Source organism: Synechococcus sp. CS-1326, assembly GCF_025128115.1.
GTDB lineage: Bacteria > Cyanobacteriota > Cyanobacteriia > PCC-6307 > Cyanobiaceae > Regnicoccus.
In genome coordinates, this window is record NZ_JAHLYV010000004.1 from 1 (window position 1) to 53,478 (window position 53,478).

Below are 53,478 nucleotides of genomic sequence, written 5' to 3' on the forward strand. Positions count from 1 at the left end.
GTGCTGTCGATCGTGGTGACGTCGACTCCGGAGGGATCGACGTAGCGCACGGTGAAGGTATAGGCCCCGCCTGGAGCGACCGTGATGTTGCTGGCCGTGAGCGTGGCTGCCGGGCCGGTTCCGTCGTTGACCGGCGGCACGGACGCGTTGATCAGGACGCCCGCACTGCCGCTACCTCCGCTGCCGAACCAGTTGGCCGTGGCCAGGTCCAGAAGTCCATCTGCGTTGAAGTCGGCGGCTATCACTGCGAAGGGTGTGTTGCCGGTGGTCACCGTCACCGGCGCGCTGAACACACCCTCGCCTTGGCCATAGTGGATGCTGATCGAGTTGCCGCCGGGGTTGTTGCTGTTGTTGGGATAGTTCCCTGCGGTATTGGCCGTCAGCAGATCCAGCAGGCCATCCCCGTTCACGTCGGCGATGGCGATGCCCTTGGGCACGGGTCCAGTGCCCAAGGGCGCCGTTGACATGAAGGTGCCGTTGCCCTGGCCGAGCAAAAGGCTGATGGAGTCGGAATCCTGATTGGCTGTGGCCAGATCCAGGTTGCCATCGCCGTCCACATCGGCCAACCGGATCGAGTGTGGACCTCCTCCTACGGAATAGGTGGCCGTGGCCGTGAAGGTGCCTGCCGCTGCGCCAGCAACGCCGTTGAGGAGGATTGTTACGCTACCACTGTTGGTATTGGCTACGGCGAGGTCGGGACGGGAATCATTGTTGAAGTCGCCAAACTGCAGGGAATGAGGAGCGTTTCCAACGTTGTAGACAAAGGAGTTGCTGCTGCTGAACACACCGCTACCGCTGTTCAGTAAAACGCGAATGATGCTGCCGCCCCAACCGGCCACAGCGATGTCCAGGTCGCCGTCGAGGTCCACATCGGCAGCAACTGCCTCATGGCTGCCGGGAGCTCCTCCAAGAACAACAGCCGGAAGGAAGGTGCCGACAGAATTTGGATTGTTGTAGAGGATGCTGACCGTACCGGCATCTCCTTGATTGGCCGTTAGCAGATCAAGCCGGCCATCGCCGTTGAAGTCGACCAGAACGACTGACTTCGGCTGATCGCCGACCACGCCATAGGAAACCGCGCTCTGGAACGTTCCATCTCCCAGGCCAAGAAGCACAGACACACTGTCTGTACCAGCGTTGACCACAACAAGATCGTTGATGCCGTCACCATTGATGTCGCCTGCTGCGACACCATGAGCCCCTTCGCCTGTGGTCAGCTCAATCGAAGGAGAAAAAATTGCGGGATCAGGCATCTGCAATATGGAGCATCATTTGCGGATAATAGCAGAGAAATCGATTGCTCAGCAGGAGATGCAGCGAAAGGATCTCTAAGAATTGAGTGAGAAATTAACTTTGGTTGTGGGAAGCATGGAATTGCGCCATTGAAAGATAGGGGACTTGGGTTTCGGCTCAGAGGTAGAAGAATGCGAATAAACGCGAACCCTATGATTAGGAGTGGCGCTGAGTAGCACCGCTCAGGCAAGCTCCAGCGGCACACAACATCAGACGGTAGTATTAGTTTCTGCAGGATTGTATGCGCTGTAGTATTCAATATGCAAAGAGGGGAAATTAGTTCCGCTATTGCGAACTGCTCAATCTTTGTTCGTATCGAAATACCTATTCAATCTTTCCTGCTGCTACGCATGATACCAGACAGGCTATTGGAAATGCTCCCCATCCCGGTCAGTCTGAGGGTCGTTCGAACACAGAGCAACAAGCTTGCCAAGGTGATGATCGTGCCAACGGCAAGTGCCGGCCATTGTGAGAGCGTCTTCTGCAGAACAAATGTCATCAGGCATGCAAGCAAGAAATAGGAACCTGTTCGACGGTTTTCCGCAGACCATTGGAAACCAGTCATGTTATGGGCTAGAAGGTAGACAAACAGAGCTTGGAACACGTTTGTCAGCAAGAAGGCGATTGCGGCGCCTTCGAGCCCAAAAGCATGGAGACCCCACCACGTGGCGGCGATATTGAAGGTAGCCCAGGCTGCCTCGACGGCAAAAAAGGCCAACCTTCGATTCATGGCAATAATGATGAATCTCATCGGCGTGACAATAATACGTATGGCCATGCCCATGCATATCCACTGCAGCAGAACGATTGAGCCGAAAAACTTTGCGCTGTAGAATAAATGGATGGCCAGTGGCGCAAAGGTAATGGTCGCGATGATGCCTGGTGCAGCCATAAGCATGCTCACGGTTGTTTGCTCATTGACTGTGGCATTGCAGACGTGATGGTCATTTACCACGCCGACGAGGCGTGGATAGAAGTCCATTGCGACTGCCTGCAGGACAAAGCCGACGTAAAGCCCTCCTACCGTCCAGGCGGCTTGATAGAGGCCTGCATTTTCTATCCCCTCCATACGAATGATGAAAGTCCGCACCACATAATCGGACCCGGACATCAGCAGACCACTAGCCAGAAAGGCCAGCCCCAAGTTGAACAGAAGGGCGGTCTCCCGGGCCACCTCGCCGGCCTTGGGAACGACGACTGCCTTTCCGATGCCGCGGCTGAACCACCAGGCGAGCCCTAGGTAGGCCATTGCAGCAGCAACTAGAGACGGCACGATGGCGCGCTCCCTGAGGAAATAGACAAGAACGACGGTGGCGATGGTCCCCAGCAGCGCGCCAAATACGGAGAGCTTCGCCACGGCCTTCATCCGGCGCATGCCCTGGAGGAGGGCGCCACGGCCATCCGCCACCACGGTGAGGAACAGCGCCAGGGCGAGAAGGGAAATGGAAGTGGCCTGCTCCTTCGTGCCGAAGGTCAGTGTCGAGACAGCACCTGAGCTGGCCCAGAGGGCGATGGCGCCAAGAAACCCGCACAGGATGGTGATCCGTCGCAGGACGAGGGCTACGAGGGCAAGACGCTGATCGTCCCCAGTACTCGCGGCCTCAGCAACCTGGCGGACTCCACTCTGGGTCATGCCCAACTGAGCCATGCTGCGGGCCAGTTCCTGGACCATAGTGAAGGTTCCCATGAGTCCAATTCCTGCTGGGCCGAGCAGGACTGCCAGGGTCTTGGCGCGCAACGCCCCCAGAGCAGCGCCCATCAAAGCCGATGAGCCGATCAACGCTGATGCTTTAAAAACGCCCCCGAGGGAGTTATCCGTTGCGGGCGAGCGGGATTCCTGTGCTTCGGCGCTAATGCCGTCGCCTGGCGAGCTTGGGGGCTTCATGGACATGGCCGAATGCCCTGTCGGGTGAACCCCTTTGTGAAGCTCACCCTGCGGTTGCCAACCGAACGGTGCCGTCGCTGACCCCTTCCGTTGCCTGGTCCCTTAATGCTCATTATTCATCATTCGGGGAAATCTTGTCGGTCCTGCCGTAAGGCAGGACCTGAGTGTCCAGTCTTTGAGCCAGATGATCAAGATGGCCCGACAAGGCACCCAGAGCGAAATTCTCGACAGGAGAAAGCTTGAGAATCTTACTTGCCTCCGTGGCAGGCCAGTCTCTGTGTCATTTATTGCGGGATCCCACATCGACATGAGTAAAGCCTGAATGCAAGTGGAGACTACTTCCAGAGAACCATCAGGAATTGGCAAGAACATATCTTTTGCATCCTATCGATTCCTCGTACACCGACTGAGACGATTCCATTGATGAGCCCTCTCTCCTGACAGGCGCTTCGTTCTCGGCGATGTGCTGGCGATCATCGCGATTTCCCTCTGGACTTGTCTTTGGTGAGGATATGCAGGCTTGGGACCTATTGTTGAAACGATGCCAGCCATGGTCGAACTTGGAGACTTGGCTCAACAGATTCGAAAAGGCTTGAATAACGATGCAAACCAGAGCTAAATCTCATTCCGTCCGAAGGCGGATAAGGCCTGAGCGTTTGGGAGGGTCAATTCGTCAAACTTCTGAGCGCCATGAGTCAATAGGTTGCTTGAAGCCTGACCTCCTTCGTAGAAGCATTTTTCGGCTTCACGGGCGCGATTTTGCACGTATTCTGAGTTTTTTTGATCTCCTCATTCCCTCTACTCTCTTTTGGCTGATTCCCTCTGTTAGTGGCAATCAGCTTCCATTAAGGCTTCACCTTCCTGGTGTTCTCTTGGTGCTGTTGTTCTCGCTGATATTCTTTAACCACGGCAAAATCTATCAGCCTTACCGCCAGACCAGCCTGTTTACGTTGGTCCTACGCATCACTGTCAGCTGGTTTCAGGTGCTCACCGCCCTGCTCCTAGTGGGATTCGCGACCAAAGTCACTGCCACTTTTTCTCGTCTCGATTTTGGCTCCTGGGCGCTTCTTGTCTGGCTGATTCTGATTACCATGCATGTTGGTAGTCGACTCGTTCTGCGTTTTCATCGCAGGAATGGTGGCAACACCAAGACAGTGCTGTTCTGGGGCTCATCCGAGAGTGCCTTGGCCTTTTACCAGGAACTGAACGACCTGCCCCAGCTAGGGCTTCGACTTGTGGCTTGGTTCAGACCACCCAATGGAGCCTTGCCTCCATTACCGCCGGGCATGAAGCCCCCCATCGGTGGAGGACTGAGGGAACTGCGTGAGTGGCTTGATGCCAATGCTGTTGATCTCATCTTCTTCAGTCATGTGAACACCCAGGATGTGTCGATGAAGGCCCTGATCCATTTTTTTGGCGACACCTGCAAGCCCGTCTTTTACGTGCCGCCATGGGGTCTCCCCTCGATGCGCTTCCACGTAGAGCAGATCGGCAGTCGTTTCTGCATCGGTCTCTGGGGCAATAAGGATTCGCTGATTGATACTCAGATCAAGCGGCTGTTCGATCTCCTGTTGGCTGGAGCTGCCATCATCTTTCTGGCGCCATTGTTCTTGCTGATCGGAGCACTGGTGGCCTGCACCAGCCCAGGTCCGATCCTTTTCCGCCAGGCACGCTATGGCCTCAATGGCCGTCGCTTCAAGATTTGTAAATTCCGCACCATGACGGTGACTGAGAATGGCGATCAGCCTGGTCTGCGTCAGGCCAGCCGTGACGATCTCCGCATCACGCCGATTGGCCGTTTTCTGCGACGCTGGTCACTCGATGAGCTGCCCCAGCTGTTCAATGTGCTCACAGGCTCCATGAGCCTGGTTGGCCCTCGGCCCCATGCCGTTGAGCACAATGAGCTGTATCGCAAGCTCATCCCCGGTTACATGCAACGTCACCAGTTCAAGCCCGGAATCACTGGCCTTGCTCAGGTGGAAGGTTGGCGCGGTGAAACTGCCGAACTGATCGCCATGGAAAGCCGCATCGATGCTGACCTGCGCTACCAGCGTGAATGGTCATTTGGTTTGGATCTTGAGATCCTGATCAAGACGATCCTGCATCTTCGCTCGACAAACGCCTATTAAGGGCAGCGAAGGGTTCTCTTTCCACGGGTCATACGTTGGGCATGAGTGTGGATTCAGTACAGGCGAGGAAGATTGTCCGCCGGCTGGCGTGGAGCTCCCGCCGCAGATTCACTCAAAAACCCCTCTGGTATCCCTCCCGCGTCGGTGCCAGTGGTGCCGCGTCTCCAGACTCAGTGGACCATCCAGGTTGCTGGCTTCCGGTTGGCCATCGGTGAGCGGGAGTTGAAACCGCCGGGTGATGGATGTGCGACCTTGGCCTGGATCCAGCCGCTCTCCTTAGATAGTGGCTATGCCGAGGCTTTCGCTGCCCGACTGGGTCTTCTGGCCAAGCTGGTGATGCTGGGTGCGTGATGCACCGATAGGGCTGGTGGGATATTGACATGCCGAGGATCAATCAGCGCCTCGGCAAAGCGCACGACGGAACATTTGGCTTGGTGATGAGCACCACCTCCTCTCCGGGGGGAAAGGTTTTTCCGTGAAATCCAGTTTTGGACTGGGTTTTCAGGAAGCCCTTGACGAGAATTGAACTCGTGACCTCTCCCTTACCAAGGGAGTGCTCTACCGCTGAGCTACAAGGGCATGTGGAAGGTGGGCCGGGTTGGATTTGAACCAACGTAGGCGAAGCCAGCGGATTTACAGTCCGCCCCCATTAACCACTCGGGCACCGACCCGCACCACACCTCGACAACTTACCAGCCAACCTCCCCCATGCATTTGCTTGTGCTGCACGGCCCCAACCTGAATCTTCTGGGCCTCCGCGAGCCCGGTCTCTATGGCACCACCAGCCTGGATCAGATCAATTCGGGCCTCCAGCAGAGAGCAGCTGAGCTGGGCGCGAGCCTCAGTTGCTTTCAGAGCAACCATGAGGGTGCCCTGGTCGACAGGATCCAGCTGGCCGCCGGGGACAGCAACGGGATCCTCATCAATGCCGGCGCTTTCACCCACACCTCGATCGCCCTGCGCGACGCCCTGCTGGCGGTGGCCCTGCCCTTCGTGGAGCTGCACCTCAGCAATACCCACGCCCGTGAGTCCTTCCGCCACGCCTCCACCCTGGCCGACAAGGCGGTGGGTGTGATCTGCGGCTTCGGCCCCACCAGCTACCGGCTTGCCCTTGAGGGGCTGGTGGCGCATCTGCGGGAGGGAGCATGACCTCGGCCCGGGTGCGCTGGCTGGCCGCGCCCAGCAGTGAGGCCTGGCTGGAGCAGGCCCTGGCCCACCCCCTGGAGGTGCTGATCGACCATGCCCATTGCGAACGCAAGGCGGCCGGCGTGGCCCTGCAGCTGATGTTCCGCTACCCCTCCGATCCCGATCTCGCCTCGGTGCTCAGCCCCCTGGCCCGGGAGGAACTCGAGCATTTCGAGCAGCTTCTCGCCCTGTTGCAGCGCCGCGGCATCCAGCTGCGGCCCCTGGCCGCGCCCCCCTATGGCGCCGGCCTGGCCAAGTTGATTCGCCGCCAGGAGCCTGGCCGCCAGCTCGACAGCTTTCTGGTGGCCGGGCTGATCGAAGCCCGCAGCCACGAGCGCCTCGCCCTGCTGGCCGGCCGTTGGTCCGACCCTGAGCTGGCGGGCCTCTACGCCGGGCTGCTGGTGAGCGAGGCCCGCCATTTCGGCCTCTACTGGGTGCTCTGCGAGCGCCGCTGGCCGCGGGCTGAGCTGATCGCGCGACTGGAGGAGCTCGCCGCCGCGGAGGCCGAGCTGCTTGCTGTTCTGCACCCCCAGCCCCGATTGCACAGCTGAGCCCGCCCACCGGGGAGTCAGGGGAGCAGGGGGAAGCGCGCGGCGATCGGATCCTCGGTGAAGCGGGCCACCCAACCTTCGGGATTGTCGAAGAAGCGGATGGCGGTGAACCGTGGGGCGCTGCCCATGTCGAACCAGTGGCGGGTCCCGGCCGGCACGCGGATCAGGTCGTTGCGTTCACACAGCACCTGCAGCACCTCCGTGCCGAGATGCAGGCAGAACAGCCCGCTGCCCTCCACGAAGAAGCGCACCTCGTCTTCGGCATGGGTGTGCTCGGCCAGAAACGTCTGGCGCAGCTCCTGCCTGGCGGGGTGATCGGGGCGTAGCCGGATCGCATCCACCGTGGGGTAGGGACCCTGGCTCTGCACCCGGGCCACCTCATCGGCGTAGGCGGCCAGCACCGTGGCGGGATCGGCGTCAGCCGCCAGGGTGGCCCGGGCTGCCCAGCGCTCGAAGCCGATGCCCCGGCTGCCCAGCTCGGCGGCGATCTGCTCCCCGTCGGTGCTCTCCAGCTGCGGCGTGGCGGTCGCGGCGGTGTAGATCGTCAGGCGGCTCAAGGTGGCGGGGGCGGCGGAATGATCAGGCAGCCTAGAAATCCGCGTGGAATCCCGTTGAGCGAATCCTTCGAGCTGATCGGTGCCACCCCGCCCGGTCCGCCCGGCCTGAGCCTGGTGGGGGTGGGTCCGGGTGATCCGGAGCTGCTCACCGTGGCGGCGGTGCGCGTGATCCAGGCAGCGGATGTGGTGGCGTATCCGGTGGCGCGGCCGGGGGGGGAGGGCATGGCCGCCGCGATCGCGGCCCCCTGGCTGAGAGCCGATCAGGGGAGGTTGCCCCTGGTGTTCCCGATGGTGCTGGAGGAAGAGCCGCGGCGGGCGGCCTGGCATGAGGCGGCCGATCGCCTGGCGGATCAGGTGGCGGCCGGCCGCCGGACGGTGCTGCTCTGCGAAGGGGATGTGTCCCTGTTCGCCAGTGCGTCCTATGGCCTGCTGGCGGTGGCCGAGCGCCATCCCGAATGCCCGGTGCGACTGATTCCCGGCATCACTTCGGTGGCGGCGGCGGCGGCGGCGGCTCGCTGGCCCCTGGCCCTGCAGCAGCAGGGGCTGCTGCTGCGCACGACCCCGGACCAGCCCGACGCGCTCGAAGCGCTGCTGGATAAGTTGCTGCAGGAGCCGGAGCGGCAGAGGGCCAACCTGGCCCTGCTCAAGCTGGGCCGTCGCTGGAACTGGGTGCGACCGTTGCTGGAGCGACGCCGGTTGCTGGGCCAGGCACTGCTGGCCCAGCGGGTCGGCTGGCCCGACCAGCTGCTCGCCCCGGCCCTGCAGGTGCCGGCCGCCGAGCAGCCCTATTTCTCCTTGCTGCTGCTTCGGCTCGGCGAGCCCTCACTGCTTCCCTGAACGGGGGTCCGGTGCTTATCTCACAGCGTCGCCCTGCCTCCTATGACCCCGATCGACTGGTTCTCCCTGCTCCATCCGGTGCTGGTGATTCTGTTCGTCTATCCCGTTGTCGGGGCCACGATCCGGCTGGGCATCCTGGCCAGGGAACGGCGCCTGAAGATTCATCCCCTCCCGCCGACCGTGGGGGTGGAGCACGCCGACCACGGCCGCTGGCTCAGCGCTGGTGTGGTGGTGGCGGTGCTGATCGCCCTGACCTACTCCTTCCTCAGCAAGGCCGTCGCTCCTGAGCCCCCCTTCTCGGGTGGTGCCTCAAGACTGGCGCTGCTGATGCTGGTGGCCGCCGGCACCTTCGTGAGCCTGCTGGCGCTCTGGTGGGTGAAGCGGGCCGGCCTGCGGGCCAGCTTTGCCCTGCTCACCTGGGCCGGCCTGCTGGGGCTCGGCAGTCAGCCGGAGATCTGGCGGCTCAGTGACAACCCCTTCAGCGCCGCTTTCTGGAGCTCCCACTACTGGAGCGGGGTGCTGCTCACCGGTTTGATGCTGTTCTCGATGGCGGCGAAGCCGGAGATCTTCCGGTCACTGCGCATGAAACGGCTCCATGTGAGCGCCAATGTGCTGGTGGCCGTGCTGCTGGCGGTCCAGGCGATCACCGGCAGCCGTGATCTGCTGGAGATTCCGCTGAGCTGGCAGAAGCCGACGATCTACGGCTGCAACTTCGAAACGCGCACCTGCCCCCCTCCGGCTCAGGCCCTGCTGAGCCCCGCTTCCGCCTCCCTGAGCAGGGCCAGTGCGGCGGAAGCGGTGGCTGCCCCCATCAGCTGACGACGCAGCTGGGCCGCTCCGGCGAAGTCCTGGCAGGTCCAGCCCAGATGCTTGCGGGCAATCAGCAGACCCTTTTCGCCCCGGGCGCTCACCAGCTCCCTGAGCTGCTCGGCCGCCAGGGCCAGCCGCTCGCCGGTCGACGGCTCCGGCGGCACCGCCCGCCCGCGCAGGGCCGCATCGATGCGGCCCACCAGCCAGGGATGGCCCAGGCTGCCGCGGCCCACCATCACGCCATCGGCGCCGGTGATCGCCAGGCAGGCGAGCGCCGTTTCCGGACTGGTCACATCGCCGTTGGCGATGACGGGGATGGCCAGGGCCCGCTTCACCGCGGCGATCGCCCGCCAGTCGGCCAGGCCGGAGAATCCCTGCTCCCGGGTCCGGCCATGCAGGGTGAGGGACTGGGCGCCGGCGTTCTGCAGCGCCAGGGCGAAGCCCAGCGGATCAGCGCTGCCGCCACACCAGCCCAGCCGTGTCTTGACGGTGACGGGAATCCGCACCGCGCCGCTCACCGCCTCGACGATCCGCATGGCCAGATCCGGGTTGCGCAGCAGGCCACTGCCGCCGCCCTTGCGGGCGATCTTGCGAACCGGGCAGCCCATGTTGATGTCGATCAGGAAGGCGCCGGCCGCTTCGGCCCGCCGCGCCGCCTCGGCCATCGCCGCAGGCCGGTGATCGAAGAGCTGCACGGCGATCGGTCCGGTTTCGCCGGCCAGATCCTCGAACTTCTCGCCGCCGTGACCGTGCTCGAGGCTGGTGGCATGAACCATCTCGGTGAACAGCAGGGCGTCCGGGGCCCAGCGGCGCACCAGGGAGCGGAAAATCCGGTCGCTCACGCCGGCCAGGGGGGACTGGAGCACGCGGCAGTCGAGCTGTCGAGGAACGCCGCGCCCCAGCCAGTGCAGGGGAGAGGTCAGCATGGAGATCCCAGCCCGCTGCCGCGATGGCCCCCTCTGTCGTCCCGCTCAGCCGCGACCTGCTGGATCGGATCCTTGCCGACCGGATCAGTGATCGGCTCGTCTGCGAACTGGTCTGGCAACGGCTCGGCTACCGGCCGGCGGTGCCTGGCCTGGAGGGCGGGGTCTGGACGGCCGGAAGTGAAACCCCTTCGGACTGGGCCGCCGCCTATCCCGAAGCCCCCGAGCTGATCGGCGAGCGCCCGGCCAGCGTCAGGCTCACCCGCTCGATCCCGGCTGTCCACAAGCAGTTGCTCAAGGAGCAACTCGGTTTCGGCGGCTACCGGATCGATGAACTCAGGCCCCGCCTGACCCGCCGCGCCACTGCCGTGAGCTGGCTGCTGGCCTGGCTGGCTCAGCGTGGGGATCCGCTGCCCGAGTAGCACATCCCTCTGTAGGGTCAAAGCAGAACAATGTTTGGTTGAAATAAGTTTGTTTGGCGTTACCCGTCGTCGCCATTATCGGCCGCCCCAATGTGGGCAAGTCCACCCTGGTGAACAGGCTGTGCAAGAGCCGCGAAGCGATCGTGCACGATCAGCCCGGCGTCACCCGCGACCGCACCTACCAGGAAGGGTTCTGGGGTGATCGCACCTTCCTGGTGGTGGACACCGGCGGCCTCGTCTTTGATGACGACAGTGAATTCCTGCCTGAAATCCGGCAGCAGACCAACCTGGCCATGGCCGAGGCGTCCGTGGCGGTGGTGATCGTCGATGGCCAGCAGGGGGTCACGGCGGCCGATGAGGCGATCGCCGAGTGGCTGCGCAGCCATGCCTGCCCGGTGCTGCTCGCGGTGAACAAGTGCGAGTCGCCGGATCAGGGCCTGGCGATGGCCGCCGATTTCTGGGGGCTTGGCCTGGGTGAACCCCATCCGATCTCGGCGATCCACGGTGCCGGCACCGGCGATCTGCTCGATCAGGTGATCGGCTTCCTGCCCAAGGCGGAGGATGTTGACACGGAAGAGCCGATCCAGCTGGCGATCATCGGCCGCCCGAATGTGGGCAAATCCAGCCTGCTCAATGCGATCTGCGGCGAGCCGCGGGCCATCGTCAGCCCGATCCGCGGCACCACCCGCGACACGATCGACACGACGATCGAGCGGGAAGGCAAAACCTGGAAGCTGCTCGACACCGCCGGCATCCGCCGCCGTCGCAGCGTCAGCTACGGCCCGGAGTATTTCGGCATCACCCGCAGCTTCAAGGCGGTGGAGCGCAGTGATGTCTGCGTGCTGGTGATCGACGCCCTCGACGGGGTGACCGAACAGGATCAGCGGGTGGCCGGACGCATCGAGGAGGAGGGTCGGGCCTGCGTGGTGGTGGTCAACAAGTGGGACGCGATCGAAAAGGACAGCCACACCATGCCGGCGATGGAGAAGGAGTTGCGCGCCAAGCTCTACTTCCTCGACTGGGCGCCGATGCTGTTCACCTCAGCGCTCACCGGCCAGCGGGTGGAGAGCATCTTTGCCCTGGCTTTCCTGGCCGTGGAGCAGCATCGCCGCCGGGTGAGCACCTCGGTGGTGAACGAAGTGCTGCAGGAGGCCCTGAGCTGGCGCTCGCCGCCCACCAGCCGCGGCGGCCGCCAGGGCCGTCTGTACTACGGCACCCAGGTGGCGACCCGTCCGCCCAGCTTCACCCTGTTCGTCAATGACCCCAAACTGTTCGGTGACACCTACCGCCGCTATGTCGAGCGCCAGATCCGCCAGGGCCTCGGCTTCGATGGCTCACCGATCAAGCTGTTCTGGCGTGGCAAACAGGAGCGCGATGCCGACAAGGAACTGGCCCGCCAGCAGGCCCGCTCCAAAGCCCACAGCGGGATGCATGGCGGCGAACACAGCGAAGACCCCAGTGAGGAGCATGCCGAGACGCGCCCTGAGCGACCCGCCGCAGCGAGCTGACCCCTCCGATCGGAAGGCGGCGCCCTGATGGACTGGCTCAGGCAACTCCCGATCGGCCAGTTCGTCGATGGGGATTCCAGCTGGCTGCGCCGCCTCGACCCCCGGCTCAAGCTCGGTTGGACCATCGCCTTCCTGGTGACGCCGATCCTGGCCGGCCCCCACTGGCGCCTTGCTCTTGTGGCGCTCCTGATCCTGATCACCGCCTGCAGCGGTTTGCCCTGGCGGCTGTGGCGGCTCAGCCTCCCCGCCCTGCTGGCCCTGAGCCTGCTGGTGGGATTGCTCTCGGCCCTTGTGCCGGCTGGAGCGGTTCCGGCGGCCAGCCTCAGCCGTTCCCCCGCCGAGCTGATCCTGGCCCCCACCCCGCCGGCTCAGCCCCCGCCGGAGCGATCCGGAGAAGCCTGGGAAGTGCTGCGCTGGGGGCCTGTCCGGCTCGGGCCCCTGCCGATCGGTCCCCTGGTGGTGAACCGGCGTTCAGCGGAGCTGGGGCTGAACAGCGCCAGCCTGCTGTTCACCCTGATTCACAGCGCCAACCTGCTGCTGGTCTGCACACCGCCGGAGGAGCTGGTCTGGGCCCTGAGCTGGGCGATCACGCCGCTCAAGGCGCTTGGCCTGCCGGTCGAGCGGCTCGGCTTCACCCTGTTGCTGGCCCTTCGCTTCCTGCCGCTGGTCCAGGAGGAGTTCCAGAACCTGCTGCGATCGATCGCCACCCGCGCCGTGAACCTGCGCAGGCTTGGCTGGAAGGCCAGCCTCGGCCTGGGTCTGGCGGTGGCGGAGCGGCTGCTCGCCAATCTGCTGCTGCGGGCAGAGCAGGGTGCCGACGCCCTGATGGCCCGTGGCGGCCGCTGGTCGTCCCCTCGCCAGCTGCGCCTGGCGTTGCGGGTGGCGAGAAAGCTCAACTGGGTGGCCGGCCTGGCACTGATCGGCTTGCTTGGACTGCGCTGGCAGTACGGTGCGCTGTGATTGGTAGCTGACAGAACCATCTGTGACCGCAGAGGCGAGTACCGAGCGATACCTCAACCACCCCACCTTCGGACTGCTTTACCAGGTGGCGCCGGCCGGAGAGGGGCGTGATCTGTTCGCCACGCTGTATGCGCAGCGCATGTTCTTTCTGGTCACGATGCAGTCCAGGAACGCCCACTTCGAGGTGATTCCGCTGATGGATGCCCGTCACTACGCCGAGCAGAACCTGGCGCGGGCCCGCCGCGATGGCAGCTCCATGCTGCCCCGCTGGCGCCAGCTCTTCGACCAGACCTTCATCTGAGCGTGGCCGCTTCCGCCGATGACGGCCTCCGGCAGCGCCTGGAGTCGCTGTGGGCTGAGCTGCCCGAGGGCAGCCGGCTGCTGGCGGTGAGCAAGGGTCAGCCGGCGGATCGGATCAGGCGGGCCGTGGCGCTGGGCCAACGGAGCTTCGGCGAGAGCCGCCTCCAGGAGGCGGTGGCGAAGCAGGCCGAGCTGGGTGATCTCGAACCCCTGGACTGGCACTTCATCGGCAGGCTCCAGGCCAACAAGGTGCGGGGTGTGCTGCGTCATTTCGGAACCATTCACTCCCTCGACAGCCTGGAACTGGTCGAGCGGGTGCAACGGATCGCCAGGGAGGAAGGCCTCAGTCCGGCGGTGTTCCTGCAGGTGAAGCTGCGCCCCGATCCTGGCAAGACCGGTTTCGAGCCGGCCGAGCTGGAGCGATTGCGGCCGGTGTTCAGCAGCCTCGCTCCCCTGCGGCTGGAAGGGTTGATGGCGATCGCGCCCCTTGATCTGCCGCCGGGCGAACGCCCGGTGCTGTTCCGCGAGTGTGCCGCCCTCGCCGGTCGCCTCGGTCTGAAGGAGCTCTCGATGGGTATGAGCGGGGATTGGCGGGAAGCGGCGGCGGCGGGAAGCACCTGGGTCCGGATCGGCTCGGCCCTGTTCGGAGCCCGGGCGCTCTGACTCCGCCTGGCCGGCCGGTTGGGCGGGAGAGTGTGTCGAAACGGTGTGTCGGAACAGGATTTTCAGCGACCGGGCCGGTTGCCAGCGCTGACGTGGGACGCTATTCAGGACAAGCTCAACACGAAGGAATTCAAGGTGTCGTTGTTCTCCCGCCTGCGTGCCGTCGTCTCCGGTGACGATTACCTGGAGAGCGACTACGAGGACGAGCTGGATTACGACGCCGGTGAGGCCACCCGGCCGCCGGGCAGCAGCCGTGGCACCGCCGCCGGCCAGCTGGACAGTGGCAGCGGCCTGGCCCTCTCCTCCGATTTCCTGAGCCAGGATCCGTTCGGCGGCAGCAAGGTGGTCGGCATGCCGGGTCTTTCCTCCTCGGCGGCGGAAGTCACCCTGATGGAGCCCCGCAGTTTCGATGAGATGCCCCGGGCCATCCAGGCCCTGCGTGATCGCAAGACGGTGATCATCAACCTCACGATGATGGAGCCGGATCAGGCCCAGCGGGCCGTGGATTTCGTGGCCGGTGGCACCTACGCCATCGATGGTCACCAGGAACGCGTCGGCGAGAGCATTTTCCTGTTCGCCCCCAGCTGCGTCACGGTCACCACCGCCTCCGGCGAGGAGCCTTCCTCCCCCACGATCGTGCCTTCGCGCGATCTGGGCGCTGACACGGAGGCCGCTCCCAGCCCGGCCTGGGGCCGCACCGACATCAGTTCCGGCCACGGCTGATCGGCTTGGCCTCTCCGCTTCGTCTGGGCGTGATCGGCCTGGGCCGCATGGCCCGGGCCCTGCTGATCCCTCTGCTCGAGGAGGGGGTGATCCAGCCGGAAGGGGTGCGCGCCGTGGTGGCCAGCGACGCTTCAGCCCAGCGGCTCCAGGCGGAGTTGGGGGTGGCTGTCTCCACCGATGCGGCCCCGGCCTGGGAGCAGCCCGTCATCCTGCTCGCCATCAAGCCCCAGCAGCTGCAGCAGGTGGTCGACCTGGCGCCGCCATTTGATCCAGCCCGGCCACCGCTGCTGGTGTCGCTGCTGGCCGGGGTCAGCCTGAAACGCCTGCAGCAGTGCTTTCCCCATGGCCGGCTGGTCCGGGCCGTGCCGAACACCCCTTGCCTGGTGCGAGCCGGGATCACCGGCCTGGCCTGGGGCGCCACGGTGGAGCAGGAGCAGCGTGATCAGGTCTGCCGCTGGTTCAGGGTGCTCGGCCAGGTGTTCGAGCTGCCGGAAGGCCAGCTGGATGCTTTCCTTGCCCTCGCCTCCTCCGGGCCGGCGATGGCGGCTCTGCTGATCGAAGCGTTGGCCGATGGAGGAGTGGCGGCGGGATTGTCCAGAGCGCTGGCCCAGGAGCTGGCGCTGGCGATGCTGGCCGGATCGGTGGATCTGCTGCAGCAGGGGGATCTCCACCCAGCCCAGCTCAAGGACATGGTGGCAAGCCCGGCGGGCACCACGATCGCCGCCCTGCGCCGGCTGGAGCAAGGCGGCGTGCGCTCGGCCCTGATCGAGGCGGTGCTGGCCGCCGCCGAGCGCAGCAGGGCCCTGGCGAACGGCTGATCCGGGTTCACACTGATCCGGTTCCAGGCTGATCCGATTTCAGATAGATCCGATTTCAGACAGATCCGTTTCATATTGATCCGTCTTCAGACTGATTTGCTTCAGCTCTCCGTTCGGGGCGCCCCCAGCCTGGGCTCCGTGCCGGCAACCAGACGGCTCAGATTGGCGCGATGCCGCCAGACCACCAGCAGCGTGGTGAGGATGGCCAGGGTCAGGTAGGCCGGCCGCAGTCCGGTTCCGGCCGCGGCGAAATCGGCCAGCATCAGCAGCGGCAGGCTGAGGGCGGCAACCACGCTCGACAACGACACGATCCGGCTCAGTGCCAGCGTGGCCAGAAACAGGCCGAAGCAGGCCAGCCCCACCGCAGGCACCAGGCCGAGCAGCATCCCCAGGCCGGTGGCCACGGCTTTGCCGCCCTTGCCACCCAGCCAGATCGGCCAGCTGTGGCCGGCCAGGGCGGCCAGGCCGGCCCCCACTACCCACCAGTCGCCGCTGGCGCTGGCGAGCAGCGGTTGCAGCAGGATCCGCGCCAGCAGCACGGCGGCGCTGCCCTTGAGAACATCGAGCAGGAACACCACCAGAGCAGGGCCCTTGCCCACCTGGCGCAGCACGTTGGTGGCACCGGTGGAGCCGGAGCCCAGCTCCCGGAGGTCCACACCGGCCAGCCATTTGCCGGCCAGCCAGCCGAAGGGGATCGAGCCGAGCAGGTAGCCCGTCAGCAGGGCGATCACGGTGCTCAAGGCTGGTCCTCGTCGAGGGCCAGTTCCTGCGGAGAGGCGGCGAAGGCCAGCCAGAGCGGGAACTGCAGGATCGGAATATCCACCACCTCTTCGCCGCCATCGACAACGATGAACGGCAGTTCGCCCCTTTCCTCGAGCCGGTCGGCCCGCTCGATCAGGGCATCGGGCCGCTCGAACAGGACGATGCCGCTGTTCGGTCCGAAGTCCTCCCGGGCCAGCCCCAGGCAGTCCTGCAGACCTCGGCGCCATTCGCCGAGGCGCTCCGGCCGGCCGGCCAGAACCAGGGTCTGGAAGCGTTCCCCGTAGAGCTCACCGAGGATGGCGATGGCAGCGGCCACCACCAGGGCGTTGCGGTTGCGACTGCCGCAGCTCGCCTGGGCTCCCCGTCCGCCCTGGCTGAGGAACCAGTCTTCGAGCAAGGCGGCGGCTGGTGCCTCGAGGCTGCGACGCAGCTTCCAGGGGTCGGCGTAGAAGTCGGGCTGGCCCAGGAAGCCCTGCAGCTGGCTGCGGATCAGGGTTTCGTCCTGGCTGAACTGGCCCGCCGATGCCACCACCTCCACGGCGGGTTCGGCTGCGGCCGGAGCGGCTGCGGCCTGATCGAGGGGGGAGGGCTGCACCAGCAGAGGCGGCACCACCAGCTCGATCTGCTCCGCCTGGCTGGCCAGGTCCTGCAGGGCCACCACGAGGTAGTCCTGGAAGCCCTTCAGCCGCCGGGCGATCGCGTCCGACTGGCCGGCGAAGCTGCTGGTGAGTTCCTTCTGGAGCTGATCGCGGCGGCTTTCCAGGCCGCGAATCTCCGCTTCGAGCGTCTGGCGCTGCTGAAGCAGCTCCTGCAGAGCCAGCTCCTGCCAGGCGGTCGGTGCTGGTTCGGGGGTGGGGGGGGAGGCGTCGGTCATCTCGGGGCGCTGAGGTGCAGGTCGAGCTGCTGGCGCAGGGCGGTGGCATCAAACAACACCGGCAGCAGATGAATACTGCGCTGTTCACGGAAATAGAACAGCACCGGCAGGGGCCACCAGAACAGGGTCCAGCCCAGCCACTCCTGGTAAGGGAAGCGGCGCAGCAGGCTGCTGCCCCGCCAGACCAGCAGGTCCTCCTCGCCGAACTGAAGCCGCAGCAGGGCGGTCTGCAGCAGCAGGAAGAGGCCGAGCACACCAACACCGCCGGCCAGCCAGACGCTGCCGCCCCATCGGGGCAGCAGCAGGCTGGCGCCGGCCAGCAGCAGCACCCCGAGGGGCACCCAGGCACGGGGGGCGAGGATCACCCCGGTGGTTTCAGCCGGGGATGGCCCGACCGTTGGTGAGCTGGTCCCTTCGGAGTGGGGGGCTGGAGGAGCGGGGATGGTCATGGGGATGGGTGGAGATGGCTCATGGCTGGTCCCATGCTGGGAGTTGGGCCGCTCACTCGCCGAAGAGCAGTTTGGTGAGCAGCACGTCCATCAGGCTCACCGTGACCAGGATCATCACCACGGCACCGGTGGTGCTGGTGCCCACCTCCTTGGGACCGCCCCTGGTGGTGAGGCCCCAGCCGCAGGAGATCACGGCGATCTGCAGGCCGAACACCACCGCCTTGATCAGCATCGAGGGCAGGTCGCTCGGCTCCAGCCAGATACGGACGGAGTTCCAGAAGACGGTGGGTGGAATCGAGAACAGCAGGGTGCTGCTCACCTGCCCCGACCAGACCCCGACCGCAAAGAACACCATGCACTGCACCGGTGCCATCACCACCAGGGCCAGCACGCGGGGCACCACCAGATACTCGACCGGATCGGTGCGCAGCATCGTGATCGCGTCGATCTGTTCGGTCACCTTCATGGTGCCCAGCTGGGCGGCGTAGGCCGTGGCCACCTTGCCTGTGAGCAGGGTGGCCGAGAGCAGGGGGGCGATTTCCCGTGCCAGGCCTACCGAAAGGATTCCCCCAACGGCGACACCGGCGCCCTGCTTGGTCAGTTCCGCCGCCACCTGGATGTTGAACACCGTGCCGGCGGCCAAGGCGGTGATCGCCACGATCAGAAACGTGCCCGGCCCCGCTTCCAGCATCTGCTCCGAGAGGTCGTTGAGGTTGACGCGGCCCCGGGCGATGGCCGTGATCGTCTGGCCGCCGATCAGACAGCTGGCGCCGAGACGGTTGAGCCAGCGCGGTGGTTTCATCGTGTTGCCTGCTGGAGATGGAGCCCTCTTTCCGGCCAGCGGCGCATCACCAGCAGGCCCAGCACCACCAGGGTGGCCGGGATCAGGCCCATGCACAGACGGATCGCGATCAGGGCGGCGCCGGGCTGGAGGATGCCGTTGGCGGCCACGTAGCCGCTCAGGCTCATCAGGTTGCCGAAGGAAAACAGGGCCAGGCTGATGCAGATCTTCTGGGTGAAGACCATCCAGGCGCTGTAGAGCCCGGCGGGTTTTTCGGGGTCGGCGTCGATGGCGTCCGGCAGCAGGGCCCAGGGAATCAGGTAGGCGGTGGAAGCCCCCACACCCACCAGCATGATCACGAAGACAAGCGCCGCCAGCCGCAGGCCGTTGGCGACCGAACCCAGCGGCGAGAGGCCGGCATCGAGGGGGATCAGCACCATGGCGAGCAGGCAGCCGCCGATCCAGAGCGCCGTTCCCCGATGCAGCGCCTTGATGCGGCCCTGATGGTGGGAAAAACGGTTCCAGATCTGCAGCCCCACCAGCGTGCTGATCTGAAACGGCAGGAGGATCCAGTTGCTCCAGTTCACCGGCAGCCGCATCACCACCGGGAGGTAGATCAGCGCCGCGGTCTGCATGATCTGCAGGGCGCACCAGAGCATCAGGTAGAGGCCGAGCACTTTGAGAAAGCGGCTGTTGCGGCCCACGCGCCGCAACAGCCGCCGGGTGGATCCGCGCTGGCTGCTGGGCTTCTGGCAGTGACGGGCCGCCGGCGCGATGCCCCAGGCGCAGAGCAGGGTGAACACCGCGATGATGCTGCCTGAGAGCACGCCCACCTTCAGGAAGCTGGTGGGATCGGCGTGGTTGGTGAGCAGCAGGCCGCCGAGCACGATCCCCACCAGACCGGCGATGATCGAGCCGGTGAAACGGGCCGTGTTCAGCTGGGTGCGCAGGCTGGTGTCCGTGGTGAGTTCAGCCGCCAGGGCCGCATAGGGCAGGTTGACGCAGGTGTAAAGGCTGTTGGCCACCACCGAGATGGCCACGAAGAAGGTGAATTTCACCCAGAGGCTCCCGGGCGGGAGCCACCACATCATCGCCATGGCGATGCCGAGCGGGATGGCGCTCCAGAGGATCCAGGGAAGCCGCGGACCCCAGGGGCTGCGGGTCTTGTCGCTGAGCCAGCCCACCAGCGGATCGTTGATCGCATCCCAGAGGCGGGCCAGCATCAGCACGAGCCCTGCCATCCAGGCGGGCAGGCCGGCCGCTGCGGTGTAGAAGATGAACAGGTAGAAGCCGATCAGCGACGCCGCCATGCCGGTGCCGGCATCGCCGAGGCCATAGGCCACCAGCAGGCGCCGTCTGGCGGGCGCCGAAGCATCGATGGCATCGTTCACGCCCGGCTGCCGGTCGAGGGGAGCGAGGGGCGAGGGGGCGTCCGGTTCAGGAGCGATTCTCAACGGGCCGGTGCCGCACGCAGGCCATAATGCTTCAGCCGGATGGACCGTGGAACGCACCCGTGCCACCAGGGCCGTCGGCTGGTACATGTGTATCAGCGCGGGTGTAGTTTAGTGGTAAAACCTCAGCCTTCCAAGCTGATGATGCGGGTTCGATTCCCGCCACCCGCTTCTTTTCGCGTTTGGGATTTTCGGCCCTCAACAAGTGCTGCAACTGGCTTTCGGCTTGCCTGCGGTCGCCGATGGATGATTTTCGGTGCAAGGCTGTGAGGCGAAGCATCTCCCCAGACATCTCACAAGCTGGCGGCTCGTGATTGGGAAGTTGCGATCAGGGCCGTGGCGTCTTACGCGCTGTCTCAAGCGGGGTGCCGGAGGGGGCTGGACCGTTCTGAATCCCCGTGATCACGTGCGTACGAAAGGTCGCCGCCCGTGGCAAGACCCGGCCACGGGTGTTGCGGGCCCTGCCCCGACGAACCCTCCCCTCTGGAAGCAGCTGCGCCGTGAGCAAGAGGCCTGGGGCGGGAAGCTCGTTCCCTGCTCCTGCCGGCCTGACTAGGCCCACCGGCCCCCCGTGAACGGCGATCTGCCTCCAAAAAAAGGTGGTGGACGCCTTTGCCAAGGTGGAGCCCGCGGCTTCTGGCTTCCTGAGTAACCCATCAGGATTTCAAGGCCAACTGCTCTAGTCAGTAGGCGAGACCTTTTCCAAGACCTTTTCAGCGACCTATGATTGGCGCTTGAGTTGGTTTGGGTTGTTCATGGCGCATCGCGTGTTGACCGAGACCACCGTGAGCATCTCGGAACTCAAGAAGAACCCCATGGCCACCGTGGCTGCCGGGGAAGGCATGCCTGTGGCCGTGCTCAATCGCAACGAGCCTGCCTTCTACTGCGTGCCTGCCAAGGCCTATGAGGAATTGATGGATCTGGTGGACGACCTGGAGCTGGGTCGCATCGCCGATGCCCGACTGGCGGACGGCCAGGAGCCGGTGCGGGTCAGCCTCGATGCCCTTTGAGCTGGCTTTTCACCCCGAGGCTCTGCGGGAGTGGCACAAGTTGACAGCGGGCATCCGGGAACAGTTCAAGAAGAAGCTGGCAGAACGGCTGATCGAGCCCAGGATGCCGGCCAGCAAGCTGCGGGGATCAACCGATCGCTACAAGATCAAGCTGCGGGCTGCTGGATTTCGCCTGGTCTACGAGGTGCGGGATCAAGAGTTGCTGGTGCTTGTCGTGGCGGTGGGCAAGCGGGAGCGCAATGCTGCCTACAGAAAGGCTGACCAGCGCTGATTGGCCTCCTGGAAACCCGCGACGGCATCGGCCCGGCCCCCTGCCATTGGTCCCGTTTCAGCGCAGGAGAAAGTGACGCTCTTTCGTCGTCTGTTCCACGGTCGTTACGATGTCTATGCCCTTCGCTGGCAGAGCAGCAGAAGCGGACGATCGGGCTACGCACCGGCCTGCGCCAATGAGTGGCAGCCTGGCATCTGCGAAAAGCCGCCGGTGGCCTGCCGCGACTGCGGCCACCGGCGGCTGCTGCCCCTCACGGACGTGGCGATCTATGGCCATCTGGCCGGTGAACACAGGCTCGGCCTTTACCCGCTGCTGGAGGACGACACCTGCTATGTGCTGGCGGTTGACTTCGATGAACAGGACTGGCGTGACGACGCTCGCGCCGTGCTGCGTTCCTGCCGGGAACTGGCCGTGCCGGCGGCCTTGGAGATCTCCCGTTCCAGGGGAGGGGGGCCATGGGTGGGTGTTCTTCGAGGAGGCGATTTCGGCGCGGGAGGCTCGCCTGCTGGTGGATGCGCTGCAGCAGTGCCTACGGGTGCGGCAGATCCTGGGTGTGCGGTTGATGCTTCTCGACGTTGCCGCTGAGAGAGGGAAAGCGGACCACGCCCGCCTTCAGCGCTTCTACGCCTCGCTGGGGTTCTGGCCTTTGCCTGGACGGCCGGAGCGTTTGTTCATCTCCCTCAGTGTCCTTACGCCTCTGCAGTCAGGCGGATGAGGCATCAGAAGCGCAGATGCCTGCGGCTCCAGTCCGTGATGGTGGCCTCAACGTTCTTGATCTGCCACTGCAGCGGCCCTCGGTCTCGTGTGCAGCCCCAGCGGCGGTAGTGCTTGCCGGGTTGCAGCACCCCCCGCAGGCGCAGCTGGCGGCATGGGGGCGATCAGCCGAACTCTCAGTGAGAACGGAGCTGCGCCTCTCGAACTGGGTAATGCTTTGCTGCACCATGGCAATCAGATCTGCAGCACCCAGCTTTGGAGCTGCCGCCCCCAACGGCGGTCCTGCGGCATCGGGGCGGAAGACAGTGGCTGTGCTGACGGCTGGAAGGCCATGCCGCCGCCGTTCTCGCTTTCCTGCGCCTGCTTTTGGGCCTTGATGGCTCAGAGCGGTTCAGTGCCCTCGCTGAGGATGGCCAGATAGGCGTCGTAGGCGAACAGGCGATTGCGCCGCCCACCGGTGATCTCGCGGGCGATCCCGAGCTCGACCAGGGTCTCGATGGCTTTGCTGATGGTGGGAAAGCTCAGGCCGCTCATCGCTCTGATCTGGCCGATGCTGGTGAGTGGGCGCTGGCGCAGGGCTTGGAAGATCCGGCGCACGCTCGGACCAGAGCGCCCCAGACCCGTGAGCCGGGCCTCGTCGCTGCTGAAAAGCGCCAGCAGACGGTGTGCGGTGGCGACCGCTGAACTCGCGGTGGTCACGATTCCCTCCAGGAAGAAATCGATCCAGGCCTCCCAGTCGCCCTGGCGGCGAACCTCTTCTAGCAGCTCGTAGTAGCGGCTGCGGTGCTGCTTGAAAAACAAGCTGAGGTAGAGCAAGGGCTGCTGCAGAACGCCGGCATCGATCAGTACCAGCACGATCAGGAGCCTGCCCAGGCGACCATTGCCGTCGAGGAACGGGTGGATCGTCTCGAACTGCACGTGGGCCAAGGCGGCACGCACCAGCACCGGCAGCTCGTGCTCGTTTTGGGCGGTTCCATGGATGAAGCGCTCCAGCTGCGCCATGCAGTCCTCCACCAGGCCCGGCGGCGGCGGCACGAAGCTTGCATTGCCGGGCCGGGTGCCGCCGATCCAGTTCTGGCTGCGGCGAAAGTCACCAGGAAGCCGATCGGCCCCGCGGCCCCGGGCCAGCAGCTTGGCGTGGATCTCCCGCAGCAGGCGGGAGGACAGAGGGAATCCTTCCCGCAGCCGCGCCAGACCATGCTCCAGGCCGGCCACGTAGCTGGAAACCTCCACCACGTCATCAAAGGGAACACCGGGCGCCTCTTCCAGCTCAAAGAGCAGCAGATCGGAGAGGGACGACTGGGTGCCCTCGATCTGAGATGAGAGCAGTGCCTCGCGCCGCACGTAGGCGTAGAGGAACAGCTCTGGATCCGGCAGCAGCGCCGAGACTCCGTCCAGACGTCCGCAAGCCAACAGGGCTCGCTCTTGAAGGGCCTGAAGCGGCCCTTCAAGAGTGATCGGTGGATGAGGAGGTAGCGGCGCCGGCACGAAGGCCCGCACGGATTCTCCTGTGGTGGTGCTGATTTCGTAGCGACCTGTGGACTCGCGCCGCATGGGAACGCCCCTCGACGAACCTTGAATACAACCGAAGCTTATTAAAGGAAAGCAGGCTTGCCTTTAATAGGGGCGGCAAGCAGGTGCTCCGCCACGGTCTCGGAGGTCGAGAAGCTGTTCGATAGGTGTCCTCAGCCTTCCAAGCTGATGATGCGGGTTCGATTCCCGCCGCCCGCTTCGCTGAATTCCGAGCGCAACAGGCTTGGGGCCACCATCAGCACCAGGCTGCGGCTCTCCAGCGGCACCCCTTTCGGACTCCAGAACTCGGGGTGGCGGGGAATGTCCTCGCCGTTGGGCAGGGCGGTGTCGATCACCCGCATCCAGCCATTGGCGGGGGGGGGCAGGTCGAAGTGAATCGCCTTGCTGAAGGCGTTCAGGCCGCACCAGAGCAGGGCGCCGCGATCGGCGCTGTGCAGGCTCCAGGCCAGGGTGTGGGACCAGCTCCCCCAGTCCGGACGGTGCAACTCGACCCCGTGCCATTCCCGCCAGAGGTTGGCGGTGTCGCTGGGGCGGCCCGGTTTGCCCTCGGGGTGGGGCTGGGCGGGGTTGAGCAGGCTGGCGAGCTGACGACGCAGCAGCACCAGCCGTTTCAGGAACTGCAGCAGGCCCAGATCCTCTGAATCGGGCCGCCAGTGCATCCAGCCGAGCGGATTGTTCTGGCACCACGTGTTGTTGTTGCCGCCCTGGCTGCGGCGCACCTCGTCGCCCATCAGCAGCATCGGCACTCCCGGTGCCAGCAGCAGGGTGGCCAGCAGGTTGCGCTGCTGGCGATTGCGCAGGGCGGTGATGGCGTGGTCGCTGCTGGGTCCCTCGACGCCGTGGTTCCAGCTGTTGTTGTGGTTGTCGCCGTCGCGGTTGGCTTCGCCGTTGGCCAGGTTGTGCTTGCCGTTGTAGCTGACCAGATCGGCCAGGGTGAAACCGTCGTGGGCGGTGATGAAGGTGATGCTGCGGCCGACCGCGGGCGGCCGGCCGCCGTAGAGATCAGGGCTGCCCGCCAGGCGCTCCGCCATCAACCAGCTGCAGTCGTCGTCGCCTTTCCAGAAGCGGCGCAGATCGTCGCGGAAGCGACCGTTCCAGGTGCCGATCCGCCGGGCCGGGAAGTCGCTGAGCCGGTAGAGACCGCCGCAATCCCAGGGTTCGCTCACCAGCTTGAGATCGCTCAGTTCCGGATCGGCCTCGATCTCCTCGAACAGGGGCGGTTGATCCAGGGGAGCCAGCGCCTCCCCCCGGGAGAGGGCGATGCCCAGGTCGAAGCGGAAACCGTCGATGCCGAGCTCGAGGGCCCAGCAGCGGAGGGACTCCAGCATCAGACGCCTCACCAGGGGGCGGTTGGCCGCGATCGTGTTGCCGCAGCCGGTCACGTCGAGGTAATCGCCTTCCGGGGTCTGGTGGTAGTAGAGGGAATCTCCGAAGCCACGCCAGCTGAGGGTGGGGCCTTCCTGGTTGCCTTCGCTGGTGTGGTTGAAGACCACATCGAGCAGCACCTCCAGGCCGGCCTGATGGCAGGCGGTGACCAGGGCGCGCACCTGCTGCCTGGCCTCCAGCGGGTCGTGGCCGACCAGGTAGCCCTGATGGGGGGCCATCCAGCTCAGGGGGCTGTAACCCCAGTAGTTCTGGCGGCCGGTGGGGGCATCCTGGGGGTCGAAAGCCATCACCGGCAGCAGCTCCAGGGTTGTGACCCCGAGGCTTCTGAGATAGGGAATGGTGTCGATCAGCCCCAGCAGGGTGCCCTGGCGCTCCGGCGGGGTCGGACTGCCCTCACCCTGACTGAAGCCGGCCACATGGAGTTCGTAGATCACGCTCCGCTGCCAGCGGTGGCGCGGCCGCGGCGCGGCGTCGAAGTCGAAGCGATCCCGCTCCGTCACCACCCCCTTCAGGCAGGAGGCGGTGTTGGGTCCGGTGCCGGTGGCCTCCTGGCGCTGATACACCTCCCAGCCGGTGATCGCCCGCGCACAGGGATCAAGCAGCACCTTGGCCGGATTGAAGCCATGCCATCCCGGCTGGCGTGGCCCATAGACCCGGTAGCCGTAACAGCAGCCGATGCCGATGCCGGTCACTTCGCCATGCCAGTGGTCGCCGGACCGGTGGGCGGCATCGAGATTCAGCACCCGATAGGGCTCCGCGTCCGCCCCATCGCGGAACAGCAGCAGTTCCACCCGTGAGGCCAGGGGGGCCACCACCGAGAAGTTCACCCCCCGGGCCGTGAGACTCGCCCCCAGGGGCCAGGGATGTCCGAGCTGGATCGGGTTCAAGGGCACGGCCGGAGTGCGCCAACCAGAGTGCGCCATCAAGTTAGGTGGGGTGGGCCCATCGGCCGCGTGGCAGTCTCGATGCGCGTGGGCCGATGGGGCCTGGGCGTCGCCTGGGGAGGCCTGATTTGCCTTTTTTTTGGCTGAATCCGGGCAAAACCGTTGCCGAGCGGGCGATTTCAGTTGCCCGATCAGCTCTTCCCCCATACGATTGGCGCGCTCCACCGCCTGGCGGGAGGGACGTTCCGCTCCGCCCAGCTCCCGCTCTTTCTGAAGGTTTCCCGTTTCCGATGAACAAAGCTGATCTCGTCAATCTCGTTTCGGCCCGCACCGAACTCACCAAGACCGATGTCTCCCAGGTGGTCGATGCCGCCATCGCCACGATCATCGACTCGGTCGTGGAGGGCAAGAAGGTCTCGATTCTTGGCTTCGGATCCTTCGAAGCGCGGGAGCGCTCGGCCCGTCAGGGACTGAACCCCAAGACCGGTGAAAAGATCGCCATCCCCGCCAAGCGCGTGCCGGCCTTCACCGCAGGCAAGCAGTTCAAGGACCAGGTTCAGGGCTGATCCCGGCGGCGGCCAAGCTCTCCGGCACCCTGCTTCAGGCCCTGGAGCAGGGTGAGCGGCTGCGCTGTAGCAAGCGTCGCGGCCGATTCGCCCCATCCCCCTCCGGGCTGCTGCATGCGGGAAATCTGCGCACCGCCCTGCTGAGCTGGCTGCAGGCCAGGCTCAGCCAGGGCGAGTGGCTGCTCCGCTTCGACGATCTCGACACACCCCGTAACCGCAGCGGCGCCGAAGAGGCGATCCAGGCGGATCTCAGCTGGCTCGGTCTCGGCTGGGACGGCCCACCGATCCGTCAGAGCGAGCGCCAGGGCCTGTACCTCGAGGCGCTGGAATTGCTGCGCCAGCAGGGCCGGCTCTACCCCTGCCATTGCAGCCGCCGTGTGCTGGGGGATGTGTCAGCCCCCCACGGCGCCTGGCCCATCTATCCAGGCACCTGCCGCCAGCTGCCCCCCGACTGGGCACCCCGCCGCAGCCGCCATCCCAGCTGGCGGCTGCGGCTGAGCCAGGGTGATCTGCGCTGGCCGGAGCGGCTGGCGGCGGAGGGCGTTCTCGACGCGGCCACGGCTGTGGGCGATGTGGTGCTGAGGCGCGCCGATGGTTTTGTGGCGTACCACCTGGCCACGGCGGTGGATGAACTGACGCTGGGAATCAGCACCGTGCTGCGTGGTGCCGATCTCTGGCACTCCAGCGCCCCCCAGGTGGCCGTGATGGCTGGCCTCGGCCCCTTCCCTCCACCCGATTACTGGCATGTGCCGCTCTGGCGGCAGGAGGGGGGGCGGCGGCTCTCCAAGCGCGACGGCTCCGAGGGGCTGCAGGCTCTGCGGGACCAGGGGCTGGACGCGGCGGCGGTGATCGGGCGACTGGCGTCCAGCCTCGAACTGGTGCCGGCCGGCAGCCGCCTCAGCGCCCAGGAACTGCGGCAACAGCTCTCCGAGGCGGCGTTGCGGCAGGCGCTGAGCAGCGGGCAACGGCCGGAATCGCCGTCGGCCGGGAACTCTTAAGAAAGGTTCCCGAATGGAGGCCCCCATGAAGCGGCACACTGAAAACACGCAAACGGTGTTCAATTCATGACGAACGCATCGCCCCCCGGGGCGGCTTCGACGGCAGCGCTCAAGATCAGCTGCCCCTCCTGCGGTGGCAGCGGTGTTCTGCGGATGAGCGATCAGCGCTTCCGCACCTGTCTGGATTGCCTCGGGCAGGGTCACCTGCCGGTTTTCGAGCCCCAGCCGAGCCTGCAGGCCCTGATCCAGCGGCAGGAGGATCAGGCCATTCAACCCAGTGCCGACGGCCTCAGCCCTGAGGCCGTCTCTTCCGGCTCCAGATGAAGAACACCGCTGTGGCCACCACCACGGCGAGTGGCGCTGCGGTGAGCAGCAGCAGGATCACGGCTGTCCAGTCGGTGTACATCGCAGCAAATCAGGTGCCCACCCATCATCCCGTTCTGAGTGGCCTGGACCTCCGTTGCTAAGATCCTTTTCGATGGATAAAGAGAGGGAGCTTGGGTTCTGCGAGATGATCGATGTGCATCTATTGGGAACCTTGAAGTACTTTGATCTGGGCAACGGCTCGGCCGTGTTGGCGACGGAGGCGGTTCTCCACCAAGGCCCTAAACAACCCCGGGCCAGCCGCTCATACACATTGATCCGCCCTGCTGGAGCGTCTTTGTGTTGGGAACAGCGCTCATGATGCCCGGAGCCCAATTGCACTAGGGCAACTGCCATGATATTCATTACCCCTTCGACCCTGTGCAGGCGCGTTGGACTCTGCCCTTGCGGGCCCGTTCCGAGTCTCCTTGTCTGATATCACTAGTCCCTCAGCGCCCGCCGAAGCTTCTGGCTATGTCTTTGCTGGCTCAGCGTTTGAGCCCAAGGCTGTCGCCCGTCGTCTGCGTCCCTTGCTTCCTGTTGAGGCGTTTGCGACCAACCCGGCCCGGCTGGGCCTGATTCCGATCAACCTGGCGATCCTGGTGCTCGGATGGCAACTCGCTTCCCATCTGGACCGTCTTCCCCTGGCCGCGCTGCTGCTATGGCTACCCCTTGCGGTGGTGATGGGTAACAGCGTTTTCGTCCTTGGGCTGTTGGCCCATGACCTGATGCACGGCAGTTTGCCTCGGCAGCGGTCGCTGCGGCGGCTGGTCGGGCTGGTGGCATTCAGCGTGTCGTGGATGACCCCAACCCTCTGGCAGGCGGTGCATAACCGCGAACATCATGGCCACACCAATGGCCTAGTTGATCCTGATCGGAGCTATCTCGAGAGTCAACCCAGCAGCTGGGGCAAACGCCTGTTCCGCTGGATCGCACCCTCCAGCGAAGTGCATCCGTTGATCCTGGCCCTCGGCATGACCAGTGCCTGGCCTTTGCACCACTTCCGCACCACCTGTTCGGTGCTCCTCTTCAACACTGCTAATACCCGTTTCACTCCGGCCGCCTTTCTGGTGAGCAAGGTTGAGCGCCAGGCCATCGCCCTTGAGCTGTTGGTTGTGGTTGCCCTCCATGCTGGGGTGATCAGCTGGATCGGTCTTCGGCCGGTTCCACTACTGCTGGGATACTTCTTGCCCCTGTGGATAGGCTATGCGATTGCGATGATTTATATCTATACTAATCACATGCTTTCACCTCTGACTGAGGATAATGATCCCTTGGTGAGTTCACTCTCCCTTCGGATGCCTGCCTGGGTCGATCTGCTTCACTGCAACTTTTCCCACCATTCAGAGCATCATGTCTTTCCAGGTTTTAACAGCAACTACTATCCTCTCGTGCGCGAATTGCTGTTGCTTCACTACCCCGATCGCTTCCAACTGATGGGTCCGGGTCAGGCTTGGCGGCTGATGCTCTCCACTCCCCGTTTTTACCGCGATGCCTTGACTCTAGTGAACTGGGATGGAACGGTGACGATGCCGGTTCCGTGTTCGTCTAGTGGGCCAAAGAATTCAAAAGCAGAAGCTGTTTTTTAGTGTGCCGTTCCGCAGATTTGTGAACTAAGTTTCTGGAACATCTCCAAGATTGAGCCTTAAGTAGCCACATCAGTGGCGTAAATTAGGATTGTGGTGACGTAGTAAATTTCGTCGTGCGTGACTCTTTCACGAAGTTCAAGTCTATGGGTTGCAGGGGATGGGTGCGGTTAAGACCCTGAATCGTTCGTTGACGCAGAGCATCACAGCCTTTTCGGGCGGATTGAGATAGAAATTTACGATCCATCTAAACTTCAGGGCAAAGAACGGATCCGTTCTTTGCTTGAACGACTTCTGGCGGTGAGGCTACACGGAAGAGGTTTGCTACCAGCGGTGCACGGAAGTTTTTGATATTCCGTTGGCCGCCGCCAATGAGCGTGTGCTCCAAGTGGGTGCTGCCATCACTCGGCTGTCTCTGCAGAGCTGGTTGATCAACACCGCGATCTTGTCATCCTCGACCTGAGAAAGAGAGTCGCTTCTGATTAGGTCAACTCAGGCTAACCATGAATAGGTGGAAGGACAGCACGGTCCATTCTCTGTGTTCGGGGCCGGGGATCTCAATGGGTCACTAACCCCTAAGAGTTTGCAGAAAAACCCTCTTGGAGGGCGAGTTTCCCTGGCGGCGAGCTGATTTCCTGCTGAAAGCGGCTGATCGCGCTGCCATTTCGGCCCGAAGACGGCTTGATCTGGCCAGTTTTGTTCAGTTCTGAGCCCTTTTGGGGCCCATTGATCACACCCTTGGGCAACTGGCTGTTCATGCCGCCTCCATGACGGGCTTGAGGATGTTGCCCTGCCGGACCAAGTTGTAGGCGATCACCTGCAGTCCGTAGCCTAAAGCTCCTCTGTGGGATTATACGGCGCTGACGTTGTCCCGCCCCCGCAGCTTGAACTGGCGCTGGCCGCCGAACTGTTTGATCCAGCCAAACACCTTCTCGATGCCGCGGCGGGCATTGATCGATTTGGCGTAGCCCTCATGCCGGGTGGTGCGGCCATCGCATCGATCGCTGAGCCACCGCTGCGTGCGGTGTTCTGCGGCACGTTCGGAGTCACGCCCAGCCGTCGCATCTCGGCCACGACCCCCTTCGTGTCGTAGTTCGTGTCGGCACCGATCGTCTTCTGGCGGGCACCAGGGCAATCTGCAGCCATCTCTTGGGCCGCATCCCGCTCGCCGTAGCCAACCGCTCCGCGGAAGCCTGCGGCTACGGCCAGCGTCACCTGGCAATCCACCGCCAGGTCGTGGCGGTTCTCCATAAGCACGTGACCGCGGTAGCTCAGCTGCGCTGGATGAGCGTTCGATTTCCGGGCCAGCAGGGCCTCTGGATCGGTGCTGGAGTGATGGGTCTCGTTGCTGAGCTTGATGCCGCGAAAGTCCTCTTTTGCCCGCTTCTTAGCTTTCTTGGGCGCACCGAATCCCTCGCCAGAACCTGAGGGCGGAGGCGGAGGATCCTCCTGCCCATCGATCCGCTCCTGGAAAGCGTGTGACGCCCAGGCCTGCAACAGCGTGTCGACCACGTAGAAGTGTTCGCTAGCGAGCAGTGGTTTGACTTCGGGAGCATCTTTCAGCTTCTCGAGGAACTTGCCAATGAAGTCCTCGTTGAGGAGGCGCTCGCGGTTTTTGGTGTAGACGCAGTCTGCCGGAGGCCATACCTGTTCAGATACCAGATCGGATCGTTAGGGCTCAGGCCGACGTGACCGCAGGCCCGGTGAACCCGTAGCAGCGGAACAGCAGGTTGTAGTGGAGCTGATCCTGCAGCAGACTCTCCGAGCGGATGCCGTAGAAGGCCTGCAGCAGCGAGGCCAGCAGCACAGTTGCTCCGGTGGAACCGATGGGCGGCCTTCCAAGGCATACAGAGCGCAGAAGGTGGGGATCAGCCGATCGAGGGACTGATTGATCCGCCAGCTTTCGAATCCGCCTGAGCGGATGGTTGGCCGGGATCAGAGCCTCGATCGAGACGTAGGAGAACAGTGAACCGCTGCGCTCCTGCTGATCTCGCATTGACAACTGAGTGGTTGCCCAGTTTTCGCAGATCCCGCCGGGTTTTTCAGCGAACTCCTAAGCGTCGATGAGCCAAGGCTATGACCTGCAAGACAGGCTGTTGCTTGATCAAACCCATGGCGTTATACGACCAATCTGGAGGCTGCTTAGGCAGGCCCACCGGTGAGTGCCTCCCACTGGGGGCGCAGGGCCGCCGGAACCGGCCGGGATCTGAAGTCGCGCGGATCGCTGGGGCCATGCCGGATCACGGCATTGACAACCATGGCCGAGCGTCGTCCGTTGTTGATCGCCCCATGGGGAACTCCCGGGGGGATGCGCACCAGCACAGGTTCGTCCTCCCTCAGGGTGATCCGCTCGAGCCGGGCGTTCTGCAGCACCACCAGATCGAGCGAACCCCTCAACAGGATCAGCTGGTCGGTCTGGTGGCGATGGCAGAACAGCTCCCAGGGCTGCTGGGGGGCCAGCTCGGCGATCAGGGTTTCGTGGCTGGACTGGGCCTGGCAGAAGGTGGTGCGGCCGGCGCTGACGCGCTCAAGCTGAACAATCTCCACCTGACGGGACTGGGCCATGGGAACGGCAGATCAAGCAATTCATCAAGACTGGTGACAGAAGCCGTCAATCAACGAATTGTTTGCTACTGAACTGTTCTGGCGTCAGGGTTCCCTGGCCAGGCTTTTGGCTGATCGCCAGGCTGCCCGGGGTGGAGAGGATCGGGAAACGGGCCGTGCTGGATTCGAACCAGCGACCGTGCGATTAGAAGTCGCATGCTCTATCCGGCTGAGCTAACGGCCCACTGGCGCAGCCTAAGGTGAGCGGCTGCGCAACCTTGTTCCATGGCGGCCATCCGGCTCAGCGACGAGCAGAAACACCAGCTGGTGGAACGCTACCGCCAGGGTGAGTCGACCCAGGCACTGGCGAGTGGCTTTGGCTGCAGCCCCAACACCGTGATCCGTCTGGTCAAGGGGGTGCTTGGAGAGGAGCTCTACGAGCGGCTCAAGCGGCAGAGGGCCTCCCGGGGGGCGGCACTCCCGCCCGCTGCTGAGCAGGCCGTGCTCCCGCTCACCCCCCACGCCTTGCCGGATCCCGAGCCAGCGGATCCCGTGACAGTTGAGCGGCAGGGGATCGATATCCCCGGCACCCTCCCCGGCCCCCTCAGCGCAGAGCATTTCAGCTCAGCCCATTTCAGCGCGGCCACGCTCCGCGTGGCCAGCGAAAGTGATGCGAACGATCGTGATACCAACGAACGTGGCGACAGCGAAAGTGACGACAGCGAAAACGACGACACCCCCGGGCTGCTGGCGATCGACGACGCCGACGATTTCGTTGACGACGATGCTGATGAGGGCCTTGAGGAGGACACGGACACCAGCCTTGAAGACCGTGATCGGGAAGCGAACATCTTCGTGACCGTGGCGGTGGGAGCGGCTCTGGAGGATCGTCCGGCCACCACCTGCCAGCCCCTGGAGGTTGCTCTGCTGCCTGCCTGCCTTTACATGCTGGTGGACAAGACGGTGGAACTGCAGGCCCGCCCCCTCAGCGATTTCCCGGAGCTGGGGCGGCTGCCCGATGGGGAGCAGCAACGTCAGGCCCTGGTGGTGTTTGCCAATCCCCGCCAGGCCAAACGGCACTGCGGCCGCACCCAGCGCGTCATCAAGCTGCCCGACAGCCAGGTGATTCATCGCACCGCTTCCTATCTGCTGGGCCAGGGCATCACCCGGCTGGTGCTGGAAGGGGCGCTTTACTCCCTGCCGGGATCCTGATCGGAGCCGGGCATCAGCAGGGCGGCGGTGCTGCCGCCGCTGATCACGCCCACCACCAGGGCAAGGCCCACCAGGAAGCCGGTGGGAAGGGGCACGCTGCGGGCGAAGCCCAGCCGGAGGCTGGCCCTGTCGCTGAGGTTCTGGGCGCCGAGGCAAAGGATCAACAGCAAGACCAGGCCACCGCCGAGGCTGGTGATCAGCAGACGCAGACGCAGCAGCACGGACCCGCACATCGCATTGAGCAGAGTCTGACCGGTGGCGTGGCGATGGGCCTGCCGCTCAGGGGCTTTCGGGCTCATCGGCCTGGTGCAGCAGGGCGTAGAGGTCGCGGCGCGACAGTCCGGTTTCCTCGGCCAGTTGCCGGGCCGCATCACGGCTGCTGAGGCCCGCCGCCACCCGTTCAGTCAGCTTCGCCTTGAGGGTGGCATCGCTCCAGCAGGGCAGCTCGGGCGCGGGAGCACCGCCCAGCACCAGGGTGCATTCGCCGCGGGGCGGCACCTGGCGGAAGTGGGCCAGGGCAGCGCTGACGCTGGGTCCGATCTGCTGCTCATGGCGTTTGGTGAGCTCCCGGGCCACCTGGAGCGGGCGATCGCCGAGCAGCTGGAGCAGGTCTTCGAGCAGCTCCACCAGCCGGTGCGGCGCTTCGAACAGCACCAGGGTGCGCGGCTCGGCGGCCAGCTGCTGCAACGCGGCGCGCCGCTGAGTTGCCCTGGCGGGCAGGAAGCCCTCGAAGCAGAAGCGGCCGCTGGGCAGGCCGCTGCTCACCAGGGCGGTGGTGACGGCACAGGGGCCGGGAATGCAGACCACCGGCAGGCCGGCCGACCGGGCGGCGGCCACCAGCAGCTCGCCGGGATCGGAGATGCCCGGCAGGCCCGCGTCGCTGATCACCGCCAGGCTTTCGCCGGCCACCAGCGCCGCCAGCAGTTCGGGCACCCGGGCCTGCTGGTTGTGCTGGTGGAAGCTGACCAGCCGGCCTCGCAACTCGAACCCCGCCAGCAGCTGGCCACTGTGACGGGTGTCCTCACAGGCGATCCGGTCGACGCCGCTGAGCACCGAGCGGGCGCGAGGGGAGAGATCGGCCCGGTTGCCGATCGGGGTGCCCACCAGATAGAGCACCCCGGCGGCGGGCTCAGACGGCAGCGGGTTCCTGGGAGACACCGCGCAGGGTGAGGTTGATGCGGCCGCGATTATCGATCTCGCGGACCCGCACCGTAACGGGATCCCCCACCTTGACCACGTCTTCGACCTTCTCGACCCGGGCTTCGGAGAGCTGGGAGATGTGGATCATCCCCTCCTTGCCGGGCAGGATCTCGACGAAGGCACCGATCGGGATCACCCGGGTGACGGTTCCGCTGAACTGCTCCCCTTCGCTGATGCGACGGGTGAGGCCTTCGATGATCCGCTGGGCTTCATCGGCGGCGGCGCCGTCGTGGCTGGCGATCGTGACGATGCCGCCGTCTTCGATGTCGATCTTGGTGTTGGTGCGCTCGGTGATGCCCTTGATCGTGCGGCCGCCGGGGCCGATCACGGTGCCGATCAGTTCCGGGTCGATCCGGAAGCTGAGCAAGCGGGGGGCATGGGGGGAGAGGGTGTCACGGGGCTTCTCGATCGCTTCGAGCATCTTCTCGAGGATGTGCAGCCGGGCCGGCCGCGCCTGGTTGACGGCCTCGGCGATGGTGCTCACCGCCAGTCCGGCGATCTTCATGTCCATCTGCAGGGCGGTGATGCCCTTCTCGGTGCCGGCCACCTTGAAGTCCATGTCACCGAGGAAATCCTCGATGCCCTGGATGTCGGTGAGGATGCGCACCTCATCGCCCTCCTTGATCAGGCCCATGGCGGCGCCACTCACCGGCGCCTTGAGCGGCACGCCTGCATCCATCAGCGCCAGGGTGCTGCCGCAGACCGAGCCCATCGAGGTGGAGCCGTTCGAGCTGAGGCACTCCGAAACCACCCGCATCACGTAGGGGAAGCCTTCCTTGGCGGGAAGCACCGGGATCAGGGCCCGTTCGGCCAGGGCGCCGTGGCCGACTTCGCGGCGGCCCGGGGAACGCATCGGACGGGTTTCGCCGACGGAATAGGGAGGGAAGTTGTAGTGGTGGAGGTAGGTTTTCTCGCTCAACGGGTTGAGGTCGTCCATCTCCTGGGCGTCGCTGGGGGTGCCGAGGGTGGCGCAGGACAGCACCTGGGTGAGGCCCCGCTGGAAGAGGCCGGAGCCATGGACCCGCTTGGGCAGCACGCCGACGGCGGCGGTGATCGGCCGCACCTCATCGAGGTTGCGGCCATCGACCCGCTTGCCCTCGGTGAGGATCTGGGCCCGCATCAGCTTCTTGGTGAGGGCCTTGTAGCTGTTGCCAAGCGCCTTGCCGGTGCTGGCCAGACGGATCGGATCGGCTTCGGTGAGGCCGGCGATCTTGGTGGCCACCTCGGCCTTGAGGGCATCGAGCTTTTCGTCGCGCTCGCCTTTGGTCTGGGTGAACTGCTTCAGCACCTCGCCGATGCCGCTGGAGCATTCCTGGGAGAGGAAGTCGGCGAGGGTCGGGTCTTCGCTGGGGGCTTCGGGGATCACCTGCTCGATGCCGAGCTCGGTGAGCAGCTGTTGCTGGGCCTTGATCAGCTCGCCGACGGCTTCGTAGCCGAAGTCGATCGCCTCGATCACGTCCTGTTCGGGCAGCTGGTTGGCGCCCGCTTCCACCATCACCACGCCGGCCGGGGTACCGGCCACCACCAGATCAAGCTCACTGCGCTCGATCTCCCGGTAGCTCGGGTTGAGCACGAAGTCGTCGCCGAGCAGGCCCACCCTCACGGCCGCCATCGGGCCATAGAAGGGAAGCCTGGCCAGCAGGGCGGCAATCGAGGCCCCGGTGACCGCCAGCACGTCGGGCGGCACCCGCTCATCGAGCGAGAGGGTGGTGGCGACCACCTGGAGGTCGTCGCGAAGCCAGGCGGGGAAGAGGGGCCGCATCGGCCGATCGATCAGCCTGGTGGTGAGGATGGCCCGCTCGGGAGGCCGCCCTTCCCGGCGGAAGAAGCTGCCCGGAATGCGGCCGGCGGCGTAGAGACGTTCTTCGTAATCGCAGGTGAGCGGAAGGAAATCGATTCCTTCCCGGCCCTTGGCGCGGGTGGCCGTGACCAGCACGGAGGTTTCACCGCATTCCACCAACACCGCACCGCCCGCCTGGGGGGCGAACAACCCTGTGGTCAGCCGGATCTCCCGACCATCGAAGGAGACCGACTGAGTTTTTCCTGGCACTTCTGCTTATGTCCGTTTTGTTGTCGGTATTCATTCTCGCACTTTGGCTTGCGCCACCGCCGCCAGCCCTGTGCTATGTAGCCAGGCCAGGCGGTTCGGCAAAAAAAAGGGTGGCCATGGCCACCCGGGTGCGAAAGCTGGGAACGGAGTGCCAAGGGCAGCACCGGCGGGCCTGAATCTCTACCAGCTCGACTTGGTGACGCCTGGCAACAGACCCTTGTGGGCCATCTCGCGCAGCTGGTTGCGGCAGAGGCCAAAATCACGGTAATAGCCGCGGGGCTTGCCGGTGGCCCAGCAGCGGTTGCGCACGCGGTTGGCGGCGCTGTTGCGGGGCAGGCCCTGAATCTTGCGGTGCACCTCAAGGCGCTCCATCGGATCGGGAGCGGCCTCGAAGGCGGCCATCAAAGCAGCGCGCTTGACGGCAAAGCGAGCCACGATTTTTTTGCGCTTGACGTCGCGCGCGATCATCGACTTCTTCGCCATGCGGCTGCTGTGTTGGTGCGGTGATCGTTCACCTTACCGTCCGGCCGGGCCATGGTCTGGGTGGCTGGGGCACAGATCGGCGAGGGGGCAGCCGCTGCAGGCGGGTTTGCGGGCGTTGCAGACGGCCCGGCCGTGGAAGATGATCCGGATCGAGAAGTTTTCCCATTCCGGCTGGGGCAGCAGTTTCATCAGCTCCGGTTCGATCCGGCCGGGTTCGTGCTGCTTGCTGAGCCCGAGCCGGTTGCTCAGCCGTCGCACGTGGGTGTCGACGGTGACACCGGCGTTGATGCCGAAGGCATGGGCCAGCACCACATTGGCTGTTTTTCTGGCCACGCCGGGCAACTCCAGCAACTCCGCCATCGAGCTGGGAACGGCGCCGCCATGGCGTTCGTGCAAGAGGCGGGAGCTGGCCACGATGTTTTTCGCCTTGTTGCGGAAGAAGCCGGTGGATTTCACGTAGGGCTCAACCGCGTCGCTGTCGACCGCGGCGGCGGCGGCGGCATCGGGGAAGCGCTCGAACAGGGCGGGCGTGACCCGGTTGACCCGTTCGTCGGTGCACTGGGCCGAGAGCATGGTGGCGACCAGCAGCTCCCAGGGATTGCGCCAGTCGAGCGAGCAGGTGGCGTCTGGGTAGAGCTGACCGAGCCGCTCGAGGATCAGCGGGGCCCGTCGGCGCGCCGATGGAAAGCGGGGGCGGCGCGGCCGCGGTCCGGGAGCCGCCGCCATCTCAGCGACCGAGCAGTTGCTGCACAACCGAGAGCTGGCTGGTGTCCTTGACGATCAGTACAGCACTGAGCCCGACCAGCAGCAGGAAGCCCGACTGCATGAAGACCAGCTGCAGCCGCTGGGGCAGGGGCCGGCCCCGCAGGCCTTCGATCAGCAGCAGCAGGAACTGGCCGCCATCGAGCAGGGGCAGCGGCAAGGCGTTGATCACGGCCAGGTTGATCGAGATCAGCGCCGTGAACAGATAGAGGCTGCCGCCACCGCTCCTGGCCAGGGAAGCCCCCATCTCGACGATCTTCACCGGCCCGGACATCTGCGGGGCCGTTTCGCTGAAGCGGGTGACCAGGGCAACGAAGCCATCCACGGTGCGGCGGGTGAGCTGCACGAAGACGCGGTTGGCTTCGCCGATCACCTCCAGGGGCCCCCGGGCGGGGCGGAAGGCTTCGTTGCCATTGGGTTGCAGCTGGGCACCGATCCGGCCGATCCCGTCGTTGTCGTCGGGGGTGAGGCGGAAGCTCAGCCGCTGCTCGCCACGGGCGGCTTCCAGGGCCAGGGCCCGGCTGGGGGCGGCCTTGATGTCGGCCACCAGATCAGCCACGGCTGCCTGGCCGCCGGCCAGCGGCACCCCGCCGAGGCTGAGGATCCGGTCGCCGGCGAGCAGGCCGGCCCGGGCGGCAGGCTGGCCGGGTTGCACCACCGCCACCACCACCCCGGGGCTGGCACTGAAGCCGGCCGGGATGCCCACCAGAGCACCCTGGGCCAGCAGCACCGCCCAGGCCAGCAGCAGGTTGGCGAGCACCCCGGCGGCGATCACGAGCGCCCGCTGGATCAGGGGACGGTTGCGGAGGAGATCAGGATCGTCGGCGGGGATGCCGCTGTCTTCGGCATCGTCATCGGGGAAGGCCACGAAGCCACCCAGGGGGATGGCCCGGAGGGCGAACTGAACGCCGCGCCGCTGGCGCTCGATCAGCACCGGGCCGAAGCCGATCGAAAAGCCGCTGACGCGGATTCCCTGCCAGGTGGCAGCGAAGAAGTGGCCGGCCTCATGCACCACGATCAGAGCGGCCAGGATCGCCAGTGCTGAGAGAACGCCCATTCAGCCTTGATGAAGACCTTCCCATTCTGGGGGTTGCGGCGCCGCAGTGCTCCCTTCGGCCGTTGCGCCGCGGCGCGGCGACACGGCCTGCGGGAGCGCTGCGGCGCCGCAACGTCGCGTTGGGGGGGCGGGATCCGCAGGTTGAGAGGCAGGTTGGGGTGTGTTGAGGGGGGCGGTATCGCGAGGCTGGGGCAGGGGTGAGGGGGGGCTGGGGGGAGCGGGGCGGTGTTTCCGGCGGCTCCGGGAGCGGGGGGAATGCGTCTCCCGCGCCCGCCCAGGTAATCCTGCCGTTCTCACCACTTCCACGCCCGTCGCCACCGCCGCTTGCTCTTCCCCTGCCACCGCCGCTCGCTCTCCCCCTGCTGCCACCGCTTCCTTTTCCCCAGCCGTCACCCCTTCCTTTTCCCACCCCCCGCGGCCCGGAGCCCTGAGCCCGGAGGCGGCGTCGCGGCGCAGCCGCGCAGCCGCCGCAGGGCTCAGGGCTCCGGGCCGATCCGGTCGGTGCCGAAATACGGCACCAGCACCGGTGGCAACACGACGCTGCCATCCTCTTGCTGGCCGGTTTCGAGCAGGGCGGCCATGGTGCGACCCACCGCCAGGCCGCTGCCGTTGAGGGTGTGGAGCAGGCGGGTCTTCTTGCCATCCTTGAAACGGATCGCCGAGCGGCGTGCCTGGAAATCGCCGCAGGTGCTGCAGCTGGAGATTTCGCGGTAGACGCCGGCGCCGGGCAGCCACACTTCCAGATCAAAGGTGCGGGCGGCGGAGAAGCCGAGGTCGCCGGTGCAGAGGTCGAGCACCCGGTAGGGGAGAGCGAGGGCCTGGAGCACGGCTTCGGCGTCGGCGGTGAGGCTGGCATGGCCCGCTTCGGATTCGTTGGGGTGGCAGAACCAGTAGAGCTCGACCTTGTTGAACTGGTGGAGGCGGATCAGGCCGCGGGTATCGCGGCCGTAAGAGCCGGCCTCGCGGCGGAAGCAGGGGGTGTAGGCGGCGTATTTGAGCGGCAGCTGTTCGGCGGGGATCAGTTCATCGCGGTGCAGGGAGGTGATCGGCACCTCGGCGGTTGGGGTGAGCCAGAGGTCGTCGTCGGCGCAGCGGAAGCTTTCCTCGGCGAATTTGGGCAGCTGACCGGAGCCGGTGAGGCTGGCGGAGTTCACCAGGATCGGCGGCATCACTTCGCGGTAGCCGCGGCGGCCGTGCAGGTCGAGCATGAAGCTGATCAGGGCCCGCTCGAGTCGGGCCCCCTGCCCCAGCAGCGTCACGAAGCGGCTCTGGGCGATCCGCACGGATCGCTCCGTATCGATCAGGCCCAGCCGCTCGGCGATCTGCCAGTGCTCCTGCAGCGGTGCGGCGCCGTTGGTGACCCGGCGGGGCTGGCCCCAGCTCTTCACCACAACGTTGTCCGCCTCGCTGCGGCCTTCCGGGCAGAGCGGCGAGGGCAGGTTGGGGAAGGAGAGCAGCTGGTCGTGCAGACGGGCTTCGAGGGATTTCTCCTCCTCTTCGAGCACGCCAACCTGCTGCTTGAGCCGGTTGCCCTTGTCGCGCAGCACCTGAACGGCGGGGCTGTGGGGCGGCTCGCCGGCGCGGATCAGTTCGCCCACCTGGCGGCCCACCCGGTTGCCCTCCGCCTGAAGCTCACTGCGCTGCTGCTGGAGATCGCGCTCCTGGCGCGCGATCATCTGCAGGGCGGTGAGATCGAGCTTCAGGCCACGGCGAGAGAGCTGGTCGACGATCCGCTCAGGGGTGTCGCGCACCAGGCGCTGATCCAGCACGGCCCAACCGGCAAGTGAGCGGCAGCCTAAGACTGAGTGTTGTCAGCTCTTCTGCGGGCCCAGGTTCAGAGCACCTGCACCACTTCACTCACCTCGGGGATCGATTCGCGCAGCTTGCGCTCGATGCCCATCTTCAGGGTCATGGTGCTGCTGGGGCAGGAGCCGCAGGCGCCCTGCAGTCGCACTTTCACGATCGGCCCGTCGATTTCGACGATCTCGACGTTGCCGCCATCGGCCATCAGGTAGGGGCGCAGCTCATCGAGCACCCGCTCGACGTTCTCGACGGTGAGGGCGCGGGGGTCATTGACGGTTTCGGTGCTCATGGGGTCTCGGGGAGATGGTCTGACTTTAGAGAGGTGTCCTGACAGGCGTCTGGTTTCAGTAGTGGTAGCGCAGTAGCGCAGCTGAGCGATCAGAAGATTCCGCGCTTCGATGCGGTAGACGATCCGGTGTTCGCCATCGATGCGCCGCTACCACCAGCCCGCCAGGGCGTGCTTCAGCGGCTCGGCTTTGCCAATGCCGCTGAAGGGCTCACGGCGGATCGCTTCGATCAGATGGTTGATGCGTTGTTGCATCTTGCGGTCATGCTCCTGCCAGTGGAGGTAGTCCTGCCAAGCCTTGGGAGCAACGATCAGTCGCACGGGAGGAGTTCGTGGACCTCGCCGGTGCTGGTGCCCAGGGCGGCAATGGATTCCAGCAGTTGCCGGGCATTGGCGGGGGAGCCCAGCAGGTGGGCGGTCTGTTCCATGGCTTTGCAATCATCGAGAGACAGCATCACCACGGCGGGCGCTCCACGACGCGTGATGATCAGCGGCTCATGGTCGTCGCAGACCTGTCGCATGGTCTGAGCCAGGTTTGCCCTGACGGCTGTGTAAGACATCGCATCTATGTCAAACCTGGGTTTCCTGTACGCATTACTGTGCGTTGGACTGGGGATTTGGTGACTCTGTCGATTCAGGTCCGTCACCGTCGGTCCACAGCCGCAGGTTGCGCGTTGATGGTGATCGGCTTCTGGAGAATCGAGGCCAGCTCATCCCGGAGCGGACGTGCAGCACCAACCGCCAGCCCTGGTGGCTCCGGCGCTGGGCTCCGGCCCCCTCATTCCTAGGATTGATCCACTGGCTTCCCTGAACGGGCTTTCTCGACGCGCATGACCGACGTTCCCGTTTCACGGATCCGCAACTTCTGCATCATTGCCCACATCGACCACGGCAAATCGACCCTGGCCGATCGCCTGCTGCAGGAGACCGGCACGGTGGCGGCACGGGACATGCAGGCCCAGTTCCTCGACAACATGGAGCTGGAGCGGGAGCGGGGGATCACGATCAAGCTCCAGGCCGCCCGCATGGAGTTCCGGGCAGCCGATGGGGAGCTGTACATCCTCAACCTGATCGACACCCCCGGCCATGTGGATTTCTCCTACGAGGTGAGCCGCAGCCTGCAGGCCTGTGAAGGGGCGCTGCTGGTGGTCGATGCCAGCCAGGGGGTGGAGGCCCAGACGCTCGCCAACGTCTACCTGGCCCTGGAGAACGAGCTGGAGATCATTCCGGTGCTGAACAAGATCGACCTGCCTGGCGCCGATCCGGCCCGGATCAGCGAGGAGATCGAATCGATCATCGGCCTCGACACCAGCGGCGCGATCGCCTGCTCGGCCAAGACCGGCCTGGGGGTGTCGGCCATCCTCCAGGCGGTGGTCGACAGGGTGCCGCCGCCACCGGACCGGGTGAGTGAGCCGCTGCGCGCCCTGATCTTCGACTCCTATTACGACGCCTACCGGGGTGTGATCGTTTATTTCCGGGTGATCAGCGGACGGATCGCCCGCAAGGACAAGGTGCTGCTCATGGCCAGCAAAACCAGCTACGAACTTGATGAGGTGGGGGTGATGGCGCCCGATCAGCGCCAGGTGGAGAGCCTGCATGCCGGCGAGGTGGGCTATCTGGCGGCATCGATCAAGGCGGTGGCCGATGCCCGCGTCGGCGACACGATCACCCTGCTGGCCGATCCGGCCTCCGCACCCTTGCCCGGCTACGCCGAGGCCAAGCCGATGGTGTTCTGCGGCCTCTTCCCCACCGACGCCGATCAGTACCCGGATCTGCGGGAGGCGCTCGACAAGCTGCAGCTCTCCGATGCGGCGCTGAAATACGAGCCGGAAACCAGCAGTGCCATGGGTTTCGGCTTCCGCTGCGGCTTTCTGGGGCTGCTGCACATGGAGATCGTGCAGGAGCGGCTGGAGCGGGAGTACAACCTCGATCTGATCGTGACGGCGCCATCGGTGATCTATCAGGTGACCCTGATCGACGGCTCGCTGATGATGGTGGACAATCCGGCCACCCTGCCCGATCCGCAGAAACGCGAATCGATCGAGGAGCCCTATGTGAAGTTGGAGATCTATACCCCCAACATCTACAACGGCACGTTGATGGAGCTATGTCAGGAGCGGCGGGGAGAATTCATCGACATGAAGTACATCACCACCGACCGGGTGACGCTGCACTACGAGATGCCCCTGGCCGAGGTGGTAACGGATTTCTTCGACCAGATGAAGAGCCGCACCAAGGGTTATGCCTCGATGGAATACAGCCTGATCGGCTATCGCAAGAATGAACTGGTGCGCCTCGATGTGCTGATCAATGCCGAGAAGGCGGATCCGCTCACCACGATCGTGCACCGCGACAAGGCCTATAACGTGGGCAAGGGGCTGGTGGAGAAACTCAAGGAGCTGATCCCCAGGCAGCAGTTCAAGATTCCGATCCAGGCCTCAATCGGCAGCCGGATCATCGCCAGTGAAAGCATCAGTGCGATTCGCAAGGATGTGCTCGCCAAGTGCTATGGCGGCGACATCTCCCGCAAGAAGAAGCTGCTGCAGAAACAGGCCAAGGGCAAGAAACGGATGAAGGCGATGGGCCGGGTGGAAGTGCCCCAGGAGGCTTTCATGGCGGTGTTGAAGCTGAATCAGTGAGGCAGGCCAGATCGAGGGCTGCAGGAAGGCTCGTTCCTGTTCGGCCAGGGCCACGTAGAGGCAGTCGTGGGAGGGATGATCGAGTTCCAGGCACCACTATCCGGCTCGGGCCAACAGTGTGCTGGAGGGGATCAGGCGGCTGAAAGGTTCGGCGGCGCGGTTCGCCAACACCTGGAACTGTTCGGAGGTGATCGCCCCCAGCCTCAGACTTTTCCAACCCACGTTCAGGAGTTCCACCAGCACCAGGTCTGGTGCCAGTCGCAGGTTCGCGGGTCCAGCGTTGAGCAGGCGGGCGGCCTTTGCGGAGCCAGGCACGGCGACAAACCAGCCGAATGCAACCGAAGCGTCCACGACCCAAGGGCCGGATTCGGCGCCCATCCCGTTCCTCGCGGATCAGGGCCGCGACGTCAAGGCTGCGGCCTGCGGCCGGGGTGGTGTCCCGCAGACGAGCCAGCTCGTGGCGGAGGGATTCGTCCTGCTGGGCCGCGGTGGTGAGCAGATCGCGCAGGCTCTGCTCCAGGGAGAGGCCTTGAGCCCGGGCACGGGCCCTGAGCGCGGCCACTACCTGATTATCCAGCTGCCGGATCAAAAGCTGCGCCATGGCGCTTTTGGGATTGCTATCGACTATCCATAGCAACGTTGTTGCGATTCCGTGGTACCCGCGCATGCGCCAGCGAAGCCCGCTGCAACCAAAACGGTTGCATAATGGTTGCAGCGTTGATGAACTGGTGGCTGCCATGGCCAAGAGCCTCACCCTCAAGAACCTGCCGGACGCACTCCACGCCCGCCTGAGCGCTGCGGCCAGGCAGCATCGCCGCAGCCTCAACAGCGAGGCGATCGTGTGCCTCGAAGCTGGACTGACGCTGGCACCAGTTGGGGCGGAGGAACGCCTGACGGCTATTCGTGCACTTCGCGAGACCCTGCCGCGCAATGGTTTTGCCCCCGCCGACAGCGACGCGTTCAAGCGTGAGGGCCGCCCGTGATCGCTGTGGACACCAACGTGGTGGCCTATCTGCTGCTTCCCGGCCCGCAGACAGCGCTGGCGGAAGCCTTGCTGATCGATCAACCCAACTGGGCGGCTCCGCCGTTGTGGCGCAGTGAATGGCGCAACGTGCTGAGCGGATACCTGCGGCGAGGCGACCTGAGCCTCGATCAAGTGCTCAGCCTGCAGCAGCAGGCAGAAGACCTGGTGATTCGCCATGAGGAAGCCGTGTGTTCTGACGCTGTGCTCCGGCTGGCGGCCACCAGTGGCTGCAGCGCTTACGACTGTGAATTTGTGGTCGCTGCTCAACAGTTGGGCATACCGCTGATCACGGCGGACCGCGCTGTGCTGAGAGCTTTTCCTGATCTGGCCCATCCCCTGCCTCAGGCCACCACCTGAATCAGCAGGGCAGACTGGCTGAATGGGCCTGCTTTGCCGCCCATCAGGCAACTGAGAAATCTCTCAAAGCCTTGAATATGGCCCTGGGACAACAGGTCTGAGGGGATACTCTCACTCGGATCTGGGCCGAAGTGTCCGGCAAGGATGAGCTGCAACCACCTCCGCCGGAAGCGCTTGAAGACCGGCTCCGCTTGCTGGATGGCTTCGATATCCCCACCCGCTATCCGGACAGCTACCCGGAGGGAACCCCCGGTGAACATTTCGGCAGACTGCAGAGCGAGCAGGGCCTGTTTCATGCCACAGCGATCATCGAATGGGTCAGTGCTGCGCTGGCCCAGTTCCGAGAGCGTGCTTGAGGCGGCAGGCCAACCGGAGCTGGAGGCGGTGGGTGTCTTCGGCTTCTACGGGCGCGGTGATGCCGGTGTGGGCAGCGACCTGGATCTGCTGCTGGTGCTGCGGCAGTGCGAGCTGCCGATCTGGGAGCGCCTGCGCCCGTGGGACACGGCCGATCTTCCGCTGGCCACCGATCTGCTTCTCTACAGCCGCCTGGAGTGGGAGAGCCTCCCCCAGTGGAACCCGAAGCTGGCGGCAACGCTTGAGCGCGACCTGCGCTGGTTGATCAATCCAGCGGCGGGGGGTGGCTCCAGGCCAGGGCTCTGAACCAACCAAGGCAGCCAGACCGGCAGAATTGGAACCACAAACTCCAAAAGGGCGGCGGATTTGGCGGCAGTCAGGCGATTTTTGCGCGAACCAGCCGTGAGCTTCTTTCTGCTCGGGCCGCGCGGCACGGGCAAGTCGACCTGGTTGCGCCAGGTGCACTGCACGGCCTACTGGCTCGATCTGCTAGATCCAGAGGCCCAACGCCTGCATCAGGCGCGGCCGGAACGGTTGCGGGAGCGGCTGGCGGGCGAACCCGGCATCACCACGGTGGTGATCGATGAGGTGCAGAAAGTGCCGGGGCAGTTGGAATCTGCTGGCCGGACGCCTGGTGGGGCCTGGCTGCATCCGTTTCTGGCAGCGGAACTGGGGGTCGAGTTCAGCCTGGAGAGAGCTCTGCGTGTTGGCCTGGTGCCTCTGGTGTGGGAGGCCGCTGATGCAGAGCAAACTCTGCGGTCCTGCACCTCAACCTGAGGGAAGAGGTGCAGGCCGAGGCGCTGGTGCGTGATCTTGGCGGCTTTGCTCGGTTTCTCAAGACGATCAGCTTCTCGCACGGCTCCACGCTCAGCTTCTTCGAGGTGGCGCGGGAGTGCCAGGTGGGCCGGAAATCGGTGGAGATCTCCCTCCTCATCCTTGAAGATCTGCTGACGGCCTTCCGTGTGCCGGTGTTCAGCCGGCATGCCCAGCGCCAGCTGGTGGCTCTGCTTGATCAGGGCCTGGAACCCCTGCGTATCGATGGAATTCTCTGCCTGCCCTGCGGGGATTTTCTGCAGAAGCTGGAACCGGAAACCCCGCTGCCGATCAGTTGATCAGGGTGACGCGGGTTTTGGTGGAGATGCCGGTGCGGGTCATCGGGTTGGTTGCGTTGGCATCGCGGATGGTGAGGGTGTAGTTCACCGCCTTGGAATCGGTGGTGTTGGTGAGGGTGAGCGTGGTGTTGGAGCTCACATAGCTGTAGAAGCGGGTGCCGGCGAAGTCCAGGGTGCCGTTGGGGTTGATCGGCGGGCCGCAGCGTTTGAGGGAAGCGGTGGTGCCTGAGCCGCTCACGTAGTAGTGAATCGGTGTGGTGGCGAGGGCGGCACCTGTGGCTCCGAGGTTGGGCACATCGATCGTGAACAGGGAGTTGGCGGTGGTACCGGTGCAGCCGCCTGCACCCGTGATCGGCACCCCATAGCGGATTCTGTCGCCTTCGCCGATTTCGGCCTCGAGGAAGCTGGAGAGCCGGCCCATGTTGTTACGGAGACTCTGGGCCACTTCCATCCTGTTGCCGCTGCGTATCTGGGACACCAAGGTGCTGGCGGCCGCGGCCATCAGAAAGCCGCCCATCACGAGGCCAACCAGCAGCTCGATCAGGGTGAAACCAGCTTCGTTTCGAACGGCGCGGGGGTTCATGGCTCAGAACACCGCAAAGGAGGTGCAGTTGGCAGCGCTGCTGGCCGCAGCACCGTTGCTGCCGATCTGGATCTGGCCGATCGTGGCGGTGAGGCGCACGCACCGGAGCTGGGTGGTGCCTGCCAGGTGCACCTTGAGGTCGGTGTCGACCGTGGCGGACATGGAGCTGCGCGGCGTGAAGCTGACGGTGGTGGGGGCGGCGGGTGCCAGTGCAACGCCAAAGCGATCGGGGCCGTTGGCGACGACCGGGAGGAGGAAAGCGCGGGCGTTGGCGTCGTTGGTGGAAACGGGTGAAATGGGCGCGCAGGCGGCGGGAGTCACTCGGGCGATCTCGGCGCCGGCGGCCAGGGCGCCGGTGGAGAAGGTGACGGTGCAACCCGTGCCGCCCAGCCGCTGGGAGGAGGAACGCACGGCTTCGAGCCAGGCGGCCAGCTGAATCGCCACGCCATTGACCCGCTCGCGCTGCCATTCGCGGCCGGTGGCGTTGATCACCACGGCCGAAGCGATCCCGAGCACGGCCACGGTGACCATCAGCTCGATCAGGCTGAACCCGCAAGCGATCAGACGTGGCGGGGCGAGCTTGGTCATGGACACCAGGCCGCCACCGTGGGGGTGAACACCACTAGGCGATTGGCATTGGCGCCGGCATAGTTGATGCGCAGGCGATTGGTGGCGATGTCGTCGGTTGCCAGGGTGCGGGTGATCCCGGCCAGGGCAGGCCTGGCGTTGATCGCCGTGACCAGGGCGGTGTTGAGTGTGTCGCTGGCGGTGTTGTTGCAGGCGGTTTCGAAGGCGGTGATGCCGGCTGTGGTGGTGGGGAAGTAGTAGTTCTCGCTGCGGGCGGCCACACCGATGGTGCAGGTGGTGAAGCCGCCGGCGCCGGAACACCAGGTGAAGGTTTCGGCCAGGTTCTGGATCGCGGCGAGATCGCTGTCGATCAGCGATTGCTGGTTGCTGCGGCCCTCGCTGCTGATCATCGAGCGGCTGCTCACCATGCTGAGCATGGCCGCCATCGAAAAAGTGGCCGTCAGCAGCACGGTGGCGATCAGGATCTCCAGGATCGCGAAGCCGGCGGTCGGTGGGGATGGGGACTGGCGGAGTTGGGAGCGCATCGAAACCACTGGATCAGAACAGCGAGGTGGAGGCGCTGCTGCGGGCGACCCAGTCAAAGATGGGCAGACGGAAGGGCTGGGCGGCGGAATTGGTGAGGCCGTAGAAGGAGCCGGAGAGGGGCGGGACGGCGATCTGGGTGTTGTAGCCGGCCCGGGCACCAGTGCCCATCGACAGGTTGTTCACCCAGAGGGAGCCGCGATAGTTCGGCATGCCGAAGGGGTTGTCATCGGAGTCGGGATCTTCGCGGAGGGTGAGGGTGCCGTAGGGCAGATACATGAAGAGGTCGCGGATATAGCCGTCGTCACCCACCTGAACATTGATCTGACGGTTGCTGTAGATGGCTGCCCGGCTGGAATCATCGGGAAGGGCGCGGGTGGCGCAGGCGGTGTTGCCGCTGGTGGGTGTGGCGCACTTGACATGCTGGATCTGGCCATCATCCCAGTTATTCACCGTGGTGACGTTGCCGGCGTTCCACTCGGAATTGAGATAGAGGTAGATCGGCGCCCGGGAGGAATCGATCACGAATGTGTTATTCTGGCGGCGATTGGTTTCGTTGTTATTAAGGGTGTTGTCGCTGACGGTAAGTGAACTGATCCGGCAGTGGTAGGCAAAGTCGGCGGCAGAGCTGCCGGTGCGGGCGCAGGAGTTGTTGATATTGGGCTGGCCTGTTGCAGGCGTGCAGCTACCTGAGACAATTACTGTTGAAAGATTCGGCTCACCATTGGCGCCTGGAGCAGCGAGGTTGGTGTTGGTGGTGTTGCACAGTTCGATCCCAGTGTTTGTGTCGTTGACCCGGAGGTAGTCTTTGCCGTTATTGACCTGAGCCTGGGTGCAGGTTTGGGTCCCAGTGTTTCCCACGATCACAACCTGTTGCCCTGTGTTTTCGCAGATCGAGTTCGAGGTGATGGCGATGCCACCGCTGCTGCCGGTACAGGTCTGGCCGGCGGGGCAAGCGGGATAAACGGGCAGGGCGGGAAGCCTGATCCCCACGCCTCGCACCGGCACACTGCCGTCGATGGGTCCGGTGACACCGGGGCAGATGCTGCGGGTGAGGCAGATGATGTCGGGTGGTTTGTTGGCGCTGACGCTGGTGGAGCCATCGTTCTGGACCCGCAGCTGGGCGCCGCTGTCGGCGAAGCTGACGCCGCCGGGGGGAACGGCAACAGGAGGGCTGCCGACTCCTGGCTGCTCCAGAGCAGCACCCACCAGCAGACGCGGGAAGCTGTTGTCGCAGGCGCGGGGATCATTGCCGTGGGCCGGCAGACCTGTGATCGTGCCGAAGGAGATCTTGCAGCACTTCGGCACCACCTGAAACTCTCGCGTCACCGTGGCGGTGGATACCTGGCCGCCGGCGTTGAGCACCTGGCCTTCAATGGTGAGGGCGATGTAGCCGACGTTGGCGGCGTTATCGAGATTGACCAGGCTGTCGCTGTAGCTGCCGGTGTTGGAACTGGTACCGGCGGAGTTGCTGATAAAGCGTTGATTGCGAGTGGAATTCTTGATTTCAACGCTGCGCAACACGAAGCGGCGGTTGGCGTTGCCGGCGATGGTGTTGACGGCGCCGTTCCTGAAATTGATCGCGGTGGCCGTCGGAGCGGTGCCCGCCGCGGCACAGGGGTTCTGGAGGCTGGTGTTGCTGGCTGCCCAACTGTTCAGCGGTACTGCCGAAACGAGCAGCTTGCGGTTCGCCTCCTGGTTCAGGGTGCTGATCACCGTGGCCAGGCCGGCTTCGGCAGCTTCGCGGGCTTCGCGGCTTTCGCCCTGGAAGGCGGCGCTGAGATTGCCGAGGGTGGCGCGGCTGGCCATCGCCACCGAGCCCAGGATCACCGTGAGGATCACGAACAGGGCCATCGCAAGGGAAAAACCCGCCTGGCTGGATCGATTCCTGGCCTGGGAGCGCCTGGAATTGATCAGTAAGAGAAAAGTCCGTGTACGCATTATCTCAGAAATTTCTTAGAAACTTCTAATCTTTTGTATCTTCCAATACACTATCACGTTTTTAACTATGCGTGGGGTTCTGTTCAGCGCTGAGCAGGAGGGAATCCCGCCGGAAACGAGAGGGGAAAGCCGCCTGTGGATCCTTTGCGCAAAGCCGTATTCCCGGGTTGTGGGGGTCGGGCTGGCCCGCTGATCGAGCATCAGCAAGGTGTTACAAGATATGGCCCAGCGGCCCGCCAGGCGCCGGCCCGGGATGAATCCGCCAGCGGGTGGGAACGCTGAAACGGTGATCCGCCCTGGAGGCCGCCGATGCCATCCCGCAACACTTTGCTCAGGCCCATTGCTCCAACACCCACCCGCGAAGCGGGCTTCTTCCTGCCGCTTTCGTTCGGGGTGGGGCTGGTGCTGCTGCTCAGCAGCCTCTCGGTGCAGACCGCGGCCCTGCATGGCAGCCAGCTGCTGGCGGCCGAGCTGCGCCAGCGCCAGGCCGACGACGCCCTGGCCTCCGCCGCCCAGCAGGTGGCGGCCCAGTTCAACGGCCCCTACGGCTGCCTGCTGGCCACGGCCTCGGCAACCTGGCCGGCAACGGGCTGTGGGCCAGGCGCCGGCCTCGCCCCGCTGCTGGAGGCCCCGGTGGGCAGCGCCCGCTACCGGCTGCTGTCGTGGCAGCCGGTGGTGGGTGAGCTGCGGCTCGCCCTTGAGGCCGGGGGGGCGACGGCCAGCCGCCAGCAGGGGCTGTTCCGGTTGCGGCTGGATCCGGCCCGGCCGGCCGAGGTGCTCGGCGTGCGGAGCCTGGGCCGATGACCCTCACCGAGATCACGATGGCGATGCTGGTGTTCTCCCTGGCGGCCAATGCTTCGGTGCAGCTGTGGGGGGCGAGCGCCAGCTGGGCCCAGGCCACCGCTGAGCGGCAGGACACCCTGCGCCTGATCGATGCCGACCTGCTGCGGCGGGAACACAGCCTGCGCCAGGCGGCCCTGGCCTGGCAGGCGGAGCGGCCTGGTTGCGAGGCCGCCAGCCTGAGGATGCGCCAGCAGCTGGAGGTGGCCGGCCCGGCGCTGCCGGCCGGGGTGAGCCGCCAGCTGAGCGCGGCGGCGGCACCGGTGGCGCATGGCTTCTGGCTCGTCTATCTGGCCGAGCCGCTGGGGCTGGAGCGGCGCCGGCTGTTCAGCGCGGCGGCCCACGGCCTCTGCCCGCCCGCCGCCGCTGAACCAGAGGCGCCCCTCACCGACAGCGAGGTGGGGGCATGAGACCAAAAGGGCGCCGTGCTGGCCTTCCCGGCCGCGGCCGCTGGGGCCAGGAGGGCTCCAGCCTCACGGAAGTGCTGATCACGGTGGCGGTGCTGGGCCTGCTGGCCGGGATGGCGATGCAGGCGGGCAGTGAGAGCCTGGCCAGGCAACGGCTGGAGGCGGCGACGCGGCGGCTGGCCCAGGGCATCGAACGGGGCCGGACCGAGGCTGCCCAGCGCGGCGAGCCCTGCGGCCTGAGCCTTTCGGAGCAGGGCTGGCAGCCACCGGCGACGGGCAGCCTGATCGCCTGCCGCGCCACAACGCTGGAGCTGGCTGAGGGGGTGGAGAGCGCCACGGTGGCCCTGAATCACAACCTGCCGGAGGTGTTGCGCTTCAGCAGCAATGGCCTGGTGCTCGATGGCGGCACGGTGGTGCTGGCCAGCGCTGGCACGGCCCTGCGCCGCTGCCTGGTGATGGCGCTGCCCCTGGGCATCGTGCGGCTCGGCCGCTACGGGGGCAGCGCCGACGGCACGCCGGAGAGCGAGCTCTGCCAGCCCGATCCCAGCCTCTGAATCCCGATCGTCCTCTACCCATTCATCCTGATGGCAACTGTTTTGATCCGTGCCCGTCTTGCTCGTGCCCGCAGGCTCCCTGCCGGGGAATCCCAGCCCCACGGCGGCTTCTCCCTGCTGGAGCTGCTGCTGGCGATGGGCCTGGGCCTGCTGTTCTGCGGTGTGGTGCTGCAGGCGCTGCTGGGGGAGGGGCGCAATGCCCAGCGGTTCAGCCGGCTGCTGCGGGAGCGGGCCAACCAGGACCGTGCCCTGGCCCTGATCCGGGCCGATCTGCAGCGGGCCACGGCGGTGGCGGCCGATCCGGAGCGGCACGGCTCGGTGTGCGGCCTGGCCGGACGCACGGCGGTGCTGCAGCTCAGCACGCCGGAGGGGATGGTGACCTATTCGGTGGGGGCGGCGCCGAGCGGCATCTGGCAGGGCCGGGTGCTGATCCGCTGTGGCCCCGCCTTCGGGCTGCATGGCCAGGTGGCGGCGGGCACGGCCTTCCAGAGCCGGGTGGTGATCGACGGCCTGGCCGCCAGCGCCACCCCCTGGCAGGGATGCCGCCCGCTGCTGGCCGCCGGAGACGCCGCCGCCGCCGTGGACCTGAACCGTTCGGCCCGGCTGCCGTTCTCGGCCTGCCTGGATCCCGGCGCCCAGCTGGTGGCCCTGCGGCTGGAGCAACAGTTCACGGCGGGCGGCGGCTCGGCCCAGCGCATCGTCAGCGAGGCGGTGGCGGGAGCGGGTTAGGGGAAAGGAACGGATGGATCAGCAAGGGCCGAAAGCCGCCGCCGCTGAGGGACACTCTGGTGATGGATGCAGGGATACGTTGAGCTCCATCCGCCGCCGCCTCCAGGCCAGCAGCCTCCTGGCCGTGCTGGCCGGCTATGGGGTGTTGCTGCTGGCCAACCGCCAGCTCAACGCGGAGAACCGGATCGCCCTCCACAACGACGGGGTCGATCAGCTGCAGCGCCAGCTCAGCCTGGCGCCAGCCCCAGCCGATGCGGCGGGCCTGCAGCGGCGGATCAACCAGGTGGTGAGCCCGGGGGCGCTGGTTTGGCTGGAGCTGGCGAACGGGATGCCCTTCGAGGAGCCGGTCGTTCGGGGCTTCAGTGTGGCGCCCGGATCGATGGGGCGCCTGATGGCCACCGCCAGCGCCTTTGCCAACTCCAGCGTGCGCCCGAGCAGTTTCGAGATCGAAGGCCGCACGTTCCTCAGCTCCAGCCGGCCGGTGGCCCTGGTCAAGGGGGTGGCGGAGCTCTATGTGCTGGAGGATTTCAGCATTGATGCCGAGCGGGAACGGCAGACCCAGCTGCTGCTGATCGCCTTTGCCGGGATCACGGCCCTGTTCACCAGCGCCCTGTTGCGGCTGGCGCTGCGCCGGGGTCTGCAACCGCTCGATCAGCTTGTTGCCGCCATCACCACGATCCAGGCCGACAGCCTCAGCCGCCAGCGGCTGGAGGAGCGGCCCCGGCCCGAGGAGCTCGAACCGATCGCCCTTGCCTTCGATGCCCTGCTGGAGCGGCTGGCGCTCTCCTTCGAGCGGCAGCGGGCCTTTGCCGATGGGGTGGCCCATGAGCTGCGCACGCCGATCACCCTGATCAGCGGCTATGCCCGCCGCCTGCTGCGCCAGGAGGCACTGGCGGCCCCAGGCCCGGCCGAGAGTCCCCGTCCCCTGGCCCTGATCCAGGGTGAGGCGGAACGGATGGGGCGGCTGGTCAGTGATCTGCTCGACATCGCCCGCGACGACACCGGCCAGCTGGTGCTCAGCCGCCAGCGGCTCGATGTGGAGCAGGAGCTGCTGAAGGCCTATGAGCGGCTGGTGGGCTTTGCCGGGGGGCGGCTGCGGTTGCGCCCCCCCCTGGATGGTCCGGTGCTGGAGGCCTGCGGAGATGCTGACCGGCTGCAACAGTGCCTCACCAACCTGGTGGAGAACGCCCTGAAGCACACGGCCGATGGGCCGATCGAGTTGTTCGGCAGCCCCGCCGG

Annotated in this window: 59 protein-coding genes, 5 tRNA genes and 6 pseudogenes (1 of these 70 only partly in view); 36 read left to right on the forward strand and 34 right to left on the reverse strand. The window is 65.4% G+C overall.

Annotation, left to right across the window (positions count from 1 at the left end; translation table 11 throughout):
* Both KQ307_RS00665 and KQ307_RS00670 read right to left on the reverse strand, forming a co-directional pair.
* A partial coding sequence (locus tag KQ307_RS00665) for a VCBS repeat-containing protein (protein ID WP_259726616.1) occupies positions 1-1,253 on the reverse strand: 1,253 nt, incomplete at its 3' end.
* 368 nt (positions 1,254-1,621) lie between these two features.
* Positions 1,622-3,178 carry an O-antigen translocase gene (locus KQ307_RS00670; RefSeq protein ID WP_259726617.1) on the reverse strand — a complete coding sequence of 519 codons (1,557 nt, stop codon included), beginning with the start codon at positions 3,176-3,178 and terminating at the stop codon, positions 1,622-1,624.
* Between the two features lie 707 nt (positions 3,179-3,885).
* On the opposite strand from KQ307_RS00670, the gene KQ307_RS00675 reads away from it, so the two are divergent.
* Positions 3,886-5,307, forward strand: a complete 1,422-nt coding sequence (locus KQ307_RS00675) for an exopolysaccharide biosynthesis polyprenyl glycosylphosphotransferase (RefSeq protein ID WP_259726618.1) — start codon at positions 3,886-3,888, stop codon at positions 5,305-5,307.
* A 201-nt stretch (positions 5,308-5,508) separates the two neighbouring features.
* Positions 5,509-5,658: a hypothetical protein gene (locus KQ307_RS00680; RefSeq protein ID WP_259726619.1), complete on the forward strand. Its 150-nt coding sequence runs from the start codon at positions 5,509-5,511 to the stop codon at positions 5,656-5,658.
* Between the two features lie 156 nt (positions 5,659-5,814).
* Here KQ307_RS00680 and KQ307_RS00685 read toward each other — a convergent pair.
* Positions 5,815-5,886: transfer RNA gene (locus tag KQ307_RS00685), tRNA-Thr, on the reverse strand.
* A gap of 10 nt (positions 5,887-5,896) precedes the next feature.
* Positions 5,897-5,978, reverse strand: a tRNA-Tyr gene (locus KQ307_RS00690).
* A 37-nt stretch (positions 5,979-6,015) separates the two neighbouring features.
* Here KQ307_RS00690 and aroQ point away from each other — a divergent pair.
* Positions 6,016-6,456, forward strand: coding sequence for a type II 3-dehydroquinate dehydratase (gene aroQ, locus KQ307_RS00695; RefSeq protein WP_259726620.1), 441 nt, complete (start codon positions 6,016-6,018; stop codon positions 6,454-6,456).
* Positions 6,453-7,043, forward strand: coding sequence for a tRNA-(ms[2]io[6]A)-hydroxylase (locus tag KQ307_RS00700; RefSeq protein WP_259701963.1), 591 nt, complete (start codon positions 6,453-6,455; stop codon positions 7,041-7,043). The genes aroQ and KQ307_RS00700 overlap by 4 nt, the downstream gene beginning before the upstream one ends.
* Before the next feature lie 17 nt (positions 7,044-7,060).
* On the opposite strand, the gene KQ307_RS00705 is transcribed toward KQ307_RS00700, so the two are convergent.
* Positions 7,061-7,600, reverse strand: a complete 540-nt coding sequence (locus tag KQ307_RS00705; RefSeq protein ID WP_259701964.1) for an acireductone dioxygenase — start codon at positions 7,598-7,600, stop codon at positions 7,061-7,063.
* A gap of 114 nt (positions 7,601-7,714) precedes the next feature.
* Here KQ307_RS00705 and KQ307_RS00710 point away from each other — a divergent pair, with 114 nt between their 5' ends.
* Together KQ307_RS00710 and KQ307_RS00715 are read left to right on the forward strand one after the other, a co-directional pair.
* Positions 7,715-8,437: an SAM-dependent methyltransferase gene (locus tag KQ307_RS00710; protein WP_399241818.1), complete on the forward strand. Its 723-nt coding sequence runs from the start codon at positions 7,715-7,717 to the stop codon at positions 8,435-8,437.
* Positions 8,438-8,479: 42 nt separating this feature from the next.
* Positions 8,480-9,256 carry a DUF4079 domain-containing protein gene (locus KQ307_RS00715; RefSeq protein ID WP_259701965.1) on the forward strand — a complete coding sequence of 259 codons (777 nt, stop codon included), beginning with the start codon at positions 8,480-8,482 and terminating at the stop codon, positions 9,254-9,256.
* Here the strand turns inward: KQ307_RS00715 and dusB are convergent.
* Positions 9,178-10,173 (reverse strand): tRNA dihydrouridine synthase DusB, encoded by a 996-nt coding sequence (gene dusB, locus KQ307_RS00720; protein WP_259701966.1) that lies wholly within the window; start codon positions 10,171-10,173, stop codon positions 9,178-9,180. The two genes, KQ307_RS00715 and dusB, sit on opposite strands and share 79 nt — an antisense overlap.
* A gap of 23 nt (positions 10,174-10,196) precedes the next feature.
* Here dusB and KQ307_RS00725 point away from each other — a divergent pair.
* The 7 genes and pseudogenes from KQ307_RS00725 to proC form a co-directional block, all read left to right on the forward strand.
* Positions 10,197-10,589 (forward strand): annotated as a pseudogene (locus tag KQ307_RS00725) (DUF1823 family protein); the annotation flags it as partial.
* Positions 10,590-10,645: 56 nt separating this feature from the next.
* Positions 10,646-12,001, forward strand: a pseudogene (gene der, locus KQ307_RS00730) (ribosome biogenesis GTPase Der); the annotation flags it as partial.
* A 126-nt stretch (positions 12,002-12,127) separates the two neighbouring features.
* On the forward strand, positions 12,128-13,060 hold the full coding sequence (locus KQ307_RS00735) for a CbiQ family ECF transporter T component (RefSeq protein ID WP_259726623.1): 933 nt from the start codon (positions 12,128-12,130) through the stop codon (positions 13,058-13,060).
* A gap of 22 nt (positions 13,061-13,082) precedes the next feature.
* Complete coding sequence (locus tag KQ307_RS00740) at positions 13,083-13,361, forward strand: PipX family protein (RefSeq protein WP_259701969.1); 279 nt, start codon at positions 13,083-13,085, stop codon at positions 13,359-13,361.
* Positions 13,358-14,023, forward strand: coding sequence for a YggS family pyridoxal phosphate-dependent enzyme (locus KQ307_RS00745; RefSeq protein WP_259726670.1), 666 nt, complete (start codon positions 13,358-13,360; stop codon positions 14,021-14,023). Before KQ307_RS00740 ends, KQ307_RS00745 begins: the two co-directional genes overlap by 4 nt.
* Positions 14,024-14,158: 135 nt before the next feature.
* Positions 14,159-14,746, forward strand: coding sequence for a cell division protein SepF (locus tag KQ307_RS00750; protein WP_259702181.1), 588 nt, complete (start codon positions 14,159-14,161; stop codon positions 14,744-14,746).
* A 47-nt stretch (positions 14,747-14,793) separates the two neighbouring features.
* On the forward strand, positions 14,794-15,564 hold the full coding sequence (gene proC, locus KQ307_RS00755) for a pyrroline-5-carboxylate reductase (protein WP_399241816.1): 771 nt from the start codon (positions 14,794-14,796) through the stop codon (positions 15,562-15,564).
* Between the two features lie 101 nt (positions 15,565-15,665).
* On the opposite strand, the gene plsY is transcribed toward proC, so the two are convergent.
* Genes plsY through KQ307_RS00780 form a run of 5 tightly spaced genes read right to left on the reverse strand, consistent with a single transcriptional unit; the run spans position 15,666 to position 19,884 of the window.
* Positions 15,666-16,304: a glycerol-3-phosphate 1-O-acyltransferase PlsY gene (plsY, locus tag KQ307_RS00760; RefSeq protein WP_259701971.1), complete on the reverse strand. Its 639-nt coding sequence runs from the start codon at positions 16,302-16,304 to the stop codon at positions 15,666-15,668.
* The gene (locus tag KQ307_RS00765) at positions 16,301-17,200 is read right to left on the reverse strand and encodes a DUF3086 domain-containing protein (protein WP_259726625.1); all 900 of its coding nucleotides are present in this window, start codon (positions 17,198-17,200) and stop codon (positions 16,301-16,303) included. The genes plsY and KQ307_RS00765 overlap by 4 nt, the downstream gene beginning before the upstream one ends.
* Positions 17,197-17,649 carry a DUF3119 family protein gene (locus tag KQ307_RS00770; RefSeq protein ID WP_259726626.1) on the reverse strand — a complete coding sequence of 151 codons (453 nt, stop codon included), beginning with the start codon at positions 17,647-17,649 and terminating at the stop codon, positions 17,197-17,199. Before KQ307_RS00770 ends, KQ307_RS00765 begins: the two co-directional genes overlap by 4 nt.
* 52 nt (positions 17,650-17,701) lie before the next feature.
* A complete protein-coding gene (locus tag KQ307_RS00775) occupies positions 17,702-18,451 on the reverse strand; it encodes an ABC transporter permease (RefSeq protein ID WP_259701974.1) in 750 nt (249 codons plus the stop codon).
* Positions 18,448-19,884: an MFS transporter gene (locus KQ307_RS00780; RefSeq protein ID WP_311133743.1), complete on the reverse strand. Its 1,437-nt coding sequence runs from the start codon at positions 19,882-19,884 to the stop codon at positions 18,448-18,450. Before KQ307_RS00780 ends, KQ307_RS00775 begins: the two co-directional genes overlap by 4 nt.
* A 97-nt stretch (positions 19,885-19,981) precedes the next feature.
* Here KQ307_RS00780 and KQ307_RS00785 point away from each other — a divergent pair.
* From KQ307_RS00785 to KQ307_RS00800, 4 genes are all read left to right on the forward strand, one after another.
* Positions 19,982-20,052: transfer RNA gene (locus KQ307_RS00785), tRNA-Gly, on the forward strand.
* Positions 20,053-20,636: 584 nt separating this feature from the next.
* Positions 20,637-20,891 (forward strand): type II toxin-antitoxin system Phd/YefM family antitoxin, encoded by a 255-nt coding sequence (locus KQ307_RS00790; protein WP_399241811.1) that lies wholly within the window; start codon positions 20,637-20,639, stop codon positions 20,889-20,891.
* Positions 20,881-21,162: a type II toxin-antitoxin system RelE/ParE family toxin gene (locus KQ307_RS00795; RefSeq protein WP_255005692.1), complete on the forward strand. Its 282-nt coding sequence runs from the start codon at positions 20,881-20,883 to the stop codon at positions 21,160-21,162. Before KQ307_RS00790 ends, KQ307_RS00795 begins: the two co-directional genes overlap by 11 nt.
* Before the next feature lie 72 nt (positions 21,163-21,234).
* Positions 21,235-21,747, forward strand: coding sequence for a TOTE conflict system archaeo-eukaryotic primase domain-containing protein (locus KQ307_RS00800; RefSeq protein WP_259726627.1), 513 nt, complete (start codon positions 21,235-21,237; stop codon positions 21,745-21,747).
* A gap of 134 nt (positions 21,748-21,881) precedes the next feature.
* Here KQ307_RS00800 and KQ307_RS00805 read toward each other — a convergent pair whose 3' ends face one another.
* Both KQ307_RS00805 and KQ307_RS00810 read right to left on the reverse strand, forming a co-directional pair.
* Positions 21,882-22,007, reverse strand: coding sequence for a hypothetical protein (locus KQ307_RS00805; protein WP_259726628.1), 126 nt, complete (start codon positions 22,005-22,007; stop codon positions 21,882-21,884).
* A gap of 250 nt (positions 22,008-22,257) precedes the next feature.
* Positions 22,258-23,430, reverse strand: coding sequence for a Fic family protein (locus KQ307_RS00810; RefSeq protein ID WP_259726629.1), 1,173 nt, complete (start codon positions 23,428-23,430; stop codon positions 22,258-22,260).
* A gap of 110 nt (positions 23,431-23,540) precedes the next feature.
* Here KQ307_RS00810 and KQ307_RS00815 point away from each other — a divergent pair.
* Positions 23,541-23,610 (forward strand) — tRNA-Gly (locus tag KQ307_RS00815).
* A gap of 26 nt (positions 23,611-23,636) precedes the next feature.
* Here the strand turns inward: KQ307_RS00815 and KQ307_RS00820 are convergent.
* A pseudogene (locus KQ307_RS00820) lies at positions 23,637-25,718 on the reverse strand (glycogen debranching protein); the annotation flags it as partial.
* A gap of 251 nt (positions 25,719-25,969) precedes the next feature.
* Here KQ307_RS00820 and KQ307_RS00825 point away from each other — a divergent pair.
* From KQ307_RS00825 to KQ307_RS00845, 5 genes are all read left to right on the forward strand, one after another.
* Positions 25,970-26,245, forward strand: a complete 276-nt coding sequence (locus KQ307_RS00825) for an HU family DNA-binding protein (protein WP_255087774.1) — start codon at positions 25,970-25,972, stop codon at positions 26,243-26,245.
* A gap of 29 nt (positions 26,246-26,274) precedes the next feature.
* On the forward strand, positions 26,275-27,243 hold the full coding sequence (gene gluQRS, locus KQ307_RS00830) for a tRNA glutamyl-Q(34) synthetase GluQRS (protein ID WP_399236339.1): 969 nt from the start codon (positions 26,275-26,277) through the stop codon (positions 27,241-27,243).
* A 66-nt stretch (positions 27,244-27,309) separates the two neighbouring features.
* Positions 27,310-27,567 (forward strand): hypothetical protein, encoded by a 258-nt coding sequence (locus KQ307_RS00835; RefSeq protein WP_259701980.1) that lies wholly within the window; start codon positions 27,310-27,312, stop codon positions 27,565-27,567.
* Positions 27,564-27,710: a hypothetical protein gene (locus tag KQ307_RS00840; protein ID WP_259701981.1), complete on the forward strand. Its 147-nt coding sequence runs from the start codon at positions 27,564-27,566 to the stop codon at positions 27,708-27,710. Before KQ307_RS00835 ends, KQ307_RS00840 begins: the two co-directional genes overlap by 4 nt.
* Before the next feature lie 426 nt (positions 27,711-28,136).
* Positions 28,137-29,195, forward strand: a complete 1,059-nt coding sequence (locus tag KQ307_RS00845) for a fatty acid desaturase (RefSeq protein WP_259726630.1) — start codon at positions 28,137-28,139, stop codon at positions 29,193-29,195.
* Positions 29,196-29,767: 572 nt separating this feature from the next.
* Here the strand turns inward: KQ307_RS00845 and KQ307_RS00850 are convergent.
* The 4 genes and pseudogenes from KQ307_RS00850 to KQ307_RS00865 all read right to left on the reverse strand — a co-directional run bounded on the left by KQ307_RS00850 (position 29,768) and on the right by KQ307_RS00865 (position 31,980).
* Positions 29,768-29,950 (reverse strand): hypothetical protein, encoded by a 183-nt coding sequence (locus tag KQ307_RS00850; protein WP_259701983.1) that lies wholly within the window; start codon positions 29,948-29,950, stop codon positions 29,768-29,770.
* Positions 29,947-31,188 (reverse strand): annotated as a pseudogene (locus KQ307_RS00855) (transposase). The gene KQ307_RS00850 and the pseudogene KQ307_RS00855 overlap by 4 nt, the downstream one beginning before the upstream one ends.
* A gap of 146 nt (positions 31,189-31,334) precedes the next feature.
* Positions 31,335-31,757, reverse strand: a complete 423-nt coding sequence (locus tag KQ307_RS00860) for a cupin domain-containing protein (protein ID WP_259701984.1) — start codon at positions 31,755-31,757, stop codon at positions 31,335-31,337.
* 149 nt (positions 31,758-31,906) lie between these two features.
* Positions 31,907-31,980 (reverse strand) — tRNA-Arg (locus KQ307_RS00865).
* Between the two features lie 41 nt (positions 31,981-32,021).
* Between KQ307_RS00865 and KQ307_RS00870 the strand changes: the two genes are divergently transcribed.
* Positions 32,022-32,948 carry a transposase family protein gene (locus KQ307_RS00870; protein ID WP_259701985.1) on the forward strand — a complete coding sequence of 309 codons (927 nt, stop codon included), beginning with the start codon at positions 32,022-32,024 and terminating at the stop codon, positions 32,946-32,948.
* On the opposite strand, the gene KQ307_RS00875 is transcribed toward KQ307_RS00870, so the two are convergent.
* The 10 genes from KQ307_RS00875 to KQ307_RS00920 all read right to left on the reverse strand — a co-directional run bounded on the left by KQ307_RS00875 (position 32,927) and on the right by KQ307_RS00920 (position 41,149).
* Positions 32,927-33,169, reverse strand: coding sequence for a hypothetical protein (locus tag KQ307_RS00875; RefSeq protein WP_259702184.1), 243 nt, complete (start codon positions 33,167-33,169; stop codon positions 32,927-32,929). The two genes, KQ307_RS00870 and KQ307_RS00875, sit on opposite strands and share 22 nt — an antisense overlap.
* 58 nt (positions 33,170-33,227) lie before the next feature.
* Positions 33,228-34,106, reverse strand: coding sequence for a 16S rRNA (cytidine(1402)-2'-O)-methyltransferase (rsmI, locus tag KQ307_RS00880; RefSeq protein WP_259726631.1), 879 nt, complete (start codon positions 34,104-34,106; stop codon positions 33,228-33,230).
* The gene (locus tag KQ307_RS00885) at positions 34,078-36,198 is read right to left on the reverse strand and encodes a polyribonucleotide nucleotidyltransferase (protein WP_259726632.1); all 2,121 of its coding nucleotides are present in this window, start codon (positions 36,196-36,198) and stop codon (positions 34,078-34,080) included. The genes rsmI and KQ307_RS00885 overlap by 29 nt, the downstream gene beginning before the upstream one ends.
* A 180-nt stretch (positions 36,199-36,378) precedes the next feature.
* The gene (gene rpsN / locus KQ307_RS00890) at positions 36,379-36,681 is read right to left on the reverse strand and encodes a 30S ribosomal protein S14 (RefSeq protein WP_259726633.1); all 303 of its coding nucleotides are present in this window, start codon (positions 36,679-36,681) and stop codon (positions 36,379-36,381) included.
* A 33-nt stretch (positions 36,682-36,714) separates the two neighbouring features.
* Entirely contained in the window at positions 36,715-37,407 is a 693-nt protein-coding gene (gene nth, locus KQ307_RS00895; protein ID WP_259726634.1) for an endonuclease III, read from the reverse strand.
* 1 nt (position 37,408) lies between these two features.
* Positions 37,409-38,500, reverse strand: a complete 1,092-nt coding sequence (gene rseP, locus KQ307_RS00900) for an RIP metalloprotease RseP (RefSeq protein WP_259701989.1) — start codon at positions 38,498-38,500, stop codon at positions 37,409-37,411.
* 476 nt (positions 38,501-38,976) lie between these two features.
* Positions 38,977-40,269, reverse strand: coding sequence for a serine--tRNA ligase (gene serS, locus KQ307_RS00905; protein WP_259726635.1), 1,293 nt, complete (start codon positions 40,267-40,269; stop codon positions 38,977-38,979).
* Between the two features lie 65 nt (positions 40,270-40,334).
* On the reverse strand, positions 40,335-40,592 hold the full coding sequence (locus KQ307_RS00910) for a NifU family protein (RefSeq protein WP_259701991.1): 258 nt from the start codon (positions 40,590-40,592) through the stop codon (positions 40,335-40,337).
* Positions 40,593-40,739: 147 nt separating this feature from the next.
* A complete protein-coding gene (locus KQ307_RS00915) occupies positions 40,740-40,910 on the reverse strand; it encodes a Txe/YoeB family addiction module toxin (RefSeq protein WP_259726636.1) in 171 nt (56 codons plus the stop codon).
* Positions 40,901-41,149: a type II toxin-antitoxin system Phd/YefM family antitoxin gene (locus tag KQ307_RS00920; RefSeq protein ID WP_259726637.1), complete on the reverse strand. Its 249-nt coding sequence runs from the start codon at positions 41,147-41,149 to the stop codon at positions 40,901-40,903. The genes KQ307_RS00915 and KQ307_RS00920 overlap by 10 nt, the downstream gene beginning before the upstream one ends.
* A gap of 270 nt (positions 41,150-41,419) precedes the next feature.
* Between KQ307_RS00920 and lepA the strand changes: the two genes are divergently transcribed.
* Positions 41,420-43,228 (forward strand): translation elongation factor 4, encoded by a 1,809-nt coding sequence (gene lepA, locus KQ307_RS00925; protein ID WP_259701995.1) that lies wholly within the window; start codon positions 41,420-41,422, stop codon positions 43,226-43,228.
* 96 nt (positions 43,229-43,324) lie between these two features.
* Here lepA and KQ307_RS00930 read toward each other — a convergent pair whose 3' ends face one another.
* Positions 43,325-43,543 carry a hypothetical protein gene (locus KQ307_RS00930; RefSeq protein WP_259726638.1) on the reverse strand — a complete coding sequence of 73 codons (219 nt, stop codon included), beginning with the start codon at positions 43,541-43,543 and terminating at the stop codon, positions 43,325-43,327.
* Positions 43,544-43,721: 178 nt separating this feature from the next.
* Positions 43,722-43,967: pseudogene (locus KQ307_RS14835) on the reverse strand (FitA-like ribbon-helix-helix domain-containing protein); the annotation flags it as partial.
* Between KQ307_RS14835 and KQ307_RS00935 the strand changes: the two are divergent.
* The 6 genes and pseudogenes from KQ307_RS00935 to KQ307_RS00965 all read left to right on the forward strand — a co-directional run bounded on the left by KQ307_RS00935 (position 43,894) and on the right by KQ307_RS00965 (position 46,075).
* Positions 43,894-44,211 (forward strand): FitA-like ribbon-helix-helix domain-containing protein, encoded by a 318-nt coding sequence (locus KQ307_RS00935; protein ID WP_259726639.1) that lies wholly within the window; start codon positions 43,894-43,896, stop codon positions 44,209-44,211. The pseudogene KQ307_RS14835 and the gene KQ307_RS00935 sit on opposite strands and share 74 nt — an antisense overlap.
* Entirely contained in the window at positions 44,208-44,609 is a 402-nt protein-coding gene (locus tag KQ307_RS00940) for a type II toxin-antitoxin system VapC family toxin (RefSeq protein WP_259726640.1), read from the forward strand. Before KQ307_RS00935 ends, KQ307_RS00940 begins: the two co-directional genes overlap by 4 nt.
* 71 nt (positions 44,610-44,680) lie before the next feature.
* Positions 44,681-44,965, forward strand: a pseudogene (locus tag KQ307_RS00950) (HEPN domain-containing protein).
* A complete protein-coding gene (locus tag KQ307_RS00955; protein ID WP_259726642.1) occupies positions 44,931-45,269 on the forward strand; it encodes a nucleotidyltransferase domain-containing protein in 339 nt (112 codons plus the stop codon). Before KQ307_RS00950 ends, KQ307_RS00955 begins: the two are co-directional and overlap by 35 nt.
* Positions 45,270-45,350: 81 nt before the next feature.
* Positions 45,351-45,740, forward strand: a complete 390-nt coding sequence (locus KQ307_RS00960; RefSeq protein WP_259726643.1) for an AAA family ATPase — start codon at positions 45,351-45,353, stop codon at positions 45,738-45,740.
* Between the two features lie 8 nt (positions 45,741-45,748).
* A complete protein-coding gene (locus KQ307_RS00965; RefSeq protein WP_259726644.1) occupies positions 45,749-46,075 on the forward strand; it encodes a DUF4143 domain-containing protein in 327 nt (108 codons plus the stop codon).
* On the opposite strand, the gene KQ307_RS00970 is transcribed toward KQ307_RS00965, so the two are convergent.
* From KQ307_RS00970 to KQ307_RS00985, 4 genes are read right to left on the reverse strand one after another with little or no spacing between them, the layout of a single operon-like run.
* Positions 46,068-46,658: a type II secretion system protein J gene (locus KQ307_RS00970; RefSeq protein ID WP_259726645.1), complete on the reverse strand. Its 591-nt coding sequence runs from the start codon at positions 46,656-46,658 to the stop codon at positions 46,068-46,070. The two genes, KQ307_RS00965 and KQ307_RS00970, sit on opposite strands and share 8 nt — an antisense overlap.
* Positions 46,659-46,661: 3 nt before the next feature.
* Positions 46,662-47,246, reverse strand: a complete 585-nt coding sequence (locus KQ307_RS00975) for a Tfp pilus assembly protein FimT/FimU (RefSeq protein WP_259726646.1) — start codon at positions 47,244-47,246, stop codon at positions 46,662-46,664.
* The gene (locus KQ307_RS00980) at positions 47,243-47,770 is read right to left on the reverse strand and encodes a hypothetical protein (protein WP_259726647.1); all 528 of its coding nucleotides are present in this window, start codon (positions 47,768-47,770) and stop codon (positions 47,243-47,245) included. The genes KQ307_RS00975 and KQ307_RS00980 overlap by 4 nt, the downstream gene beginning before the upstream one ends.
* Before the next feature lie 13 nt (positions 47,771-47,783).
* Positions 47,784-49,622, reverse strand: a complete 1,839-nt coding sequence (locus KQ307_RS00985; protein WP_259726648.1) for a hypothetical protein — start codon at positions 49,620-49,622, stop codon at positions 47,784-47,786.
* Positions 49,623-50,018: 396 nt separating this feature from the next.
* On the opposite strand from KQ307_RS00985, the gene KQ307_RS00990 reads away from it, so the two are divergent.
* The 5 genes from KQ307_RS00990 to KQ307_RS01010 form a co-directional block, all read left to right on the forward strand.
* Positions 50,019-50,513 carry a hypothetical protein gene (locus tag KQ307_RS00990; protein ID WP_259726649.1) on the forward strand — a complete coding sequence of 165 codons (495 nt, stop codon included), beginning with the start codon at positions 50,019-50,021 and terminating at the stop codon, positions 50,511-50,513.
* Positions 50,510-50,959, forward strand: a complete 450-nt coding sequence (locus KQ307_RS00995; protein ID WP_259726650.1) for a hypothetical protein — start codon at positions 50,510-50,512, stop codon at positions 50,957-50,959. The genes KQ307_RS00990 and KQ307_RS00995 overlap by 4 nt, the downstream gene beginning before the upstream one ends.
* Positions 50,956-51,510, forward strand: coding sequence for a GspH/FimT family pseudopilin (locus KQ307_RS01000; RefSeq protein WP_259726651.1), 555 nt, complete (start codon positions 50,956-50,958; stop codon positions 51,508-51,510). Before KQ307_RS00995 ends, KQ307_RS01000 begins: the two co-directional genes overlap by 4 nt.
* 30 nt (positions 51,511-51,540) lie before the next feature.
* Positions 51,541-52,239, forward strand: a complete 699-nt coding sequence (locus KQ307_RS01005) for a prepilin-type cleavage/methylation domain-containing protein (RefSeq protein ID WP_259702007.1) — start codon at positions 51,541-51,543, stop codon at positions 52,237-52,239.
* A 79-nt stretch (positions 52,240-52,318) separates the two neighbouring features.
* Positions 52,319-53,478, forward strand: partial view of a sensor histidine kinase KdpD gene (locus KQ307_RS01010; protein WP_259726652.1) — the 5' portion only. The gene runs 274 nt beyond the window's last position; the window shows 1,160 of its 1,434 coding nt (coding positions 1-1,160); it begins with the start codon at positions 52,319-52,321; its stop codon lies off the right edge, out of view.

Bases quoted from the DNA above. Each gene is read 5' to 3' on its own strand.
- rpsN (WP_259726633.1), bottom strand. From the start codon at position 36,681: ATGGCGAAGAAGTCGATGATCGCGCGCGACGTCAAGCGCAAAAAAATC.
- KQ307_RS00995 (WP_259726650.1), top strand. From the start codon at position 50,510: ATGACCCTCACCGAGATCACGATGGCGATGCTGGTGTTCTCCCTGGCG.
- KQ307_RS00860 (WP_259701984.1), bottom strand. From the start codon at position 31,757: ATGGCCCAGTCCCGTCAGGTGGAGATTGTTCAGCTTGAGCGCGTCAGC.
- KQ307_RS01005 (WP_259702007.1), top strand. From the start codon at position 51,541: ATGGCAACTGTTTTGATCCGTGCCCGTCTTGCTCGTGCCCGCAGGCTC.
- KQ307_RS00735 (WP_259726623.1), top strand. From the start codon at position 12,128: ATGGACTGGCTCAGGCAACTCCCGATCGGCCAGTTCGTCGATGGGGAT.
- KQ307_RS00920 (WP_259726637.1), bottom strand. From the start codon at position 41,149: ATGTCTTACACAGCCGTCAGGGCAAACCTGGCTCAGACCATGCGACAG.
- KQ307_RS00795 (WP_255005692.1), top strand. From the start codon at position 20,881: ATGCCCTTTGAGCTGGCTTTTCACCCCGAGGCTCTGCGGGAGTGGCAC.
- KQ307_RS00825 (WP_255087774.1), top strand. From the start codon at position 25,970: ATGAACAAAGCTGATCTCGTCAATCTCGTTTCGGCCCGCACCGAACTC.
- KQ307_RS00775 (WP_259701974.1), bottom strand. From the start codon at position 18,451: ATGAAACCACCGCGCTGGCTCAACCGTCTCGGCGCCAGCTGTCTGATC.
- proC (WP_399241816.1), top strand. From the start codon at position 14,794: ATGGCCCGGGCCCTGCTGATCCCTCTGCTCGAGGAGGGGGTGATCCAG.
- KQ307_RS00870 (WP_259701985.1), top strand. From the start codon at position 32,022: ATGGCGGCCATCCGGCTCAGCGACGAGCAGAAACACCAGCTGGTGGAA.
- KQ307_RS00990 (WP_259726649.1), top strand. From the start codon at position 50,019: ATGCCATCCCGCAACACTTTGCTCAGGCCCATTGCTCCAACACCCACC.
- KQ307_RS00770 (WP_259726626.1), bottom strand. From the start codon at position 17,649: ATGACCATCCCCGCTCCTCCAGCCCCCCACTCCGAAGGGACCAGCTCA.
- KQ307_RS00910 (WP_259701991.1), bottom strand. From the start codon at position 40,592: ATGAGCACCGAAACCGTCAATGACCCCCGCGCCCTCACCGTCGAGAAC.
- KQ307_RS01000 (WP_259726651.1), top strand. From the start codon at position 50,956: ATGAGACCAAAAGGGCGCCGTGCTGGCCTTCCCGGCCGCGGCCGCTGG.
- KQ307_RS00810 (WP_259726629.1), bottom strand. From the start codon at position 23,430: ATGCGGCGCGAGTCCACAGGTCGCTACGAAATCAGCACCACCACAGGA.
- aroQ (WP_259726620.1), top strand. From the start codon at position 6,016: ATGCATTTGCTTGTGCTGCACGGCCCCAACCTGAATCTTCTGGGCCTC.
- KQ307_RS00980 (WP_259726647.1), bottom strand. From the start codon at position 47,770: ATGCGCTCCCAACTCCGCCAGTCCCCATCCCCACCGACCGCCGGCTTC.
- KQ307_RS00975 (WP_259726646.1), bottom strand. From the start codon at position 47,246: ATGACCAAGCTCGCCCCGCCACGTCTGATCGCTTGCGGGTTCAGCCTG.
- KQ307_RS00850 (WP_259701983.1), bottom strand. From the start codon at position 29,950: ATGAACAGCCAGTTGCCCAAGGGTGTGATCAATGGGCCCCAAAAGGGC.
- KQ307_RS00715 (WP_259701965.1), top strand. From the start codon at position 8,480: ATGACCCCGATCGACTGGTTCTCCCTGCTCCATCCGGTGCTGGTGATT.
- KQ307_RS00970 (WP_259726645.1), bottom strand. From the start codon at position 46,658: ATGAACCCCCGCGCCGTTCGAAACGAAGCTGGTTTCACCCTGATCGAG.
- KQ307_RS00790 (WP_399241811.1), top strand. From the start codon at position 20,637: ATGGCGCATCGCGTGTTGACCGAGACCACCGTGAGCATCTCGGAACTC.
- KQ307_RS00840 (WP_259701981.1), top strand. From the start codon at position 27,564: ATGAAGAACACCGCTGTGGCCACCACCACGGCGAGTGGCGCTGCGGTG.
- KQ307_RS00835 (WP_259701980.1), top strand. From the start codon at position 27,310: ATGACGAACGCATCGCCCCCCGGGGCGGCTTCGACGGCAGCGCTCAAG.
- KQ307_RS00765 (WP_259726625.1), bottom strand. From the start codon at position 17,200: ATGACCGACGCCTCCCCCCCCACCCCCGAACCAGCACCGACCGCCTGG.
- lepA (WP_259701995.1), top strand. From the start codon at position 41,420: ATGACCGACGTTCCCGTTTCACGGATCCGCAACTTCTGCATCATTGCC.
- KQ307_RS00935 (WP_259726639.1), top strand. From the start codon at position 43,894: ATGCGCCAGCGAAGCCCGCTGCAACCAAAACGGTTGCATAATGGTTGC.
- nth (WP_259726634.1), bottom strand. From the start codon at position 37,407: ATGGCGGCGGCTCCCGGACCGCGGCCGCGCCGCCCCCGCTTTCCATCG.
- rseP (WP_259701989.1), bottom strand. From the start codon at position 38,500: ATGGGCGTTCTCTCAGCACTGGCGATCCTGGCCGCTCTGATCGTGGTG.
- KQ307_RS00985 (WP_259726648.1), bottom strand. From the start codon at position 49,622: ATGGCCCTGTTCGTGATCCTCACGGTGATCCTGGGCTCGGTGGCGATG.
- dusB (WP_259701966.1), bottom strand. From the start codon at position 10,173: ATGCTGACCTCTCCCCTGCACTGGCTGGGGCGCGGCGTTCCTCGACAG.
- KQ307_RS00670 (WP_259726617.1), bottom strand. From the start codon at position 3,178: ATGAAGCCCCCAAGCTCGCCAGGCGACGGCATTAGCGCCGAAGCACAG.
- KQ307_RS00700 (WP_259701963.1), top strand. From the start codon at position 6,453: ATGACCTCGGCCCGGGTGCGCTGGCTGGCCGCGCCCAGCAGTGAGGCC.